The 55,599-nt window shown below is 61.6% G+C and carries 54 protein-coding genes (2 of these 54 only partly in view); 25 read left to right on the forward strand and 29 right to left on the reverse strand.

Annotated elements, in window-relative coordinates:
• Both AC1DZE_RS13820 and AC1DZE_RS13825 read left to right on the forward strand, forming a co-directional pair.
• Window positions 1-789, forward strand: the 3' portion of a protein-coding gene (locus tag AC1DZE_RS13820) for a protein-L-isoaspartate(D-aspartate) O-methyltransferase (RefSeq protein ID WP_477673835.1). 69 nt of this gene lie to the left of the window's left edge; the window shows 789 of its 858 coding nt (coding positions 70-858); its start codon lies beyond the left edge, outside the window; its stop codon occupies window positions 787-789.
• Between the two features lie 118 nt (window positions 790-907).
• Window positions 908-1,834 (forward strand): peptidoglycan DD-metalloendopeptidase family protein, encoded by a 927-nt coding sequence (locus AC1DZE_RS13825; protein ID WP_477673834.1) that lies wholly within the window; start codon window positions 908-910, stop codon window positions 1,832-1,834.
• Between the two features lie 204 nt (window positions 1,835-2,038).
• Here the strand turns inward: AC1DZE_RS13825 and AC1DZE_RS13830 are convergent, their stop codons facing one another.
• On the reverse strand, window positions 2,039-2,458 hold the full coding sequence (locus tag AC1DZE_RS13830; RefSeq protein ID WP_477650881.1) for a VOC family protein: 420 nt from the start codon (window positions 2,456-2,458) through the stop codon (window positions 2,039-2,041).
• 56 nt (window positions 2,459-2,514) lie between these two features.
• Here AC1DZE_RS13830 and rlmD point away from each other — a divergent pair, with 56 nt between their 5' ends.
• Window positions 2,515-3,996, forward strand: coding sequence for a 23S rRNA (uracil(1939)-C(5))-methyltransferase RlmD (gene rlmD / locus AC1DZE_RS13835; protein ID WP_477700195.1), 1,482 nt, complete (start codon window positions 2,515-2,517; stop codon window positions 3,994-3,996).
• Window positions 3,997-4,158: 162 nt separating this feature from the next.
• On the opposite strand, the gene AC1DZE_RS13840 is transcribed toward rlmD, so the two are convergent.
• Window positions 4,159-4,848: a Bax inhibitor-1/YccA family protein gene (locus AC1DZE_RS13840; protein ID WP_477659010.1), complete on the reverse strand. Its 690-nt coding sequence runs from the start codon at window positions 4,846-4,848 to the stop codon at window positions 4,159-4,161.
• A 192-nt stretch (window positions 4,849-5,040) separates the two neighbouring features.
• On the opposite strand from AC1DZE_RS13840, the gene AC1DZE_RS13845 reads away from it, so the two are divergent.
• Window positions 5,041-5,448, forward strand: coding sequence for a GlcG/HbpS family heme-binding protein (locus AC1DZE_RS13845; RefSeq protein ID WP_477700196.1), 408 nt, complete (start codon window positions 5,041-5,043; stop codon window positions 5,446-5,448).
• 207 nt (window positions 5,449-5,655) lie between these two features.
• Here AC1DZE_RS13845 and AC1DZE_RS13850 read toward each other — a convergent pair whose 3' ends face one another.
• The 14 genes from AC1DZE_RS13850 to ahpC all read right to left on the reverse strand — a co-directional run bounded on the left by AC1DZE_RS13850 (window position 5,656) and on the right by ahpC (window position 19,954).
• Window positions 5,656-5,874 carry a hemin uptake protein HemP gene (locus AC1DZE_RS13850; RefSeq protein ID WP_477671013.1) on the reverse strand — a complete coding sequence of 73 codons (219 nt, stop codon included), beginning with the start codon at window positions 5,872-5,874 and terminating at the stop codon, window positions 5,656-5,658.
• Between the two features lie 162 nt (window positions 5,875-6,036).
• The gene (locus AC1DZE_RS13855; RefSeq protein WP_477673831.1) at window positions 6,037-6,447 is read right to left on the reverse strand and encodes an ExbD/TolR family protein; all 411 of its coding nucleotides are present in this window, start codon (window positions 6,445-6,447) and stop codon (window positions 6,037-6,039) included.
• A gap of 71 nt (window positions 6,448-6,518) precedes the next feature.
• Window positions 6,519-7,235 carry a MotA/TolQ/ExbB proton channel family protein gene (locus AC1DZE_RS13860; RefSeq protein ID WP_477649634.1) on the reverse strand — a complete coding sequence of 239 codons (717 nt, stop codon included), beginning with the start codon at window positions 7,233-7,235 and terminating at the stop codon, window positions 6,519-6,521.
• Between the two features lie 32 nt (window positions 7,236-7,267).
• Window positions 7,268-7,954 (reverse strand): energy transducer TonB, encoded by a 687-nt coding sequence (locus AC1DZE_RS13865; protein WP_477700197.1) that lies wholly within the window; start codon window positions 7,952-7,954, stop codon window positions 7,268-7,270.
• A gap of 132 nt (window positions 7,955-8,086) precedes the next feature.
• A complete protein-coding gene (locus AC1DZE_RS13870; protein WP_457278810.1) occupies window positions 8,087-8,332 on the reverse strand; it encodes a (2Fe-2S)-binding protein in 246 nt (81 codons plus the stop codon).
• A gap of 281 nt (window positions 8,333-8,613) precedes the next feature.
• Window positions 8,614-9,321 (reverse strand): Fe2+-dependent dioxygenase, encoded by a 708-nt coding sequence (locus AC1DZE_RS13875; RefSeq protein WP_477671009.1) that lies wholly within the window; start codon window positions 9,319-9,321, stop codon window positions 8,614-8,616.
• A gap of 85 nt (window positions 9,322-9,406) precedes the next feature.
• Window positions 9,407-11,713 (reverse strand): TonB-dependent receptor, encoded by a 2,307-nt coding sequence (locus tag AC1DZE_RS13880; protein WP_477671008.1) that lies wholly within the window; start codon window positions 11,711-11,713, stop codon window positions 9,407-9,409.
• A 333-nt stretch (window positions 11,714-12,046) separates the two neighbouring features.
• Window positions 12,047-12,523 (reverse strand): bacterioferritin, encoded by a 477-nt coding sequence (gene bfr, locus AC1DZE_RS13885; protein WP_457278807.1) that lies wholly within the window; start codon window positions 12,521-12,523, stop codon window positions 12,047-12,049.
• Window positions 12,524-12,663: 140 nt separating this feature from the next.
• On the reverse strand, window positions 12,664-13,437 hold the full coding sequence (locus AC1DZE_RS13890) for a ferredoxin--NADP reductase (protein ID WP_477671007.1): 774 nt from the start codon (window positions 13,435-13,437) through the stop codon (window positions 12,664-12,666).
• A gap of 427 nt (window positions 13,438-13,864) precedes the next feature.
• The gene (locus tag AC1DZE_RS13895) at window positions 13,865-14,074 is read right to left on the reverse strand and encodes a hypothetical protein (protein ID WP_477671006.1); all 210 of its coding nucleotides are present in this window, start codon (window positions 14,072-14,074) and stop codon (window positions 13,865-13,867) included.
• The gene (locus AC1DZE_RS13900) at window positions 14,071-15,249 is read right to left on the reverse strand and encodes a PepSY-associated TM helix domain-containing protein (protein ID WP_477700218.1); all 1,179 of its coding nucleotides are present in this window, start codon (window positions 15,247-15,249) and stop codon (window positions 14,071-14,073) included. The genes AC1DZE_RS13895 and AC1DZE_RS13900 overlap by 4 nt, the downstream gene beginning before the upstream one ends.
• A 57-nt stretch (window positions 15,250-15,306) precedes the next feature.
• Window positions 15,307-17,412 (reverse strand): TonB-dependent siderophore receptor, encoded by a 2,106-nt coding sequence (locus AC1DZE_RS13905; RefSeq protein WP_477700198.1) that lies wholly within the window; start codon window positions 17,410-17,412, stop codon window positions 15,307-15,309.
• A gap of 295 nt (window positions 17,413-17,707) precedes the next feature.
• Complete coding sequence (ahpF, locus tag AC1DZE_RS13910) at window positions 17,708-19,279, reverse strand: alkyl hydroperoxide reductase subunit F (RefSeq protein ID WP_477673306.1); 1,572 nt, start codon at window positions 19,277-19,279, stop codon at window positions 17,708-17,710.
• Between the two features lie 111 nt (window positions 19,280-19,390).
• A complete protein-coding gene (gene ahpC, locus AC1DZE_RS13915; RefSeq protein ID WP_477671003.1) occupies window positions 19,391-19,954 on the reverse strand; it encodes an alkyl hydroperoxide reductase subunit C in 564 nt (187 codons plus the stop codon).
• 141 nt (window positions 19,955-20,095) lie between these two features.
• On the opposite strand from ahpC, the gene AC1DZE_RS13920 reads away from it, so the two are divergent.
• On the forward strand, window positions 20,096-20,230 hold the full coding sequence (locus AC1DZE_RS13920) for a hypothetical protein (RefSeq protein WP_477673307.1): 135 nt from the start codon (window positions 20,096-20,098) through the stop codon (window positions 20,228-20,230).
• Between the two features lie 3 nt (window positions 20,231-20,233).
• On the opposite strand, the gene AC1DZE_RS13925 is transcribed toward AC1DZE_RS13920, so the two are convergent.
• Window positions 20,234-21,025: a TOBE domain-containing protein gene (locus tag AC1DZE_RS13925; RefSeq protein WP_477671002.1), complete on the reverse strand. Its 792-nt coding sequence runs from the start codon at window positions 21,023-21,025 to the stop codon at window positions 20,234-20,236.
• A 127-nt stretch (window positions 21,026-21,152) separates the two neighbouring features.
• On the opposite strand from AC1DZE_RS13925, the gene modA reads away from it, so the two are divergent.
• From modA to modC, 3 genes are read left to right on the forward strand one after another with little or no spacing between them, the layout of a single operon-like run.
• Window positions 21,153-21,908, forward strand: a complete 756-nt coding sequence (gene modA / locus AC1DZE_RS13930) for a molybdate ABC transporter substrate-binding protein (protein ID WP_477673470.1) — start codon at window positions 21,153-21,155, stop codon at window positions 21,906-21,908.
• Between the two features lie 37 nt (window positions 21,909-21,945).
• The gene (modB, locus tag AC1DZE_RS13935; protein WP_477671000.1) at window positions 21,946-22,638 is read left to right on the forward strand and encodes a molybdate ABC transporter permease subunit; all 693 of its coding nucleotides are present in this window, start codon (window positions 21,946-21,948) and stop codon (window positions 22,636-22,638) included.
• Entirely contained in the window at window positions 22,635-23,732 is a 1,098-nt protein-coding gene (gene modC, locus AC1DZE_RS13940; protein WP_477673469.1) for a molybdenum ABC transporter ATP-binding protein, read from the forward strand. Before modB ends, modC begins: the two co-directional genes overlap by 4 nt.
• Before the next feature lie 294 nt (window positions 23,733-24,026).
• Here the strand turns inward: modC and ppsR are convergent, their stop codons facing one another.
• Window positions 24,027-24,848 (reverse strand): posphoenolpyruvate synthetase regulatory kinase/phosphorylase PpsR, encoded by an 822-nt coding sequence (gene ppsR / locus AC1DZE_RS13945; RefSeq protein WP_457278791.1) that lies wholly within the window; start codon window positions 24,846-24,848, stop codon window positions 24,027-24,029.
• Window positions 24,849-25,067: 219 nt separating this feature from the next.
• On the opposite strand from ppsR, the gene ppsA reads away from it, so the two are divergent.
• The 5 genes from ppsA (at window position 25,068) to AC1DZE_RS13970 (ending at window position 30,900) form a co-directional block, all read left to right on the forward strand.
• Entirely contained in the window at window positions 25,068-27,467 is a 2,400-nt protein-coding gene (ppsA, locus tag AC1DZE_RS13950) for a phosphoenolpyruvate synthase (protein WP_477700199.1), read from the forward strand.
• Between the two features lie 184 nt (window positions 27,468-27,651).
• Entirely contained in the window at window positions 27,652-27,948 is a 297-nt protein-coding gene (locus tag AC1DZE_RS13955) for a hypothetical protein (protein ID WP_477670997.1), read from the forward strand.
• A complete protein-coding gene (locus tag AC1DZE_RS13960) occupies window positions 27,939-28,544 on the forward strand; it encodes a tetratricopeptide repeat protein (RefSeq protein WP_477700200.1) in 606 nt (201 codons plus the stop codon). The genes AC1DZE_RS13955 and AC1DZE_RS13960 overlap by 10 nt, the downstream gene beginning before the upstream one ends.
• The gene (locus AC1DZE_RS13965) at window positions 28,531-28,788 is read left to right on the forward strand and encodes a DUF4212 domain-containing protein (protein WP_457278787.1); all 258 of its coding nucleotides are present in this window, start codon (window positions 28,531-28,533) and stop codon (window positions 28,786-28,788) included. Before AC1DZE_RS13960 ends, AC1DZE_RS13965 begins: the two co-directional genes overlap by 14 nt.
• Entirely contained in the window at window positions 28,789-30,900 is a 2,112-nt protein-coding gene (locus tag AC1DZE_RS13970; protein ID WP_477700201.1) for a sodium:solute symporter family protein, read from the forward strand.
• A 6-nt stretch (window positions 30,901-30,906) separates the two neighbouring features.
• Here AC1DZE_RS13970 and AC1DZE_RS13975 read toward each other — a convergent pair whose 3' ends face one another.
• Together AC1DZE_RS13975 and AC1DZE_RS13980 are read right to left on the reverse strand one after the other, a co-directional pair.
• Window positions 30,907-32,766: a hypothetical protein gene (locus tag AC1DZE_RS13975; protein WP_477700202.1), complete on the reverse strand. Its 1,860-nt coding sequence runs from the start codon at window positions 32,764-32,766 to the stop codon at window positions 30,907-30,909.
• 25 nt (window positions 32,767-32,791) lie between these two features.
• Window positions 32,792-34,612 (reverse strand): hypothetical protein, encoded by a 1,821-nt coding sequence (locus AC1DZE_RS13980; RefSeq protein ID WP_477673989.1) that lies wholly within the window; start codon window positions 34,610-34,612, stop codon window positions 32,792-32,794.
• 321 nt (window positions 34,613-34,933) lie between these two features.
• Here AC1DZE_RS13980 and rpsF point away from each other — a divergent pair, with 321 nt between their 5' ends.
• From rpsF to AC1DZE_RS14015, 7 genes are all read left to right on the forward strand, one after another.
• Window positions 34,934-35,299, forward strand: coding sequence for a 30S ribosomal protein S6 (gene rpsF / locus AC1DZE_RS13985; protein WP_007871089.1), 366 nt, complete (start codon window positions 34,934-34,936; stop codon window positions 35,297-35,299).
• A gap of 60 nt (window positions 35,300-35,359) precedes the next feature.
• Window positions 35,360-35,668, forward strand: a complete 309-nt coding sequence (gene priB / locus AC1DZE_RS13990; RefSeq protein WP_477649539.1) for a primosomal replication protein N — start codon at window positions 35,360-35,362, stop codon at window positions 35,666-35,668.
• Window positions 35,669-35,678: 10 nt separating this feature from the next.
• Entirely contained in the window at window positions 35,679-35,963 is a 285-nt protein-coding gene (gene rpsR / locus AC1DZE_RS13995; RefSeq protein ID WP_077592883.1) for a 30S ribosomal protein S18, read from the forward strand.
• An 11-nt stretch (window positions 35,964-35,974) separates the two neighbouring features.
• On the forward strand, window positions 35,975-36,427 hold the full coding sequence (gene rplI / locus AC1DZE_RS14000) for a 50S ribosomal protein L9 (RefSeq protein ID WP_457278783.1): 453 nt from the start codon (window positions 35,975-35,977) through the stop codon (window positions 36,425-36,427).
• Between the two features lie 182 nt (window positions 36,428-36,609).
• A complete protein-coding gene (gene dnaB / locus AC1DZE_RS14005; protein WP_457278782.1) occupies window positions 36,610-38,022 on the forward strand; it encodes a replicative DNA helicase in 1,413 nt (470 codons plus the stop codon).
• Between the two features lie 231 nt (window positions 38,023-38,253).
• Window positions 38,254-40,128: an SLC13 family permease gene (locus AC1DZE_RS14010; RefSeq protein ID WP_477670991.1), complete on the forward strand. Its 1,875-nt coding sequence runs from the start codon at window positions 38,254-38,256 to the stop codon at window positions 40,126-40,128.
• Window positions 40,125-41,150 (forward strand): ABC transporter substrate-binding protein, encoded by a 1,026-nt coding sequence (locus AC1DZE_RS14015; RefSeq protein WP_477670990.1) that lies wholly within the window; start codon window positions 40,125-40,127, stop codon window positions 41,148-41,150. Before AC1DZE_RS14010 ends, AC1DZE_RS14015 begins: the two co-directional genes overlap by 4 nt.
• An 18-nt stretch (window positions 41,151-41,168) precedes the next feature.
• Here AC1DZE_RS14015 and AC1DZE_RS14020 read toward each other — a convergent pair whose 3' ends face one another.
• From AC1DZE_RS14020 to AC1DZE_RS14030, 3 genes are all read right to left on the reverse strand, one after another.
• Window positions 41,169-41,957 carry a substrate-binding domain-containing protein gene (locus AC1DZE_RS14020; RefSeq protein ID WP_477670989.1) on the reverse strand — a complete coding sequence of 263 codons (789 nt, stop codon included), beginning with the start codon at window positions 41,955-41,957 and terminating at the stop codon, window positions 41,169-41,171.
• Between the two features lie 61 nt (window positions 41,958-42,018).
• Window positions 42,019-42,237, reverse strand: coding sequence for a hypothetical protein (locus AC1DZE_RS14025; RefSeq protein ID WP_477670988.1), 219 nt, complete (start codon window positions 42,235-42,237; stop codon window positions 42,019-42,021).
• A 134-nt stretch (window positions 42,238-42,371) separates the two neighbouring features.
• Entirely contained in the window at window positions 42,372-42,968 is a 597-nt protein-coding gene (locus AC1DZE_RS14030) for a 3'-5' exonuclease (protein ID WP_477670987.1), read from the reverse strand.
• A gap of 122 nt (window positions 42,969-43,090) precedes the next feature.
• Between AC1DZE_RS14030 and AC1DZE_RS14035 the strand changes: the two genes are divergently transcribed.
• Window positions 43,091-43,348 (forward strand): hypothetical protein, encoded by a 258-nt coding sequence (locus AC1DZE_RS14035; RefSeq protein ID WP_477670986.1) that lies wholly within the window; start codon window positions 43,091-43,093, stop codon window positions 43,346-43,348.
• A 24-nt stretch (window positions 43,349-43,372) separates the two neighbouring features.
• Here the strand turns inward: AC1DZE_RS14035 and AC1DZE_RS14040 are convergent, their stop codons facing one another.
• Window positions 43,373-44,098, reverse strand: coding sequence for a site-2 protease family protein (locus AC1DZE_RS14040; RefSeq protein ID WP_477670985.1), 726 nt, complete (start codon window positions 44,096-44,098; stop codon window positions 43,373-43,375).
• A 13-nt stretch (window positions 44,099-44,111) separates the two neighbouring features.
• Window positions 44,112-45,104, reverse strand: coding sequence for a DUF2167 domain-containing protein (locus AC1DZE_RS14045; RefSeq protein ID WP_477674192.1), 993 nt, complete (start codon window positions 45,102-45,104; stop codon window positions 44,112-44,114).
• Window positions 45,105-45,294: 190 nt separating this feature from the next.
• Here AC1DZE_RS14045 and AC1DZE_RS14050 point away from each other — a divergent pair, with 190 nt between their 5' ends.
• Window positions 45,295-45,882 carry a hemerythrin domain-containing protein gene (locus AC1DZE_RS14050; RefSeq protein ID WP_477700203.1) on the forward strand — a complete coding sequence of 196 codons (588 nt, stop codon included), beginning with the start codon at window positions 45,295-45,297 and terminating at the stop codon, window positions 45,880-45,882.
• A gap of 134 nt (window positions 45,883-46,016) precedes the next feature.
• On the opposite strand, the gene AC1DZE_RS14055 is transcribed toward AC1DZE_RS14050, so the two are convergent.
• Window positions 46,017-49,121, reverse strand: coding sequence for an FAD-binding and (Fe-S)-binding domain-containing protein (locus AC1DZE_RS14055; RefSeq protein ID WP_477700204.1), 3,105 nt, complete (start codon window positions 49,119-49,121; stop codon window positions 46,017-46,019).
• Window positions 49,122-49,191: 70 nt separating this feature from the next.
• On the reverse strand, window positions 49,192-49,887 hold the full coding sequence (locus tag AC1DZE_RS14060; protein WP_477670981.1) for a GntR family transcriptional regulator: 696 nt from the start codon (window positions 49,885-49,887) through the stop codon (window positions 49,192-49,194).
• 115 nt (window positions 49,888-50,002) lie between these two features.
• Between AC1DZE_RS14060 and AC1DZE_RS14065 the strand changes: the two genes are divergently transcribed.
• The 3 genes from AC1DZE_RS14065 to AC1DZE_RS14075 all read left to right on the forward strand — a co-directional run bounded on the left by AC1DZE_RS14065 (window position 50,003) and on the right by AC1DZE_RS14075 (window position 53,497).
• A complete protein-coding gene (locus AC1DZE_RS14065) occupies window positions 50,003-51,223 on the forward strand; it encodes a pyridoxal-phosphate-dependent aminotransferase family protein (RefSeq protein WP_477670980.1) in 1,221 nt (406 codons plus the stop codon).
• Window positions 51,224-51,305: 82 nt separating this feature from the next.
• Window positions 51,306-52,283, forward strand: a complete 978-nt coding sequence (locus AC1DZE_RS14070; RefSeq protein ID WP_477649551.1) for a Bug family tripartite tricarboxylate transporter substrate binding protein — start codon at window positions 51,306-51,308, stop codon at window positions 52,281-52,283.
• Between the two features lie 89 nt (window positions 52,284-52,372).
• Window positions 52,373-53,497, forward strand: a complete 1,125-nt coding sequence (locus AC1DZE_RS14075) for an ABC transporter substrate-binding protein (protein WP_477670978.1) — start codon at window positions 52,373-52,375, stop codon at window positions 53,495-53,497.
• Between the two features lie 145 nt (window positions 53,498-53,642).
• On the opposite strand, the gene AC1DZE_RS14080 is transcribed toward AC1DZE_RS14075, so the two are convergent.
• Window positions 53,643-54,770, reverse strand: a complete 1,128-nt coding sequence (locus AC1DZE_RS14080) for an ABC transporter substrate-binding protein (RefSeq protein WP_477670977.1) — start codon at window positions 54,768-54,770, stop codon at window positions 53,643-53,645.
• Window positions 54,771-55,123: 353 nt separating this feature from the next.
• On the reverse strand, window positions 55,124-55,599 hold the 3' portion of the coding sequence (gene nth, locus AC1DZE_RS14085; RefSeq protein WP_477670976.1) for an endonuclease III. 166 nt of this gene lie beyond the right edge of the window; 476 of the gene's 642 nt are visible here — the last part of the coding sequence; its start codon lies off the right edge, out of view — the gene reads right to left on this strand; it ends in the stop codon at window positions 55,124-55,126.

The raw sequence follows: 55,599 nt of genomic DNA on the forward strand, positions 1-55,599 counted from the left end.
TTTCCGGTTCGCCTGAAGCCCGACGCGGGTGTCCCATCTGCTACAAAATCAATAGCTGGTAGCGCAAGACCAGAGCGCGCTACAGGCCAAAATAGCTTGAAGAAACCGGCACCGACCGCAGCCTCCGCGTTGCCGGGCGGTGTCGGGCTCGATTCGCAGACCGTGCGCGCGCGCATGGTGAGCAAGCTTGCTGCGCAGGGTGTTGCCGATGCGTTGGTACTCGCCGCCATGGGGGCTGTCGAACGCCATCGTTTTGTCGACACCGCGCTGGTCAACCAGGCCTATGAAGACACCAGCCTGCCGATTGGCCTGGGGCAAACCATTTCCAAACCCAATGTGGTGGCCCGCATGCTGGAGCTGCTGCGCCACGGCGCGGCCGGCAAGCTGGGGCGGGTGCTTGAAATCGGCACTGGCTGCGGCTACCAGGCCGCTGTGCTCAGCCATCTGGCGACGGAGGTCTACAGCATCGAAAGGCTGCGCGGCCTGCACGACAAAGCCAGGGAGAATTTGCGGACTTTGCGCCTCCCCAATGTGCACCTGCTGTTTGGTGATGGCATGATGGGCTACGCCAAGGGCGCGCCATATGCGGCCATCATTGCGGCTGCCGGCGGGGAAGCCATTCCGCCTGCCTGGATTGATCAGCTGGCTGTGGGCGGCAGGCTGGTGGCGCCCATGCAAACCGCCGGCGGCGCCCAGGCGCTGGTGGTGGTCGACAAAACCCCCCAGGGCGTCAGGCAGACCCTGCTGGAGGCCGTTCATTTTGTGCCTTTAAAATCGGGGACAAGCTGACGATCCGGCCACCTGCAGGACTCAGGCCGGTTATCGATATAGCAGTGACGGCATTGAACCATCCGATCATCCAGTTAACCAATACGCCATACCCGTCAGATTGACGACGAAAGAACCAATGAATCAAACCGTACGGCCGAACCGGGCAGTGTCTGTGGATGCCGCAGGCGCAAGTCATGGCGCCCGCTCAACGCTCGGCAGGCTGGCCCTGCCATGCGCCCTGGCGGCAGCGTTGCTGCTTGCCGCAGGTTGCGGCACGCGTTCTTCCACCCATGCTCCGGTTGAAGACCGCGGCACCGGACTGTCGCGTCCCACCCCAGGCGCGGTGGACGCAGGCAATGTCAAACAGTTGCCCGGTTTTGAAAACGCCGGAAAACCCGGTTACTACACCGTCAAACCCGGTGACACCATGATTCGCATCGGCCTGGAAAATGGCCAGAACTGGCGCGACATCGTGCGCTGGAACAACCTTGAAAACCCCAACATCATCGAAGTAGGGCAGGTGCTGCGTGTGGTGCCGCCGACCAGTGAAAACCCGCTGGTGGTGACCCGCCCCGTGACATCCGGCTCGGCCACCACGTCGACAGCATCCACCACGCCGACGCAGGCTGCCAGCGCGGCGCGTCCCGCGTCAGCACCGGCCGGCACCAGCCCGGCACCCGCAGCAACGGGCGATGAAGACATCGCCTGGATCTGGCCCGCGCAGGGCACGATGCTGGCGGGTTTCGATGAAGCCAAAAACAAGGGCCTGGATATTTCAGGCAAGGCGGGGGACCCCGTCATTGCTTCGGCCGACGGCCGCGTGGTGTACGCCGGCGCCGGCCTGCGCGGCTATGGCAACCTGATCATCCTCAAGCACAACAACACCTTCCTGACGGCCTATGCGCACAACCAGACTTTGCTGGTCAAGGAAGACCAGAGCGTGCGAAAGGGCCAGAAGATTGCCGAGATGGGCAACAGCGACGCGGACCGCGTGAAGCTGCATTTCGAGATTCGCCGTCAGGGCAAGCCTGTTGACCCTTCCAGATATCTGCCTGCCAAATAAGCGGTATTTTCATCCGCAGAAAGGGGCCTCGCGTTTGCCGGGCTCCTTTCTTTTTTCTGGCGCCTTGACGCTGCTTGCGCCAGGGAAGAGCTACCGAAAAATTCAAGAAAAAAGGCTCGCAGACCAGTATTGATGAGCGCAAGCAGCTATCTATTTTGTAGCAAATGATTGTCCGGAAATACAGCTGCCTGCCCGGGCCTGTGATCAGTGGGGCTGCAAAATCTCGTCGTAGCCACGGCCCTTGAACTCCAGCAGATCAATGCCATGGCCAAAAGGGTCGGCCAGCCCGGCAATGCGCCCCCAGACCCGTTCGGCCACGGGCATTTCCAGAACGGCGCCGTGGCGCTGCAACCGCTCAACCGCTGCGTCAATGTCTTCCACCACAAAATCAAGATGGACAGGTGTCCAGTGGCGCTGGTAGGTGCGAACACTCTCGCTGCCCTGGCCGCTGGCGATCGGCCGGGTGCCCGGCGCATTGAAGAGCAGGTCGATCGGGCTGCCCGCACCGAGAATTTCCACGAAGTCGCTCTTGAAACGGCGGCCTGTACGCAGCCCGAGCGCCTCTGTATAGAACTCGACGGCGCGTTCCATGTTGTCAACATCGATGCAAATACGAAGCTCCATGGCGCCTTCCTTTCACGGGTTCAGAAAATGGTACCGCAGCCTGAGACAATTGGTGCATGACAGAAGAAAGCCAGAACAAGCAGCCTGCTACGGCGGCCGACTACCCGCCGGACGTGCTCGAAGTTGAATCACTCGACATCGAAGCCCAGGGAATTGCCCACAGGGCTGACGGCAAGGTGGTTTTTATCGAGGGTGCCCTGCCTTTCGAACGGGTAACTGCCAACGTCTACCGCAAGAAAAGCAGCTTTGAAAAAGCCATGGTGATGGCGATTCACCGTGAATCGTCCCAGCGTGTGCGGCCGGCATGCCCGCATTTCGGCATGCACACCGGCGCATGCGGCGGCTGCAAGATGCAGCATTTGCATGTGGGGGCGCAGGTGGCCGTGAAGCAGCGTGTGCTGGAAGACAATCTCTGGCACATCGGCAAGGTCAAGGCGGACAACCTGCTGCGGCCCATCGAAGGGCCGGCCTGGGGATACCGCTATCGCGCGCGGCTGTCGGTGCGGTATGTCCGCAAAAAGGGTGCCGTGCTGGTGGGGTTTCACGAGCGTAAAAGCGGCTACGTGGCCGATATGACCGAATGCCATGTGGTGCCCCGGCACGTCAGCGACATGCTCGTGCCGCTGCGCGAGCTGATCGGCAGCATGGATGCGAAGGAAACCCTGCCGCAGATCGAGCTGGCCTGTGGCGACGAGGTCACGGCCATGGTGCTGCGCCATATGGAACCCTTGAGCACCGGTGACTTGAACCGCCTGCGTGCTTTCGCTGTGTTGAACCCCGGCCTGCAATGGTGGCTGCAACCGGGGGGCCTCGAGACGGTCAAGCTGCTGGACGACGCTGTGCAGGAGCTGAGCTACGGCCTGCCGGAGTTCGATGTGGTCATGCCGTTCAAACCGACCGATTTCACGCAGGTCAACCCTCACATCAACCAGGTGCTGGTGTCGCGTGCACTGCGGATGCTGGCGGTGCAGCCGGACGAGCGGGTGATCGACTGGTTTTGCGGCCTGGGCAATTTCACCTTGCCGCTGGCCACACGCGCCCGTGAAGTGCTGGGCATCGAAGGCAGTGAAGTCCTGGTCGCCCGTTCACGCGAGAATTTTGAAAGAAACAGGCCTGCATCCAGCGTCCGACGGGCGCTGGCAGCTACAAAATTTGTAGCGCGCAACCTGTTTGAAATGACGCCGGCGATGCTGGTGAAAGACGGCCGGGCCGACAAATGGCTGGTGGACCCTCCGCGTGAAGGCGCTTTTGAGCTCTTCAAGTCCCTGGCAGCGCTGCACCAACAGATCGTCAGCGGCGTCCCCTGTGACGACGGTGAGCACCAGCAGAGCCTGGCCTTGAACGGCTGGGTGCCGCCGCAGCGCATTGTCTATGTAAGCTGCAACCCGGCCACCCTGGCGCGGGATGCGGGCGTGCTGGTGGACAGCGGCGCATACCGCTGCACGGCGGCCGGTGTGGTCAACATGTTCCCGCATACGGCCCATGTGGAGTCCATTGCGGTGTTTGATTTGGCCCCCACGGTCGCTCACTGCGTGTAGCTCCCTGCCCCCGAGGGGGGCGCTGCGCCTGCGGACTGGCAGAGCCAGATTCGCGGCCCCGGCTTGAATTGGAGAAGCCCCAGGCTCACCCTGCGGAGAATGACACGAGGTGCGCATGAAAAAAGGGCCCTGAGGCCCTTTTTTGTTCTGTAGCGAAGCGGATCAGTCCCGGTCGCCGCCGAAGATGCCCAGCAGAGCCAGCAGGCTCTGGAAGATGTTGAACAGGTCCAGGTAAATGGCCAGGGTGGCGCTGATGTAGTTGGTTTCGCCGCCGTCGATCACCTGCTTCAGGTCATACAGCAGGTAGGCGCTGAAAACCGCGATCGCCAGCGTGCTAATGACGGCCATCAGCATGGTCGAGCCGACAAACACATTGATGACGGCGGCCACCAGGATGACCAGCGCACCGGCAAACAGCCACTTGCTCATGCCGCTCAGGTCCCGCTTGATGACGGTGGCCAGGCTGGCCATCACGAACATCACGCCGGCCGTACCGGCAAAAGCCGTCATGACCAGTGATGCGCCGTTGCTGAAACCCAGCACCATGGCGATCATGCGCGAGAGCATCAGGCCCATGAAAAAGGTAAAACCGAGCAGCACAGGCACGCCCGCGGCCGAGTTCTTGGTCTTTTCAATGGCGAAAATAAAGCCGAAGGCACCGCCGAGGAACACGATCAGGCCCAATCCGCCCGTCAGGGAGCGGGTAATGCCCGTCGCCACACCCAGCCAGGCGCCCAGCACGGTGGGCAGCAGGCTCAGGGCCAGCAGCCAATAGGTGTTGCGCAAGACCTTGTTGCGTTGCTCGACGCTGGAAGCAACGCCGTAGTCGAGGGTTTGAACATTGTCAGTCATGAAAGTCGTCTCCGAGGCGCCAGCAAATGCCGGCAAGATTATTTTAGGGTGCATTGCTGTTTTTCCAGCCCTCACTCCCTACTTTTTGTAAGGGTTCTATAAGCTAATTTGGCGGCAATGCGGACGAAGGGCGGCCCCAAATTTGCGTATGCTCGGTATCTTTGCCAACAAACTCCGGAAATCCTGAAGACCATGAAATCAAAAGCAGTGCTTGAACTCGCCGACGTCAAAACCATCGCCGCCGCCGCCGAGGCCGAAGCCCTCAAGAACAACTGGGCCGTCACCATCGCCATCGTCGACGACGGCGGACACCTGCTGCACCTGCAGCGCCTGGACGRTGCACCGCCCATTTCCTCGCACATTGCACCTTCCAAGGCCAATACGGCCGCCATGGGCCGCCGTGAGAGCAAGGTTTACGAGGACGTCATCAACGGCGGCCGTACGTCCTTTCTGTCGGCGCCCTACATTCACGGCATGCTCGAAGGCGGCGTACCCATCGTGAAAGAAGGGCAGTGCATTGGCGCTGTGGGTGTGAGCGGCGTGAAATCCAGCGAAGATGCGCAAATTGCGCGCGCTGGTATTGCCGCCATCGGCCTGTAAACCGCTTCGCAGCGGGAACAAAAAAGCCGACCAGAGGGTCGGCTTTTTTGTTGGCGAGAGCAGAACAACATCAAGAAAAAAAGCCTGGCTAAACAACCCCGAAGGGGTCTGTGGCTGGCTAAAAACGACCTTGGAGGCTTGGTAGCCCCGGATCGCCCCACGATGAAACTGTGCTGATGAAGAGGGTGATGAAACCGTGAAGGCGGCTTACTTGGTCAAAATCAGTTTGCCCAGGCGAGTGGCCTGAAGGCGGTAAGTCGAGCCGTTGTGGTTGATTTCCACGGCCTTTTGCCCGCGCAGGATTTCGGTGCTGTTGACGCAAGCGGCGGAAGCGCCCGACGAATGGCTGCCAGAAGCGGTCTCTGTGTGCGCAGGGGCGCGGGCAGGAAGGCTCAGGGTATGAGAGGCGGGCATTGCGATGGACATGATGGTTAAACCTGTTTGGGTTTCGTTAAGTTAATGATAACCATTCTCATTTGAAAGTCAAGCGAATCCAGGCTGCGGTTTTGTTTCTTTCTGTGTGAAAAACCTGGAGTGCCTGTCCAGCAGGCATGCGTCCAGGACCCTGATCAGTCCTGCAGGCCCTGGTTAGTTCTTGGGTTCAGTGATGAAACCGATCTTGCGCAGCCCGGCCTGTTGGGCTGCTGCCATGGCTTGGGCTACGCGCTCGTAGCGCACTGATTTGTCGCCGCGGATATGCAGGTCTGGCTGCGGGTTTTGTGCCGCCGACGCCTTGAGCTGCGTGACCAGTTCTTCGTCTGAAATTTTGGTCTCGTTCAGGAAATAGCTGCCTTCCGCATCCACGCTCAGGCGAACCGTTTCCGGCTTGATGTTTTGCGCTTCGTTGGAGGCGCGCGGCAGGTCGATGTTGACGGAATGCTTCATCACGGGGACCGTGATGATGAAGATGATGAGCAGCACCAGCATGATGTCCACCATGGGCGTCATGTTGATCTCGTTCATCACCTCATCGCTGTCGTCTTGGGTTCCAAAGGCCATGGTGCTTCTCGGTCACTGAATGAGGGAGCTCCGCGGCTGTGGGGCGGCAGAGCAGGATAAAGGGTTGGCTCTCAGGCTTTTTTCATTGGCACAACATTGGCCTGCTGGCCGCCGGCGCTCACGCGGGCGCCGGTGACGAAGTAGGCGTGCAGGTCATGCGCGAAGCGGCTGAGTTTTTGCAGCACGCCCTTGTTGCCGCGCACCAGCGCGTTGTAGCCCAGCACCGCCGGGATGGCAACCGCGAGACCCAGCGCCGTCATGATCAGCGATTCGCCGATCGGGCCAGCCACTTTGTCGATGGTCGCCTGGCCGGCCGCGCCGATGGACAGCAGCGCATGGTAGATGCCCCACACGGTGCCGAAGAGGCCGACGAAGGGGGCGGTGGAGCCGACCGAGGCCAGGATGGCCAGGCCCGACTGCAGCTTGCCGGTGAATTCGTCGATGGCATTGCGCAGCGTGCGCGTGACCCAGTCGCTCACGTCCAGGGCATCGTGCAGGTGTGCCTTGGTGTTGCGGTGGTGCAGCGTGGCTTCGCGGCCTTCCAGGGCCAGCTGGCGGAACGGGTTGGCGGGGTCCGAGCCCAGCTTGGTGAGGCCTGCGGCAAAGTCTTCGCTGTGCCAGAAGTCTTCAGAGGCGCGCGCGATCTTTTTGTACTTGATGAGGTCCAGCGTCTTGATGATGATGACCATCCATGACGCGAGCGACATGACCAGTAGCAGCACGGCCACCGATTTGGTAACGATATCGCCCTGGCTCCAGACGTTGGCAAGGCCGAATTGGGAATTCATGAATCAATACTCCAGGTTCAAAAAGATTTCGCTCAGTCTTTCAACGTCCAGTTGATGGGAACATTGAAGGGCATGGTTTCCGGAACGCCGTTTCGTTTGCCGGGCACGTAGCGCCAACTCATGACTGCGTCGTAGGCGGCTTTGTCGAGGCGGGAAAAACCGCTCGAGGTGACGAGTTCCGCGCGCTGGGCTTTTCCGTCGACGCCAATCCATACCTTGTAGACCACCTTGCCCTGCTCTTCCAGGTGAATGCTTCGGGTCGGGTAGCGAGGTTTCGGGTTTTGCAGGTAGTCGGCATCGCTGGACGGCAGCTGTACCACCGGTGGCGCAGGCGGTGCGGCTGGAGCCACGGCTACAGGCGCTGGCGGCAGCGGCGGCGTGACAACGCCTGTCGGGGCATTGGGCGAAGGTGTCGGATCCGGGATGGCCAGCGGCTGGGGCGCGGGTTTGTCGGGTGCCTTGGCAACCGCTTTTTTCTGCACGGTCGGCGTGGGTGGGGTAGGGGGGACGGGCTCCACCTTGGGGGCGGGCGGGTCCACGAATTGCGTGAGGATTTCTGCAGGAATCACGATTTCGGCGGCGCGCATCAACAAGCCGCTTTGCAGCGCCCAGATGAACCCCACGTGCAGGCCCACTACCACGAGCGCGATAACAGCATTGCGGCTGAGGGGCTGGCGCGGCGGGGCGGGGCGTGGTGCGGTGGAGAAAGTGGCGTTCATCGAGAGGGAGATAGGTGGGCGAATGGCCACATGAGGCGCGGTTTCGGTCAAAAAGGCAACCAGGAAACTAGCGGCGGAAGATCCACCACGCGGAGCCTATCACCAGCACAAGGCTGACAGGAAGGGCCGAAATCAGTATTGGGGAGAAGGTTGCAAGGTGTTCCATGGGCTGCCTTCCAGCGTGTGGGCGGCGAGCTTGATATTGGCCGTCGGGCAGCTGGCACTGCACTGCGCCACCACGTCGCGGGCGCAGCCTTCACACTGGCCGCACTGGGTGGCCACGCCGAGTTCGAACTGGATCTCGTCAAAGCCCAGGCCTGCTCGGGCATGGCGGGCAATTTCGCGGTCGGAGATTCGGCGGCAGACGCAAACGATCATGGATGGGCTTGGCTGATGATTGATTCAATCGGTGTGTTGATTATAAATGCGAATCTATCGCATTTGCAATCATGAGATGCGGATTTCAGGAAGTGCGAGCTATTTGCAGAGGATTTTTGGCCTTGTTTTCGAAGCCAAATTCAGCAGTAAGCCTTTCTGGGCGGGCGCAAGCAGCTATGAATTAGATAGCGAAAAGGCTGTTTCTGGGGGTGAGCGAGGCACCATCGGGGTGATGGGTTGCTAAAACCCTTCACGATGCAGGACAAACGCGCTCCAACCGCCTAAACCTCAGCCCACATCCGCAGCAGGTTGTGATAGCAGCCTGTAAGCCGTACCACCTCGGCACCTTCGGCCGCACCTGGGGTTGAGCGTTCCAGGTCCTTTTGGCGCAGCGAGGTAATGGCCATATCCATTTCATACAAAAGCCGGCGCTGGGCATCGGAACGCACCATGCTTTCGATCCAGAAGAAGCAGGCCAGCCGTTCACCGCGCGTGACAGGCTCCACGCGGTGCACCGATGTGCCCGGGTACATGACCAGGTCGCCCGCCTCGAACTTGATGCGTTGCTCGCCGTAGGTGTCTTGCACGACCAGTTCGCCGCCGTCATAGCTGGCCGGATCGCTCAGGAACAGTGTGCAGGAAATATCGGTGCGCACGTGCCGTGCTGTGGCGGCATGCGTGCGTACCGCGTTGTCAATGTGGTTGCCGAAGTTGTTGGCGTCGCCGCCGTAGCGGTTAAAGAGGGGCGGATAGACCGATTTGGGCAGCGCCCCGGTCACGAACATCGGATTACGGGCCAGCGCCACCGACACGATGTGGCGCGCCTGCTGGGCGGCGGGCAGCTCTTCTGGCAGCTGCAGGTTGTTCTTGACGGTGCCGCTCTGGCTGCCGGCGGTGATGCGGCCGTCGGCCCAATCGGCGCCCAGGATCAGCTGGCGGACCTGCGCGAGTTCGTCCGGCTTGAGGGCTTGTTGAATGCGAAGCAGCATGGTGGGGCTTCCCGAAAGGCGACTGAAAAAAAATGGGCACCCGGAGTATCCCCCAGGTGCCCAACCTTGAAAACGTTCTTTTGAATCAGAACTTGCTGGTGAGCGTTACGCGCACGCTGCGTGCGTCGCCGGGCGCCACAAAGCCGCGGTACAACGTGTTGTAGTACACCTTGTCAAACAGGTTGTCGATGTTCAGCTTGACGGTGTTTTTTTCATTGATGCGGTATTCCACCAGCGCGTCGGCCTTCACGTAGCCCGGCACCCGGTTGGTGGCCGTGACGGCATTGGCCGGCTTGTTGGTGCTGACGGCGGTGAAGCCGCCGCCGATACGCCACTTGTCGCCGATGCGGTAGGTGGTGAACAGGTTGGCCTGGCGGCTTGGGCTCAGCCCCGGGTTTTGTCCGATCTCGGCGGTGGCGCCGGTCTTGTCGATTCTCGCCGTCAGGAAACCGATGCCCGCAAAGACATCCCACTGGGGCGTGATGCGGCCGGCGACCTCAAATTCCAGCGCATCGGTGTGCCGCTTGCCGGACAACAGGTAAGAGTTGGTGCTCGTGTCGATGTCGGTGTTGCGCTCGTTGTACTTCTCTGTGCGGGCCAGGGCTGCGCGCAGTGACAGGTCACCGCCGTAGAGCTCCCACTTGGCGCCAATTTCCATGTTGCGGCTGCTCTCGGGCGGCGTGTTGGCAGAGTTCGGGTCGAACTGATACAGGTCGCCGGAGGTATTGAACGACGTGCCATAGGCGGCGTAGTAGCTGACCTCATCGGTCGGCTGATATATCACGCCCAGCCGTTTGCTCAGCAGGCTGTCGGATCTGGCGAGCGTCCCGTTGTTGGGTGGTATGCCGGTGGGCCGTTGGTAGTCGGCCTTGAAGTTGTCCACGCGCAGGCCGGCAACCAGTTTCCAGTACTGCGTGAGGTCAATCGTGTCCTGCATGTACAGGCCCAGCGTAGTGGCCTTGAATGCCGTTTCCAGCCTCTGCGTGTAATTGCCCCCGATGCCGGTGCTGATGGGATTGCCCACAGTGGTGGTCGGCTTGGCCCCCGTCAGGAGGGGGTAGCTGAGGCGGTCAGAATTTTCCACGGCGTACTCGGCGCCGATCAGCAGGCTGTTCTTGCGGCCAAACCACTGAGTGGTCGTGAGGTAGTCGGTTTGCAGGAATGTGTGGTGTTCGTTGCCCGCCTTGGCATTGCCGGCGCTGGTGGCGCCGCGGCTCACCACCGTGTTGGCGTTCAGGTTGGCCAGGGTTGTGCCGGCGGCAAAGCTGGCCTGCGTGGCGCGAAGCGTGCGTGAGTAGTAGCCGTCGCGCACCGTGGTTTTCAGGCTGCTGCCGTCGGTCCATCGGTGGGTATGGCTCAGTGTGACAGCGTCGGCCTTGTCGTTCTGGAAGTCGGTGTTGAGGCCATACCAATATTTGTCGGTGCCTGGTGCAGGGCGGCTGTTAAACCACGCAAAGCCCCAGTCGGGCTTGTCGTTGTAGTGCAGGTGGTAGTAGCTGATTTCAAATTCGTTCGCTGTGCCGATGCCGAAGCGGTAGTCCAGGGCCAGGCCGCGGCGATGGGTGGAGGCGCTGGCATTTTCGCCGCGGCCATCGCCATCGGTGGCCATGGCGTTGATGCGCAAAGCTGCGTCGTCGTCGAGTTTGAAATTGAAGTCGCCCTGGTAGCGCTGATAGCCTTTGGTGCCGACGGTGGCGTTCACTTCGTGCTCGGTGATCAGGCGGGCTTGCTTGCTGACCTGGTTGATCACGCCGCCGGTGGAACCGCGGCCAAACAGCATGGAGGCCGCGCCGCGAAGCACTTCCACGCGCTCGGTGTTGAAGTTGTCGCGGTTGTACTGCGCAATGTCGCGCATGCCGTCGGTGTAGATGTCGCCCGCCGCGCTGAAGCCGCGAATGCGGATGTTGTCGCCGACCCGGCCGCCTTCGCCGGCTTCAAAGGTGATGCCGACGACGTTTTCGAGTGCGCTCTTGAAGCTGTCCTTGCCCTGGTCATGCATCAGCTTTTCGTTGACGACCGTCAGCGACTGGGGAACGTCCTTGGCCGGCACGGGCATCTTGCCGACACTGGTAATGCCGCTCTGGTAGGTCTGGCTGGCGCGATCGCGTGTGCCTGTCACCGTGACGGGGGCCAGGCTTCTGCCTTCAACAGGTGTTGCAGAGGTGGACGACGTAGCGGTCGTGGTGCCGGTGCTGGGCGTCGGGGTGATGCTCTGGGCCCAGCCCGACACCGAAACAGCCAGCATGAGCGCGCCAAGCGGGAGCAGTGTTTTGTCGGAAGATGCGGCAGGATTGGCAACCGGGCCGGCAAACGGCGTGAAGTTGTCGGCGCCCATGGTGCGGTTTTTTTTGTTGCGCGCAGGGCGTGCGGCGCGAGCGGAAGGGTATGCCAAGATGGCCTCCAAGCAGGGTCCTGCCTTGCAGGCGGTGGACCGGGTTCAGGAAAAAGCTTGGCTGGCTCGGAATGCCCAGGGGCGCGAGTTGGCTGGCTCGTAAAGTTCGCTCGAAGTGTATATCAAATGATAATGATTCGTAATCTGATGTGTCTGAATGTTGCGGGAATAGGGACGAAAACGGTGGTTGTGTGGCAAAAAGGCCAAATTTAGGGGGCGACAAAAAGGGCTTTGAAAACCAGGAGCGGTCAGCGTTGGCGCAAACAAAAAAACGGGGCCTGTGCCCCGTCTGTTTTGTGCCAGGTATGTCACCGGGCTATTTCAAGACCACATTCAGCTCAGCTCGCCCATCTGGCTTTGCAGGTAGTTTTGCAGGCCAACCTTGCCAAGCAGTTCAATCTGTGTTTCCAGGAAGTCGATGTGCTCTTCGGTGTCATCGAGGATCTCCTGCAGCAGGTCGCGCGAGACATAGTCGCGTACGCTTTCGCAGTGGGCAATGCCATCCTTGATCGTGGCCTGTGCACCGGTTTCGGCTTTCAGGTCGCAGTTCAGGGCTTCTGGAACATCCTCGCCGATCATCAGCTTGCCCAGGTCCTGCAGGTTGGGCAGGCCATCGAGCATGAAGATGCGGTCCATCAACTTGTCGGCGTGCTTCATTTCGCCGATGGACTCTTCGTATTCCTTCTTGGCCAGCTTGTCCAGGCCCCAGTGCTTGTACATGCGGTAGTGCAAAAAGTACTGGTTGATGGCCGTCAGCTCGTTCTTCAGCTGCGCCTGCAGGTGAGCGATGACTTTTGCGTCGCCTTTCATGGAAATTCCTTATCGTTGTGTAGTGCGGATCGCCCATTGTCACTGGCCGCACGCCGTAACTCAAGCATTCCCCTGCGCGGGCGGTCTGGTTGCGTTTGATTGTGAGAAACGTTCGCATTGCAAACGTTTCCCGTTGTCAGTCAGCGCTCGGCAAATGCGCGTTCCACCACGAAGTGGCCGGCTCGCTGCATGTTGCCTTCCTCAAAGCCGCGCTCTTCCAGCATGGCCTTGATGTCGCGCAGCATGTCGGGGCTGCCGCACAGCATCAGGCGGTCGTTCCCGATAGAGATCGCCGGCAAGCCCAGGTCGCTATACAGCTTGCCTGACTGCATGAGCTCGGTGATGCGGCCTTCGTTGCGAAAGCGCTCGCGCGTCACGGTGGGGTAATACATCAGGCGTCCGCGCACCAGCTCGCCCAGGAACTCATGCTCGTGCAGCTCGTGCTCGATCAGCTCACGGTAGGCGAGCTCGGCGCTGGTACGGCAACCGTGCACCACCACCACGCGCTCAAACCGCTCGTAAGTGTCGGGATCCTTGATCAGAGAGAGAAAGGGCGCCAGACCGGTGCCGGTGGCCAGCAGCCACAGCGTGCCGCCGGGCAGCAGGTTTTGCAACAACAGCGTGCCGGTGGGCTTGCGGCCGACCAGAATGTCGTCGCCCGGCTTCAAGTGCTGCAGCCGCGAAGTCAGCGGGCCGTCCGGCACCTTGATGCTGAAAAACTCCAGCTGGTCTTCATGGTTGGCGCTGGCCACACTGTAGGCGCGCAGCAGCGGTTTGCCGTCCACGGGCAGGCCGATCATGGTGAACTGGCCGTTGACGAAGCGAAAGCCCGAATCGCGCGTGGCGGTGAAGCTAAATAGTGAGTCGGTCCAGTGGTGGACGGAAATAATGCGTTCTGTGTTGAAGGCGCTCATGAGAGAAAAAGAAGAGAAGAGGAAAGAAATGGGGGACGAGAAAGGGCTTTGGGTGATGCAAGGGACTCACCACGCATCCCTTCAGGTCGCGCCCTCAGATCGTGCGTGAGCAAGCCTGAATTTTATAGCCTGGGCGGGCCTGCCGCCGGTGATGGCTATAGACGCCACACCGGCGCCAAGGTCAGGCACACCACCATCGCACTTCGAGCGGTGACAGAACTCAAGCGCCAGGCAGCCGCACCTGGGCAAGCGTGGCCAGTGAGGGTTCTTTTGGATTGCTATTAAATCAGGAGCTGCTTGCGCCCGTTTTATAAGGGTTTCTGGCACTTTTAGCATGAAATTTTGGTGTTCTTGTGCTTCGCTTCAAAGTGCTGCCAGATTAACTGTACATATCGCGCCAGAACAAAAAAACCAATCACCCGCCCATTCAGCGTTTGCGCGGCCCTCCGGGCACCCACGAGAACCAGGCCATCACAGCCACGGGCACGCCCAACCCCAGCCAGCACCACCAGTCGCCCCAGCCGTCAGACACCAGCGCGGTCAGCAGGCCGGTGGTGCTGAGCATGCCCAGCACGAGGGGCCAGCGCCACAGGCGCCAGAAAGCGGAGCCCTTCGCGGGATCGGCCTTTGCGCTCACGCGGCACCGCCAGTCGTTTCATGGCGTGCGGCATGCGGCGCTGGTGCTTGCCCTGCCGGTGCTGTTTTTTCCGGCTTCGCGGCTTTGGCCGGATTGCGCCGTCCAAGCCACAGGTAAAGGCCGCTGCCCAGCACGATGATGGTCGCGATGTCCAGCAGGGCCCAGAGGATTTGCATCGGCATGCCGCCGTAGTCGCCGAAGTGCAGCGGCTGCGATACGAGCAGCGCGGTCAGGTACCAGGGAAGCGGCGGGCTGGCTGTGAGTTTGTTGGTGCCTGCGTCCACCAGCACGGGCTTGAGCAGCCGCGAGTTGAAGGGCTCATTGCCGCGCAGGAACACCGTGTAGTGGTGCGGGCTTGAAAACGACGTACCCGGAAAAGCGATAAAGGCCATCTTCATTTCAGGCGCCAGCGCGGTCGCTGATGAAGCTGCCTGCTGCACCGAGGCCAGGCGTGCCGGCGGTTTTTGCCCTTGGTAAGGCGCCAGCAGCGAACTCAACTGGTCGTACTGCCAGTACTTGATCAACAGGTCGGCCCAGGTGTTGATCATGCCCGTGGCGCCCACGGTGAAGGCCCACACCAGCGTCACGATGCCCAGCAGGTTGTGCAGGTCCAGCCAGCGGGCGCGCGGGCGGGTCTGCCGCACCGTGCCGAAGTCCAGCTTGCGCATGAAGGGCGCATACAGCACCACACCCGAGACAATTGCCACCAGCAGCAAGAGCCCCATGAAGCCCAGAAAGAGCTTGCCCGCGAGTCCGGCAAAGAGGTCAACGTGCAGTTTGAACATCACGTACATAAAGCCTTCGTCGAAGCTGGGCTGGGCCAGCACAGCTGCTGTTCGTGCATCGACAGCGACGGTCTTGTTACCCACCTCGGACAGCGGCGTGTCGCCCAGCGTGACGTACCAGAAGCGGTCGTCGTCGATCTCGTGTGAGGCGAACATCGGCACCTTGCCCGGGTGCAGTGCCTGCGCCACTTCCATGACCTTGTCCAGGCTGGCGCGCGGTGTGCCCTTCGGCAAATCGGGAGCTTCAACTTCGGTGCCCAGCAGGTGGCCGATCTCATGGTGAAAGATCAGCGGCAGCCCGGTCAGGCACAGCAGCAGCATGAAGACCGTGCAAACCAGGCTGCTCCATTTGTGCACCCAGGTCCAGGTCTTGATGCGCCGGCTGTCCATCGCCGTCTTCTTGCCCGTGGGGCTGGTCGTGGTCATCGTGGCTCTCCTTCTTGTCGTCTAGAAGCGGTAAGTAGCGCTGGCCACCACCGTGCGCCGCGCGCCATACCAGCAGTCGCCGCGGGCCAGGCAGGTGCTGAAGTAGGTCTTGTCGGTCGCGTTGTTGATGTTGACGGCGTAGCGCCAGTTCGCGGTGTCGTAGGCGAACATCAAATCCAGCAGCGCGGCTGCGGGGATTTCGGGGCCGCTGCCGCCGCCTTGCTGGTCCCGGAAAGCGCCCATCCAGCGCACACCGGCGCCCGCCGAAAAGCCATTCATGCCGGCGATGGAGAAGCGGTACCTGGCCCAGGCGCTGGCCTGGTGCTGGGGCAAGCCTTCGAGCTGCTTGTCCAGCTCGGTGTAGTTGTAGTGCGCGACCAGCTCCAGATTGGACGTGACGGAGCCCTTGACTTCCAGCTCCAGCCCTTTGGTGCGCGTGGCGCCAACCTGGGTGTAGACATTGGGCAGCGGCGAGGCAATCTGGTTTTTCTCGCGCAGGTCGTAGAGCGCGGCACTATAAGCCAGTGCGCGGCCCGCCGGCTCGTATTTCAGGCCCAGTTCCCATTGCTCACCGCGCAGCGGCGTGAAGAGTTGACCCTTGATGGCGGCCTGCGGGGTGAAGGATTCGCTGTAGCCCACATAGGGCGACCAGCCCGAGGGGTGGGCATACATCAGGCCCAGGCGCCTGGTGGTGGCCGAGGTTTCTTCATCAGGGCGGCCTTCGGCGCCCGACACGGACTTGTCATGGCGAAGGCCCGTCGTCACGATCCAGTTGTCCAGCTTCATCTGGTCCTGCAGATACAGGCCTGTTTGCCGTTGCGTGGTGCCAGGCAGGGCCGCGCGTACGGGGATGAGCAGGTTGCCGTAGATGGGCGCGTAGGCGTCGATATCACTGACCGTGGCGCCCGCCCAGGTGTTCTCGCTGTGGCGCGCAAAGTCCGCGCCCACCAGCAGCGTGTGCTTGAGCGCGCCGGTGGTGAAATGGCCCTCGGCGTGGTTGTCCAGCGCGGTGATGCGGTTGCGTGTGAGCGAGCTGTCGTTGATGCGGCCCAAGCGCCGCTTGGTCACCGGGTCAGACCCCCAACTGCCGGGGCTGGTGAAGAAGTCGCCGTAGTGGTAGCGGTTGTCGTTCTCGTTGGTGGCGTGGCGAAAGTTCTGGCGCACCGTCCAGGTGTCGTTGAACTTGTGCTCAAACAGCCAGCCGATGGATTTGCGCTCGGAGTCGTAGTAGTCGCCCGGTTCACCGATGAAGCGGCTGGTCGGCAACTGGCCGTTCGGGTTGGGCAGCAGCGTGCCTTCCCAGGGAAAGAACTGCGAGGTTGAGCCGCTCTTGTCTTTTTGCCACAGTGCCTGCAACGTGAGCGAGGTGGCAGCATTGGGCCGCCAGGTGAGCGACGGCGCGATCAGGCTGCGGTCGTCGGGTACGAAGTCAACCTGCGTGTTGGAGCTGCGTTTGAGTGCGACCAGCCGGTACAGCCATTCACCATCTTCCGTCAGCGGGCCGGTCAGGTCGAGCTGGAGCTGCTTGCGGCCGTTGCTGCCGAACTGCACGCCCACTTCGCGCTGGGTTTCGGTTTGCGGCCTTTTGCTGACCATGTTGATGACGCCGGCCGCCGTGCCCGCGCCGAACAGCATGCCCGACGGGCCGCGCAGTACCTCCAGGCGCTCCAGCGTGTAAGGGTCTGCGCGTGTGCGGCTGGTGTAGTAGCCGTAGGCTTCACGCAGGCCGTCCAGGTAGTTGTCCGGGCTGGCGCCGCGCACACGCACCGAGTCGGTTCGTGAATCCAGTCCATAGGCATCGGAGCGCACGCCGGCGGCGTAGCCCAGGGCGTCCTGCAGGTTGTTGGCACCCTGGTCGGTAATCTGCTGGCTGGTGATGACGGTCACGGCCTGCGGCGTTTCGGACAGCAGCGTGTCGGTCTTGGTCGCGGTAGAAGCCCTTTTGGCGCGGTAGCCGATCACCGGGCCGGTGGCGGTCTCTTTCTCCTGGTCGGAGCGCACCTGCACTTCGCGAAGGGTTGTCTCGGCCGCTGTCTGGGCATATGCGCCTTGAAGCGCGGCGATCAGAGAAAGGATGGCGAACGGTGCAAGGTGGCGCGCGGCGTGCGGCGGATGCGAGGTGAGCAAGTCAAAACTCCTGGGGAGGATCGCCAGGGAACTGGCGTGCGCACAGCAGCCCCTGACGCCACGATAGGTGACGAAATTTCAGGGGGCCGGTGGGCGGGTTGTTGGCTTGCTACGCCTGGCAGCACGAGAAGGCGGCCGGGTTGTTTGGCTAGCGAGTAGGGCGCTGCGAACTATACCACTAGATGAGAGTAATTCTCATCTTGGTCCTTGCAAGCCCCAGGGGAATTCCGGTGAAAAACCGCGCAAAAAAAGGCCGCCCGGAGAGGACGGCCTTTTCGGGTATCCCATCACTGCATCACTGCACAGTGATGGGGCTGCGGATCAGGTAGTCAAACGCGCTGAGCGCCGCCTTCGCGCCTTCACCGGCCGCGATGATGATCTGCTTGAAGGGCACGGTCGTCACGTCACCCGCAGCAAACACGCCGGGTACCGAGGTCTGGCCCTTGGCGTCGACGATGATCTCGCCGTGTTTGGACAGGTCCACCACGCCCTTGAGCCAGTCGGTGTTGGGCACCAGGCCGATCTGGATGAACACACCTTCAAGCTCGACGGTTTTCAGCTCGCCGCTGGCGCGGTCCTTGTAGACCAGGCCATTGACTTTCTGGTCGCCGGTGATTTCGGTCGTCTGCGCGTTGGTGAACACCGTCACGTTCTGCAGGCTGTTCAGCTTGCGCTGCAGCACGGCGTCGGCGCGCAGTGCCGTGTCGAATTCGATCAGCGTCACATGGCCGACAATGCCGGCCAGGTCGATCGCCGCCTCGACGCCCGAGTTGCCGCCGCCGATCACCGCCACGCGCTTGCCCTTGAAGAGCGGGCCGTCGCAGTGCGGGCAGTAGGCCACGCCCTTGTTCTTGAACTCATGCTCGCCGGGAACATTGATGTTGCGCCAGCGTGCACCGGTCGAAATCACGATGGACTTGCTCCTGAGCGAGGCGCCGCTTTCGAGCTGCACTTCGATCAGGTTTTTGTCCGGCCCGCTGTTCGGTACCAGCGCCTTGGCGCGCTGCAGGTTCATGATGTCCACGTCGTAGTTGCGCACGTGCTCTTCCAGCGCGTGGGCAAATTTGGGGCCTTCGGTTTCCTTGATGGAGATGAAATTCTCGATGCCCAGGGTGTCCAGTACCTGGCCGCCGAAACGCTCGGACGCCACACCGGTGCGGATGCCCTTGCGCGCGGCATACACGGCCGCTGCCGCGCCGGCCGGGCCGCCGCCGACGATCAGCACGTCGAAGGCTTCCTTTTTGTCGATGATCTTGGCTTCACGTTCGACGCCGCTGGTGTCGATCTTGGCCAGGATTTCCTCCAGGCTCATGCGGCCGTTTCCGAACATGGTTCCGTTGAGGAAGACCGTGGGCACGCCCATGATCTCGCGCTCTTTCACTTCGTCCTGGAAGGTGCCGCCTTCGATCATCGTGGTCTTGATGCGGGGGTTCTGCACCGCCATCAGGTTCAGCGCCTGGACCACGTCGGGGCAGTTGTGGCAGGTCAGCGAGACATAGACCTCGAAGTCGAAATCGCCGTCGAGCGCGCGGATCTGCTCGAGCACGGGTTGCTCTACTTTGGGCGGGTAGCCGCCAATCTGCAGCAGTGCCAGGATCAGCGAGGTGAATTCATGACCCATGGGCAGGCCGGCAAAACGCGGGCCGTGGTTTTCACCGGGGCGGTTGATCGAAAACGAGGGCTTGCGGTGCGGGTCGTCGCGGCTTTCGGTCAGTTTGACCAGGGGCGAAGACTCGGCCACATCTTTCAGCAGCGACAGTACTTCACCCGAAGCCTCGCTGCCGTCGAGCGAAGCGACGATTTCGATGGGCGCAGTGGCGCGTTCGAGATAGCTTTTCAGTTGGGCTTTGGTGGCGTCGTCGAGCATGGCAGTGTCACTTTCAATTTCAATGAGGAACAAAAAAGCCCGGGACGGCACACACGCGTGTGCCGGGGCCCGGGCCTTCGTCAGGAAGGCTGCAGGGCGTTAGACCTGTTCTTAGATCTTGCCGACGAGGTCGATGGACGGGGCGATCGTCTTGGCGCCTTCGTTCCACTTGGCAGGGCAGACCTGGCCGGGGTGAGCGGCGGTGTACTGGGCTGCCTTCAGCTTGCGCAGGGTTTCCTTGACGTCACGTGCGATCTCGTTGGAGTGCACTTCAGCAGTCTTGATGACGCCTTCGGGGTTGATCACAAAGGTGCCGCGCAGCGCCAGGCCTTCTTCAGGGATGAACACGTCAAAGGCTTTGGTCAGCGTGTGGGTCGGGTCGCCCACCAGCGGGAACCTGGCCTTGCCGACAGCAGGGGAGGTTTCGTGCCACACCTTGTGCGAGAAATGCGTGTCGGTGGTCACGATGTAGACCTCAGCACCGGCTTTCTGGAATTCGGCGTAGTTGTCGGCAGCATCTTCGACCTCGGTAGGGCAGTTGAAGGTGAACGCAGCCGGCATGAAGATCAGGACCGACCATTTGCCCTTCAGCGATTCGTCTGAAACGTCGATGAACTTGCCATTGAGGAAGGCTTGGGTTTTGAAAGGCTGGACTTGGGTATTGATCAGGGACATCTAGATGGCTTCCTATGCTGGGTTAAAGAACGGGTAAAAATGCTTTTGAGACGATAGTATAACTCTTTTAAATATAGTATATCGATAGATATTAACTATTTATCGAATAGGCGCGATGCGGCGGATTTTGACTGTCCATTCTTGTTATTCGCCGCTACGACCGACGTGCTGACGCCTTTGTGCATCCGGAACGTGTGGGGTGTGACGGCTCACGCGGTAGAGCAGCAGGACGGTATGGCATTGCAGCGCCAATACCTTTTTGAAGCGCCGGCCTGACGATCAGGCCGAAAGGGCAATTACGAGGGCTGATTCGTCGACCAGGGCCTGTACCGGGGAGCGAACTTTGAGGCTGCTGCCGGCAGGCGCAAAGCCGACCAGCTGCAGGCCTCCGTCTAGTTGCATCGACACTTCGTCGCCCGTGGCGCCGCGGCTGATCCGAACCGCACGGCCGCTCAATACGCAAACCTCTGGTCGTGCGGGAACCGCCGGCTCACGCACGGCCACCGCCGTAGCCTTGCACAGGGCCAGTACCGTTTGCCCTTTCTGCAAGCCCAGCAGTTCCGCGCTGGCTTTGGTGATGCGCGAAACCAGCAGTGCCTCACCAGCCAGCCTCAGGTGCACACGCGCCATCTGGCCGTGCACCTCGATCTTCTCAACCTGGCAGGGCAACTGGTTGCGCATGCTGGTGCGTACGCTCATGTTGGACAGTACCGGTAGCGCGCGTGGCAGCAGCAGTTCATCGGACTTGAAGGCGGACAGCACCTTGCTGCGGGAGTCGTTCAAAAGACCTGCCACTGCCAGCAGCTTATGGCCCGCCGGCGTCAGGGTGGCGCCGCCGCCGCCCGACCCGCCCACAGCGCGCTCCACCAGCGCCACACCGGCCAGGTTGGTCAAGGTGTCGATGGCTTGCCAGGCGGCCTTGTAGCTGACCTTGGCTTGCCGCGCTGCCTGCGAGATCGAGCCGCTTTCGCCGACCAGGCGCAGGATCTCGATGCGCTTGTCGGCCGGTTCATGGCTGAAGGCGCTTGCGAAGGAGGATGCGGCGGGCGAGGAATTGGCGGCTTTTTTCATGGGAGCCTCGAGACAGATACCGCTATTCTAAAATAGAATAGCGAATCGACAGGAGTGACTTTCTTTCAAAACGCATCTTCGCCTTCGTCCCTGTCATCTCCCCAGCTTTCATCACCAGAGTTTCATCATGTTCAAAACTGCGTTGCGCTGGCTGCCGGCTCTGTGCCTCGTGCTGGCATCGGCTGCTGCATTGGCGGAGGAAGTCCAGGTCGCTGTGGCAGCCAATTTCACCGCGCCCATGAAACTGATCGCCGCGGACTTTGAAAAAGATACGGGCCACAAAGCGGTGCTGACCTTTGGCGCCACCGGCAAGTTTTATGCGCAGATCACCCATGGCGCGCCGTTTGAGGTCTTCCTCGCGGCCGACGACGAGACTCCCGCAAAGCTGGAGAAGGAGGGCGCGGCCGTGAACGGTAGCCGCTTTACCTATGCCACGGGCAAGCTGGTGCTTTGGTCGGCCCAGCCTGGCGTGGTTGATGCGCAGGGCGAGGTCCTGAAAAAGGGCGACTTCAAAAAGATCGCCATCGCTGCGCCCAAGCTCGCGCCCTACGGTGCTGCCGCCGTCGAGACCATGAATAAGCTGGGCCTGCAAGCCGCCCTGGAGCCCAAACTGGTGCAAGGCGAAAGCATCGGCCAGGCCTTCAGCTTTGTCTCGACCGGCAATGCGGAGCTGGGTTTTATCGCGCTCTCGCAGGTCTGCGAAGGCGGCAAGATCAGGTCGGGCTCGGCGTGGATTGTTCCCGGTAGCTTGCACAGCCCGATTCGCCAGGATGCGGTACTGCTGGCCAAGGCCAAAGACAGCAAGGCCGCGGTGCAGCTGATGGCTTTTTTGAAAACAGAGAAGGCCAGGGCGGTGATCCGCTCCTTCGGCTACGAGCCCTGAACGCGGCACAGAAGCGGCATAGAGGCGACACTGAATCATGCTCGACGATGCAAGCCTTCAGGCACTGGTGCTGACCTTTCGGCTGGCGGCCACCACCACCGTGGTGTTGCTGCTGGCCGGCACGCCGCTGGCGTGGTGGCTGGCGCGTACGCGTTCATGGCTCAAAGGGCCGGTGGGTGCGCTGGTGGCCTTGCCGCTGGTTTTGCCTCCAGTGGTGCTGGGTTTTTATCTGCTGGTACTGATGGGGCCGAACGGCCCGGTGGGCCAGCTCACGCAGTCGCTGGGTTGGGGCGTGCTGCCGTTTACCTTTGCCGGGCTCGTGGTGGGATCGGTGCTGTATTCCATGCCTTTCGTGGTGCAGCCGCTGCAAAACGCCTTTGAGGCGATTGGCGAACGGCCGCTGGAAGCCGCTGCCACCTTGCGAGCCTCGCCGCTGGATACCTTTTTCAGCGTGGTGCTGCCGCTGGCCCGGCCCGCCTACCTGACCGCCACCGTCATGGGCTTTGCGCACACAGTGGGCGAGTTCGGCATTGTGCTCATGATGGGGGGCAACATTCCCGGCAAGACACGCGTGATGTCTGTGCAGATCTACGACCATGTGGAAGCGCTCGAATACAGCCAGGCGCACTGGCTGGCCGGCGGCCTGCTGGCGTTTTCCTTTCTGGTGCTGCTGGCGCTCTATACCTTCAATGCCTTGCAGCCGGGCCGGCGCAAAGGGCAGGGCGCATGAGGCCGGCCAGCGTTCTCGAAGGCGGCATCACCGCCTCGTTTCATCGTGTCTTCACCGATTTCTCGCTCGACGTGTCGCTGGACTTGCCTGGGCGCGGCGTCACGGCCGTCTTTGGTCCTTCGGGTTCGGGCAAAACCAGCCTGCTGCGCAGCATTGCCGGTCTGGAGCGTGCAGCAACCGGCCATCTCTCGGTCAATGGCGAGGTCTGGCAAGACGACAAGGCCGGTGTCTTCTTGCCGGTGCATCAGCGGCCGCTGGGCTATGTATTCCAGGAAGCAAGTCTGTTCGCCCACCTGGACGTGCACAGCAACCTCGATTTCGGCCAGCGCCGCGTGCCGGCTGCCCAGCGCCGCATCTCGCTGGAACACGCCATTGAATTGCTGGGCTTGCAAAAACTGATGCGGCGCATGCCCGGCACGCTTTCGGGCGGCGAGCGCCAGCGCGTGGCCATCGCGCGGGCGTTGGCCACCAGTCCGCGCCTGTTGCTGATGGACGAGCCCCTGGCCTCGCTGGACATCGCCCGCAAGGCCGAAATCCTGCCTTACCTGGAGCGCCTGCATGACGAACTCGACATGCCCGTGCTCTACGTCAGCCACGCACCGGACGAAGTCGCCCGGCTGGCCGACCACCTGGTGCTGCTGGACGCCGGCCGGGTCACGGCCTCAGGCCCCACGCGCGAGCTGATGACGCGGCTGGACCTGCCGCTGGCGCACGGCGACGCCGCAGCCGCGGTGATAGATGCCGTGATCAGCGCCGTTGAACCCGAATGGCACATGAGCCATGCCGAGTTTCCCGGCGGACGCATCAGCCTGCTCAACCCTTCGCTGCAGGTCGGCCAGCGCGTGCGCGTGCGCATCCAGGCGCGTGACGTGAGCCTGACGCTTGAGCGCCAGGAGGGCACCAGTGTGCAGAACATCTTTGCGGTCACCGTCATCGGCCTTTCAGCTGACAGCCCGGGACAGGTGATGGTCGGCCTGGACGCCGGCGGCAGCACACTGCTGGCGCGGCTCACCCAAAAATCAGCGGAAGCCTTGCAATTGCAGCCTGACAACCTTGTGTACGCGCAGGTCAAGGGGGTGGCGGTGCTGGGCTGATCTGGCGCCGCTATAAAAAAGATAGCTGCTCGCGCACGTCGGGATTGGGGCAACGGCTGATTTCATGCGAAATTTTTAGCCAGGCCCAAGGCTCTATTTTTCGCTAAAAAATGCTTCCTGGCCAATAGGGACGGGCGCAAGCAGCTATCAAATCAGTAGCAACTCACTCGATCCCCGGGAAAAAACGGCTTCAGCCGCCATGCATCGGGAAATCTGTGTCGACGCTGACCCCTGCTTCGATGAATGCTCACCTTGTGCATCCGTGCGGAGGCATGGGATGTGCATGGCCCCGCCTCAGTACTCCAGCCGCTCCGGCCGGATTTCCTGCAGGATGGTGGTGGCGATCTCTTCAATCGACTTGGTGGTGGTTGACAGCCAACGTATGCCTTCGCGCCGCATCATGGCTTCGGCCTCGTGGATTTCGTCGCGGCAGTTCTCCAGGCTGGCGTATTTGGAGTTGGGCCGGCGCTCATTGCGGATCTGCGCCAGTCGCTCGGGCGCGATGGTCAGCCCGAAGATCTTCTTGCGGTGTGGCACCAGCGCCGGCGGCAGCTGGCGGCGCTCGAAATCTTCGGGGATCAATGGGTAGTTGGAAGCCTTCAGGCCGTACTGCATGGCCAGGTAAAGCGAGGTCGGCGTCTTGCCGCTGCGGCTCACGCCCACCAGAATGACGTCCGAACCGGCCAGGTCGCGGTTGCTCTGGCCGTCGTCATGCGCCAGCGAGAAATTGATCGCCTCGATGCGGTCGTCGTATTCCTTGCTTTTGGACGCGTCTGAAAACCGGCCTACCCGGTGGTTGGACTTGATGCCCAGCTCACCCTCCAGCGGCGCCACAAACATGCCGAACATGTCCAGCAGCATGCCGTTGCAGTGGGCCTTGATGACCGCGAGGATCTCCATGTTCACCAGCGTCGTGAAGACGATGGGGCGTTTGCCCTCGACTTCGGCCGTGTGATTGATCTGCCGGATCGCCTGGTGGGCCTTGTCCACGCTGTCGATAAAAGGCAGGCGCACGTGGCGCGGCTTGAATTCAAACTGCGCCAGGATGGCGTTACCAAAGGTTTCAGCGGTGATGCCGGTACCGTCAGAGATGAAAAATACGGTGCGTTGGGACATGGGAAGGGGATAAATGAGGGACAGGGAGGGGAAATAAGGGTTTCGCTGGTTGAAAGCCGGGTGAAAGCCTGACACGGCACGCCGGGCCCGAGGCCCCTACAATCGTGGCAATTATCCAGTTTGTCACATCATGCCCCGCCACAACCCCTTCCAACAACAACAAGGTTGCTTGCCGCGCATGGTGAATTCCCCGGTTTTTAAACCTCCCGGAGTATTTTCATGTCCAAGCTGTTTGAGGCGACCGCCCTGGTCGTACCGTTTGAAAACCTGAGGATGACAGACGTCGAGTCTGTCGGCGGCAAGAACGCCAGCCTCGGCGAAATGATTTCGCAACTGCCGACCGGCCCGAACGGGGTTCGTGTTCCCACCGGATTTGCCACTACGGCCCACGCCTTTCGCGTGTTCCTGGCGCATGACGGCCTCGACAAAAAAATCAACGGCGTGCTGGACACGCTCAACACCGATGACGTGCGTGCGCTGGCCGAAGCCGGCGCCAAAATCCGCAAGCTGGTGGAAGCCCAGCCTTTCCCGGCCGATCTGGAAAAAGCCGTTCGCGACAGTTTTGCCGCCCTCAGCGCCGGCAATGCCCAGGCCAGCTTTGCGGTGCGCTCATCCGCCACGGCAGAGGACTTGCCGGACGCGTCGTTTGCCGGCCAGCAGGAAACCTTCCTGAACGTCGTCGGCATCGAGGACGTGCTGCACAAGATGAAAGAGGTGTTCGCCTCGCTGTACAACGACCGCGCCATCAGCTACCGGGTTCACCAGGGCTTTGCCCATTCCGACGTAGCGCTTTCAGCCGGTATCCAGCGCATGGTGCGCAGCGACAAGGGTGCTGCCGGCGTGATGTTCACCATCGACACCGAAAGCGGCTTTGAAGACGTGGTGTTCATCACCTCCAGCTACGGCCTGGGCGAGACGGTGGTGCAGGGCGCCGTCAACCCTGACGAGTTTTACGTGCATAAACCCATGCTCAAAGCGGGCAAACGCGCCGTCATTCGCCGCAACCTGGGCAGCAAGTTGCTGCAGATGGAGTTCACCAGCGCCGACGAGAAAAAAGCCGGCGGCAAGCTGGTCAAGACCACTGATGTGCCGACCGAGCTGCGCAACCGCTATTCGCTGAACGACACCGACGTCGAGCAACTCGCCCGCTATGCATTGATCATCGAGGCCCACTATGGCCGCCCGATGGACATCGAGTGGGGCAAAGACGGCATCGACGGCGAACTCTACATCCTGCAGGCGCGCCCCGAGACTGTGAAGAGCCAGTCCAAGGGCAAGGCAGAGCAGCGCTACAAGCTCAAGGGCACCGGCACCGTGCTGGCAGAAGGCCGCGCGATCGGCCAGAAGATCGGCACGGGCGCGGTCCGCATCGTGCACGACATCAAGGACATGGACCAGGTGCAGGCCGGCGACATCCTGGTGACCGACATGACCGACCCGAACTGGGAACCGGTGATGAAGCGCGCCAGCGCCATCGTGACCAACCGCGGCGGGCGCACCTGCCACGCCGCCATCATCGCGCGCGAGCTGGGTATCCCGGCCGTGGTCGGCTGCGGCGACGCCACCGAAACGCTGAAAGATGGCATGCTCGTCACCGTGAGCTGCGCTGAAGGCGATACCGGCAACATTTATGACGGTCTGCTGGAAACCGAAGTGACCGAAGTGCAGCGCGGCGAGATGCCTGCGATTGACATGAAGATCACCATGAACGTCGGCAACCCGCAGCTGGCGTTTGATTTCTGCCAGATCCCCAATCACGGCGTTGGCCTGGCACGGCTGGAATTTGTCATCAACAACAACATCGGTGTGCACCCCAAGGCGATTCTTGATTACCCCAATGTGGATGCCGACCTGAAAAAAGCAGTGGAAAGCGTGGCGCGCGGCCATGCCTCGCCACGTGCCTTTTATGTCGACAAGGTGACCGAAGGCGTGGCCACGATCGCGGCAGCCTTTTGGCCCAAGCCGGTGATCGTGCGTCTGTCGGACTTCAAGTCCAACGAATACCGCAAGCTGATCGGCGGCTCACGCTACGAGCCTGAGGAAGAAAACCCGATGCTGGGCTTTCGCGGCGCATCGCGCTACCTTAGCCCCGATTTTGGCGAGGCCTTTGCCATGGAGTGCGAGGCGCTCAAACGCGTGCGCAACGACATGGGTCTGGTCAACGTCGAGGTCATGGTGCCATTTGTACGCACCCTGGGCCAGGCCAAAAAGGTCACGGACCTGCTGGCCCAGCACGGCCTCAAGCGCGGCGAGCAGGGCCTGCGCGTGATCATGATGTGCGAGGTGCCCAGCAACGCCATACTGGCCGACGAGTTCCTCGAGTTCTTCGACGGTTTCTCGATTGGTTCGAACGATTTGACCCAGCTCACGCTGGGCCTGGACCGCGACTCCGGTCTGGACATCCTGGCCCAGGATTTTGACGAACGCGACCCCGCCGTCAAGGCCATGCTGAGCCGGGCTATCCAGGCCTGCCGGCGCGCGGGGAAATACGTCGGCATCTGCGGCCAGGGCCCCAGCGACCACCCGGACTTTGCGCAGTGGCTGAAGGACGAAGGCATCGGCTCCATCTCGCTGAATCCCGACACGGTGATCGCCACCTGGAAGCAACTGGCCAACTGAAGACGGTTGACATGAATTGAAACGGTGCGCTGCGGAGAGATTCGCAGCGCATTTTTTTTGCGTCGGAACCGCGCGACCGAGGGAAAACCCGCGATGGCAGGAGGTTTCCCGGTAAACAATTGGCAATACCTCCGATGACAATCGGAATCGTTGCCTTCATCCCTTCATCTGTTTGTCGTGAGCCATGCTTGCCGTCACCACTACCATCAAACTGCTCACTGAAATTGCTCTGCTTGCGTTGGCCGGGCAATGGGCAGTAGGCCTGCTGGCAGGCGCGGCGAAGGACAGCAATCCGTTTTATCGCGTGCTTCAGCTGGTGGGCCTGCCTTGGGTCAAGGCAGCACGCTGGATATCTCCGCAGGTCGTGATGGACCGTCACTTGCCGCTGGTGGCCTTTTTGGTGCTGCTGCTGGTGTGGGCCATTGCGGCCATCGCCAAAATCCGCATCTGCCTGGAGATCGGGGTGGCACTGTGCAAATAGACGCTGCCCTTCAATACGGTTTTCTGAAAATACGCGCACTGCTTTTGCTCGCCTGCGCCAAACGGCCTGCCGCGCTGGCCGTCTTTGACCAGATGCTGCAACTGCGCCCGGCAGACCCTTATGCGCTAGCCAGCCGCGGCCATGTGGCGGCGCAGCTCCAGCTCACACAAGAGTCCGTTGCCAGCCTGCAGCAATTGACCGCCGTCAGGCCCGGCCATGCCGCGGGCTGGTTCAACCTGGGTTATGTGTTGCAGCAGGCGGGACGCCATGATGAGGCCGGGCCGGCCTTTGAGCGCGCGGTGGCACTGGACGCTCGCCTGGACCAGGCCTGGTATGGCCTGGCACTGGTGCATATTCACGCGCACCGGTTTGAGGAAGCCGCCGAGGCCTTGCAAAAGAACACAGCCCTGCAGCCCTTGGGCCCTTACGGCTGGTACCGGCTCGCGCAGGTGTGGCTGGCGCTGGGCCAGCCCGCCAAGGCGCGCAAGGTGATTGCGCACCTGAGTCGCTTTGAGCCGCGCGTTGCTGCCCAGTTCGAGCGCGAGAACGAGTCCGTTTTTGCGGCCACCGGCGAGGCAGCCCATGCAGCCCACTGAGAGTCACCGCCGTTACTGGCGCAAGAACCTGGTTGTGACAGCTGCGCTGCTCCTGATCTGGTTCAGTGTCACGTTCGGCGTGAGCTACTTCGCGCGGGCGCTGAATTTCACTTTTTTTGGCTGGCCTTTCAGCTTCTGGATGGGCGCGCAGGGCGCCCTGGTGGTGTATTGCCTCATCGTCGGTTTTTATGCCTGGTACATGAACCGGCTCGATATTGAGCATGACGTGGCGGACGAGGACTGAATGGGCGGCTTTTTTGGTTCGCGCGACGGGGTCATGCTCTCGAGCCAGCAGTTCAAAAAGCAGTTGGACCGCATCTACCGCTGGTACACGCTGGGCCTGGTGGTGTTTGTGGTCGTCCTGGCGCTTCTGGAACGTGCGGGCCTGCCGCGCCTCTGGATAGGTACGGCCTTTTTGCTGGCCACCATAGGCCTCTATGCGGGCATAGGCGTCATGAGCCGCACCACCGACGCCTCCGAATACTATGTGGCAGGGAGGCGCGTGCCGGCGGTCTACAACGGCATGGCCACCGGCGCCGACTGGATGTCGGCGGCCTCGTTCATTGGTCTGGCGGGCACGCTTTACCTCACGGGCTACAGCGGCCTGGCTTTCATCATGGGCTGGACAGGCGGCTACTGCCTGGTCGCTCTGGTGCTGGCGCCTTACCTGCGCAAGTTCGGTCAGTTCACCATCCCGGATTTTCTGGGAGAGCGTTACGGTGGGCGACTGCCGCGGCTCATCGGCGTGGCGGCGGCTATTTTGTGCTCCTTCACCTATCTGGTGGCGCAGATTTACGGCGTGGGCCTGATCACCTCTTACCTGACCGGCATCGCGTTCGAGCTGGGCATCTTCCTGGGGCTGGGTGGCATCCTGGTATGTTCTTTCCTGGGTGGCATGCGCGCGGTGACCTGGACACAGGTGGCCCAGTACATCATCCTGGTGGTGGCCTACCTCATTCCGGTGATCTGGCTGTCGGTCAAGCAGACGGGCGTGCCAGTGCCGCAGCTGGTTTATGGCTTTCAGCTTGAAAAGGTCACGGCCAAGGAGAAAGAGCTGACGGCCGACCCCAAAGAGTTGCAGGTGCGCGAGCTGTTCCGGCAGCGCTCGGAAGCGCTGTCGGGCAGGCTGGAGCACCCCGCCGAGTCGCTGGCCGCCGACAAGCTGGCCGCCGCCAAACGAATGGAGCAGCTCAAAAGCGGCAATGCATCCGTGGCTGAAATTTCGTCGGCCGCCAGGGCGATGGCCGGCATGCCCCGGGACGAGGCCGCAGCCGTCAAGGCCTGGACGGCGGCCAGGGCCGCTGCGGACGTCAAAACCCAGCCGCTTAACGGCATGCCCGCCCACGCGGCCCAGTTCTCGGGCAATCCGGATGGGACCCCGAAAGAGCAGGAGACTTACGAGACTTCGCGCCGCAATTTTCTGGCGCTGGTTTTTTGCCTCATGGTGGGCACGGCGGCCTTGCCGCACATCCTCATGCGCTATTACACCGTGCCCAGTGTGCGGGAAGCGCGGCAATCAGTCACCTGGTCGCTGGTGTGTATCTTCCTGCTTTATTTCACCGCACCGGCACTGGCCGTGCTGGTGAAGTACGAGATATTCACCGTGCTGGTGGGCATGCCGTTTGACCAGCTGCCCGCGTGGGTGCATTCCTGGACGCGGGTGGACCCTTCGTTGCTGTCGGTCACCGATATCAACAAGGACAACATCCTGCAGCTCAATGAGATGAACATAGGCGGCGATATTGTGGTGCTGCTGACGCCCGAGCTGGCAGGCTTGCCGTATGTGATTTCAGGCCTGGTGGCGGCGGGTGGGCTGGCTGCAGCGCTTTCCACCGCCGACGGCCTGCTGCTGACGATTGCCAATGCGCTGGGCCACGACCTTTATTACAAGATGATCGATCCCAATGCATCAACGGTGAGCCGGGTGACGGTGTCCAAGATATTGCTGCTGATCGTGGCCTTGCTGGCGGCCTATGTGGCGGCGCAAAAGCCGGCGGACATCCTGTTTCTGGTGTCGGCCGCGTTCTCGTTTGCCGCCGCCTCGTTCTTCCCGGCGCTCAGCCTGGGGATCTTCTGGAAACGCGCCAACGGCATCGGGGCCGTGCTGGGCATGGTGTCGGGCCTGGGCGTAACCTCGTATTACATGTTCACCAACCAGGCCTGGCTGCGCACCACCTTCGGCATTACCTCGCCGGTGCAGCTGTGGTGGGGCATAGACCCGATTTCGGCCGGGCTTTTCGGTGTTCCGGTCGGTTTTGCGGTGATTGTGCTGGTGAGCCTGCTCACCCCGCCGCCCAGCCAGAAAGTCCAGGAACTGGTGGAATACATTCGCTATCCGGACCTGAAACGTCTCTGAAAAAGCTCAAGCCACGTGGTTTGGCTGCCTGGATTGTCGGGGCGCCGTGCGCCAACGCCAAAGCGTGGCAGCCAGCCAGCCCAGCATGAGCAGCCCAAACGAGACCCAGGCGATATACGACAGCCGGTTGGCCATTTCCTGGCGTGCCGAGAAATTGAAAGCAAATGGCTTGTAGCTTGCGAATTTCTGGGCTTCCTCGCGTTGATCTGCACGGAAAAGATCGCCTGGTTTGCAGTTGTTTTCTTTTGGGTAAACGTAGCAGGCCGGGTTTTTCAGGTTCAGGAACCCGTTGTGCTCGGCAAGAACTGGCCCGGGACTTAATCCGTCGGCTGAAAAATACTCTCTGCGGTATCCAAACGCCGGGTTGTAGCACTCCAGTTGCGACATGCCGGCAACCAGTGTGTTATTGACAATGGCCCTCAACAGCCGCGGTCCAGACTGTATCTTTGAGACGGTTCCCAGTTCCCTGATCTCAGGCGTAAAGCTCTTTTCTTTCAATTGCTGGTGAGCTATGGCGATGGCGCCGGAATAGTAAATCGGCTGGAAATAGAACTTTCTCGGATCGGATGATGACTGAATGACTAGACCTGTGAGGCATGCGATAACTGCGACGACTTTCAGATGTGGCCACCCGGAACGCTCGAACAGCAAGCCTGTGCCGACGGCGATCATTGGGATGTACACAATGATCCAACGCAGTGGCGTACTGGTTGAGTTGATGACGGGAATGCTTTTAAGGATGGCATTCCAGTGCGGCTCAAAGTAGTTAAATGCAATGGGCCATACCAAGCCAACGACGAAGGCCAGCAGCATGAACAGTTTTTGTGGCGCGGGCCATTTAAGTGCCCGGGATGTCAGCGTCCATCGCATCATGCGCTCGGAAAGTAGAAGGACAAGTAGTACTGCGCATGCAGTGCCAAAGCTGTACGCCCATTCCTCCGGGTTAAGCCCCCACTGCTGGTTGACGAGCAACTTCACCCCGATGTCGTGTGCCTGCTGCGAATCCATGAACAGGGCGGCCATGATCATGGTCACCGTGTCTGTCAAAGTACCTGCGCCTGGAAGCAGGTAGGCAGTGCGCGGAAAAAAGGCCATGAAGGAAAACGTGGCGACCAGTTTGGAAGCTGAAAGCGCTGCACCAATGGTGGCCGCCAGCACGCCCCGGATCATGAACTGGCGGAAGGCCCCCCCCAGCAAGCCATGAAGCAAACCCAGCAGCAGCACGGACAGCGCTGCTGGCAGGAGCAGTGTGCTGAAGCCTGAATGAACCCAGTACGCCGGGATGAGGCCTGCCAGTGCTATCGCGACAGCCGTGTCGGCTCGGGACCGAAGCGGCAGGAGCAGCAGCAGCGCCAGCCACGGGACCAGCGCATAACCGTGAAAGACCACATGCCCGATGATCATCCGCTGAGGCAGAAATCCGTTGAGCATCAGCATTCCGCCTACAAGCAGGCCCGTTAGCGGCCCTGCCATGAAGCCTTTGCGCATCAGAAGATAACCCCCCCAAAACAGCAAGCTGGCTGCGATGCAGAGCGTCACCCAGGCGGCTTTGACGGGCTCCATGGCAATGGCCAAGAACTGGGGCAGCGAGTAGTACGCCGATACCGGGTCTGGAAAAAAAGGCTGCCCGGCGCAAAACGACGGGGTGAACCAGGGCACGCTCAGGCCGTTTTGGGTGAACCAGATATAACCATCCAGCCAGCCTGGCAGTGCAAGTTTGAAGTCGGGGCCCAGCCAGCCATCCTGAATCGGAAAAAATGGTTCAAACGTCTGAGCTGTAATAGCCAGTAATACCAAAAAAATCAGCCAAATCCATGCTGATTGCTGGCGCGGTGAGGGGGCGTTCCATTTTGAAAAAAGCTGCATGTATGCCTGGGGAGTATTGGGTGTGTCAGGGCGCCTTGCGCCGGCGCCACAGGGTGCCGACGAGCCATCCCGGCATGGCGAGACCAACCAGCACCCATGAGATATACGTCAGCAGATTGGCCATTTCCTGGCGTGCCGAGAAATTGAAAGCAAATGGCTTGTAGTTTGCGAATTTCTGGGCTTCCTCGCGTTGATCTGCACGGAAAAGATCGCCTGGTTTGCAGTTGTTTTCTTTTGGGTAAACGTAGCAGGCCGGGTTTTTCAGGTTCAGGAACCCGTTGTGCTCGGCAAGAACTGGCCCTGTTGTCAGGCCTTCTGCTGAGAATCTCTCCAGGCTGTAACCGAAAACGGGGTTATAGCAAAAGAGCGCCGATTTGCCTGCAGCCAGAAGGTTGTTGGATGTCACTCGCAGAATGCCCGTCTCGGTCTGCATGTCTGCACGGCTTCCGAGTTCCCGGATTCCTGCGGCAAATGTACCGTCCCGTAATTTTTTTTCAGCGATTACCACGCTGCGGGGGTCATATCCCTGCCACGAATAGAACTCCCGGCCTTCAAGCGCTGACTGCGCCACTGTTGCTGTGAGGCAGGCCGCCACGGCCAGGCCTTTCCAGCGTTTCCAGGTCGCGCGTTGCAGCAGCAAGCCCATACCGACGGCAAAAATGGTGATGTACACCACCAGCCAGCGTACCAGCGTGCTGGCTGAGTTGACGATGGGCAGCGTTTTCAGGAAGGCATTCCACCGCGGATCAAAGTAGTTAAGTGCCAGCGGCACGGCCAGGCTCAGCAGCAAGGCAGAGCCCAACAGAAATTGACGCCAGCCCGGAAGCCGAAATGCCGTTGTTGCTCGGCGAATCCTGTCAACCATAAGGCAAACCAGCAAAACGGCGCTCGCCATCCCGAAGTTGAAGGCCCACTCGTGCGGCGATTGCGTGGCCTGCAGGTTGGTCATGGAAGCCTTGCCGATCTGGTAGGCCTGCTGGGACTCCAGAAAAAGTGCTGCGACGGTCATTCCTGCCGCTTCATGCCATGAAGGTGCGCCCGGCAGCGGATAAAAAGTACGAGGAAAAAGGGCAAGAAAGGAAAAGGTTGCCATCAGCTTGGACGCCGAAAGCGCCAAGCCGACGATGCAGGCGATCAATCCCCTCGCCATGAACTGCCGGAGGTCGCCGCCGGTCATGCAATGCAGCAGACCGATCACGAAAACAGCGAGGCCCCCTGCGAGCATCAGAGTGCTGAGGCCGGAATGCACCCAATAGGCAAGCACAACCCCCGCCAGCACTGATATCCCGGCCTGATCGAGTCGCGAGCGGATAGGCAGCAGGAGCAGCAAGGCCAGCCAAGGCACCAGGGCAAGCCCATGGAAGCCGACATGCCCGATGATGATCCGATGTGGAAGAAACCCGTTGAACATCAGCAAGCCGCCCACCAATACTGCCGCCAGGGGGCCGGTTAAAAAGACCTTGCGCGCCAGCAGATAACCGCCCCAGAACATCAGGCTCGCGCTCAGGCACAGCAACAGATATGTGGCGTTGATCGGCCCGGCCAGTATGGCCAGTAACTGTGGAAACGAATAAAAAGCGGACTGTGGATCAGGAAAAAAGGGCTGACCGGCACAGAATGACGGTGTAAACCATGGGGTGCTCAATCCGTTCGTGGAAAACCAGATGTGCCCATCCAGCCAGTTGGGCAACATCAGCGAGTAGTCATGACCCAGCCATCCTCTTTCCAGAGGGAAAAAGGGCTTGAAAATCAGGCCAAGGCAGAGCAGCAGGAGGCCGTATACCAGCCAGACCGCATAGGTCGCATGCCGCCCTGAAAGGCTTGCTGGCGCGTGAAGCAGTTGCATGTCGACGGCGTAGGTAGGCGGGTGCGGGAGGGTTGTAGTCCAGCGCATCCGGATCTGGCGGGAGATTAACACGCAGTAACAATCAGCCAAAGAGCTTCATTGCATGGATCATCGCGTGGGTTCTACCCGGCTGTGTCCGGCGCTGGTGCCAGCGCTTTGAAGCAGGGGGAAACTACCCCAAAAGCTGCGATTTCCTGGGTTTCTAGATGGATGGCCAGGCCAACTGGCATCCGAACAAGTCTTCAGGCTATAATCATGGGCTTCGCCTTGCTGCACCCTTAACGACGCTGGGGCAGCTTCAATCAACCACAAGGAGAGTTTATGCGTCACTATGAGATCGTCTTGCTGATCCACCCGGATCAAAGCGAGCAAGTCCCAGCCATGCTGGAACGTTACAAGGGCATGATCACCGCCGGCGGTGGCAAAGTGCACCGTGTCGAAGATTGGGGCCGCCGCCAGCTGGTGTACCTGATCCAGAAACTGGCCAAAGCCCACTACCTCTGCATCAACATCGAAGCCAGCCAGGCCGTGATGGAAGAAATCGAACACGCGTTCAAGTTCAACGATGCCGTGCTGCGCCACCTGACCGTGGTGAAGAAGAAAGCCGAAACCGGCCCGTCCCTCATGATGCGCAACGTCGAGAGGGAAGAAGCCCGTAAGGCCCAACAGCAGGAGTATGCGGCTTAATAGCCACCATGCTGTTGAACGCCTCGCTGCTGCGCATCTGCTTTTGAGCAAGAGCCCGCAGTGAACCACGTTGAACTGACCGCCTGTATCGCCGAGGCAAGTCCTCTTCGCTACACGCCCGCTGGAATCCCCGCCGCCAATTTCGTCCTCGAACACGAGTCCGAAATCGTCGAAGCCGGAGTCACCAGACAGGTCAAGTTGACGGTAAGGGCGGTTGCTTTCGGAGCGCTGGCTGAGCAATCAGCCAAATCCCCGCTAGGCAAACCCTTCAGGTTCACCGGTTTTCTGATCAATGCGCGCACCAGCAAAGGTGTTGTTTTTCATATCCAGGCTCTGCACAAGGTAGAGCAAGTACCGAACCCCATTTAAGGAGTCCATCATGCCCGGACCAAAACGTTTCAACAAAGACAAGCGCCCCAAGCGCAATACCCAATCCCTGCTGTTCAAGCGCAAGCGTTTTTGCCGCTTCACAGCCGCTGGCGTTGAAGAAATCGACTACAAAGACATCGACACCCTGCGCGATTTCGTAGCCGAAAACGGAAAAATCATCCCCGCACGCCTGACTGGCACGCGCGCGATTTTCCAGCGCCAGATCAACACCGCCGTCAAGCGCGCTCGCTTCCTCGCGATGCTGCCTTACAGCGACCAGCACCGTAGCCTGTAAGGAGCACGACCATGCAAATTATTCTGCTCGACAAAGTCGTGAACCTCGGTAACCTCGGCGAAATCGTCAAGGTCAAAGACGGCTATGCACGCAACTTCCTGATCCCTTCGGGCCGCGCACGCCGCGCCACGGAAGCCAACAAGGCCGAATTCGAAGCCAAGCGCGCCGAACTCGAAAAAGCTGCAGCTGCCAAGCTGGCCGAAATGCAGGCCCAGGGCGCAAAGCTCGGCGGCACCACCGTCAAGCTCACGCAAAAAGCCGGTGTTGACGGCCGCCTGTTCGGCTCCGTCACCAACCATGACATCTCGGCCGAGCTGACCAAGCAGGGCTTCCCTGTGCTGAAGTCGCAAATCCGCATGCCTAACGGTCCGCTGAAGATTGTTGGCGACCACGCCGTGACCGTTGCCCTGCACACCGACGTGGCAGTGGACATCACCGTCACCGTGTACGGCGAAACCGCTTAAGCGTTTTCTCCCTTCCCGAAAAAAAGCCGCTCGCCGAGCGGCTTTTTTCATGGCCGGCCGGATCAAGCGGCTGTACACAAGCTCACGGTGTATTTCCACCCGATTTCCCCCGGTTGTCCACAACCTTATCCCGTGAGGTTTTACGCTCCCGGCGTACCATTCACCCTCTCCCAAGGAAACCCATGTCCGCCGTACTTTCCACCTATGACGATCCCGGCTACAGCCCTGACCGCCAGATCGCCCAGCTGCGCATTCCGCCGCACTCCATCGAGGGTGAATCCAGCGTGCTGGGCGGCCTGCTGCTCGACAACGGCGCGTGGGACCGTGTGGGCGACCTGCTGACCGACCAGGACTTCTACCGCTCCGAACACAAGCTGATCTATGCCGCCGTAGGCGCCCTGATCAACGCCTCCAAACCGGCCGACATCATCACGGTCTACGAGCACCTGCAGAACCAGGGCAAGGCCGACGAAGTAGGGGGCCTGAGCTACCTCAATTCCCTTGCGCAATACGTTCCCAGCGCGTCCAACATCCGCCGCTACGCGGAGATCGTGCGCGAGCGCTCCATCCTGCGCAAACTGGTGTCCGCCTCGGACGAGATTTCCACCAATGCCTTCAACCCGCAGGGGAAAGACGTCGCCACCATCCTCGACGAGGCCGAACAGAAGATCTTCAAGATCGGCGAGCAGGGCTCGCGCATGAAAGAAGGCTTCCAGAGCATGGACACGCTGGTCGTGAGCCTGCTCGATCGCGTCACCGAGATGGCCGAGAATCCGCAGGACGTCACCGGCGTGCCCACGGGCTTCTACGACCTGGACCGCATGACGTCCGGCTTCCAGGCCGGTGACCTGGTGATCCTGGCGGCGCGCCCCTCCATGGGCAAAACCGCACTGGCCATCAACATTGCCGAAAACGTCGCCTTGCTCGAAGGTCTGCCCGTTGCCGTGTTCTCCATGGAAATGGGCGCCTCGCAGCTTGCCGTGCGTATCGTGGGCTCCATTGGCCGCATCGACCAGACCCATCTGCGCACCGGCGCCCTGACGGACGAAGAATGGCCGCGCCTGACCGAAGCCATTGAAAAGCTGCGCACGGTTTCGTTGCACATCGACGAAACCCCCGGCCTCACTGTGAGTGAGCTGCGTGCCAACGCCCGCCGCCTGGCACGCCAGTGCGGCAAGCTCGGCCTGATTGTGGTCGACTATTTGCAGCTCATGAGCGTATCCGGCGGCATGGCAGACGAGAACCGCGCCACCGCCGTCGGCGAAATCTCACGCGGCCTGAAGATGCTGGCCAAAGAGCTGCAGTGCCCCGTGATCGCGCTGTCGCAGCTCAGCCGCGGCGTGGAATCCCGCACCGACAAACGCCCCATGATGAGCGACCTGCGCGAGTCCGGCGCCATCGAGCAGGACGCCGACATCATCATGTTCATCTACCGTGACGAGTACTACACCAAAGAGGCCTGCAAGGAGCCGGGCGTCGCCGAGGTCATCATCAGCAAGCAGCGTAACGGCCCCACCGGCACAGTCAAACTGGCGTTCCTGAACCGCATCACCAAGTTCGAAAGCCTGGCCAGCGGCGGCAGCGGGGACTTTTGAGGCCTGAAGAAGCTCGCAGGTCTTCCTGTCGTATCGAGTGGCCACGGCGCAGTGGCCTCCTAGGGTTTTCCGGCGGCCGTTTTCGGGAAAACGGTGATTTAATGGCAGAAAACAGCTGCAGGCCAATCAAGCCGGGCGCAAGCAGCTATCAATACAATAGCTAAAGGAGGAGGTTCCATGCCGACGCCCCTGCGGATTCTTACCGTCACCTCACTGTAGGTCCGGGAATCCATGCCTGTTTCCTCCGTCATTCCTGGTGTCATCCCCGACGCCGACATCCTGGCGCTTTTGCGTGGCGACGCGCTTTTCACCGACCTTTCCGGTAGCCAGCTTGCACGCCTGCTCGGCAGCCTGCACACGCTGGAATTCGCCGCCGGCGACACGCTGTACGAAAAAGGCGCGCCGGCCGAATTTCTGTACGTGATCGAAACCGGTGAGCTGCAGCTGACCACGCCTGGCGGCCGTACCGTCGCGCTGCCGGGCATGCGCTGCGGTGAAGAGGCCGCCTGCGATACGGCCAGCTACCTGTGCAGCGTCACGGCAGCCACGCCGGTCAGGGCGGTGCAGGTCCCCCGCGACGCCCTGGCCGAGCTGGCTGCGAAATCGCCCGCCTTGCGCAACAAGGCCTGGCTGACGCTGATGGGTTATGTGGGCGGCGAATCCTTTCTTGCGCCGGCCCCCGGCAAGCCTGCCGCCAAAAAACCGGCCAAACCCATTTCCCGGCGCGAGCTGGTGGGCTGGCTGGGCGTGGTGCTGGTGCCGCCCGCGATTTATTTCCTCTCCGGCTCGGCTGGGCTGGTGGTGGAGGCCTCGTTGTTCCTGGCCATCCTGTCGGCCACGGTGCTGATGTGGCTGTTCAACCTGGCCGACGAGTTCGTGCCGCCACTGGTGGCCATCGCCGCGGTGCTGATCGTCGGTCTTGTGCCCTACGAAGTCGCGCTGGCCGGTTTCTCGTCAAGAACGCTCACCACGCTAGTGGGCGTGTATGCGCTGGCCGCGGTGATTTCCGCTTCGGGCCTGAGCTACCGCTTCATGTTGTGGTTGCTGATACGCCTGCCCGACACGCCGTTCTGGCACCAGGCGGCGCTGCTGCTGTCGGGTTACCTGCTGTCGCCCATCATGCCCTCGGGCAATGCGCGGTTGTCGCTGGTGCTTCCGTTTTACCGCGACATGATCGAAGGCCTCAACCTGCCGGCGCACAGCAAGTCCGCCACGGCCCTGATGGCCGCCACGTTTTCCGGTGCCATGCTGTTCTCGCCGATGCTGCTGACCAGCAAGTCGTCCAACCTGACGGCTTTCGGCATGCTGCCCGTGCAACTGCAGGACCAGTTCCAGGGCCTGTTCTGGTTTGTCGCGGCCGGCGTGGCTGCGCTCACCGTCACGGCCGCGCACCTGGTGGTGGTGCGCCTGTGTTTTGGGCGCACGGCCCAGGCCGCTTTGCCCAAGGAAAGGCTCGAGCGACAGCTGGCCCTGCTGGGCGACGTCACCCGGCCCGAAAAAGCCGCACTCACCGGTTTCCTGTTCTTCCTGGTGGGCGCCGGCACCGCCGGCTGGCACCAGATTTCTCCCGCCTGGCTGGCGGCCTTTTTGCTGGTGGGCCTGCTGCTCATGGGCTTGCTGAGCAAGAAAGACTTCCAGCAGAAGATCGACTGGCCGATGATTTTCTTTCTGCTCAGCCTCGACGGCCTGAGCCGCGCCATCAGCTACCTGGGGCTGGACACCGCACTGGCCCATTCCGCGGGCAACATGTTTGATTTCGTCGGCGGCAAAATGGTCTGGTTCATCCCGGTCGCGCTGGTGGTCACGCTGCTGCTGCGCCTGGTGCTGCCCATCACCGCCGGCATGATCGTGGCTGCGGTCATCCTTCTGCCGATCGGGCAGGCGCAGTTCATCAACCCCTGGGTCGTGGTCTTCCTGACCGCCATGTTCAGCGACATCTGGTTCATACCCTACCAAAGCTCACAGTACCTGCAGGTCATGGGAAGCGGGCTGGACCGCTACTACAAACACACCGATTTCCTGCGCTATAACCACTGGATGAACCTGGCGCGCCTGCTGGCGGCCTATCTCTCGATCCCTTACTGGGAATGGCTGGGCCTGGTATGAAAAACGGAACCCTCGCTGTCCTGACGGGCGCGGCCCTTCTCGTCGCGCTGCTGCTGCTGGGCATGTTCAACCTGTCCAAGCCGCGGGTGCTGGTGCTGCACAGCTCGGACCGCAACTCCACCACCGTCGGCAAGATGGACGAAGGCATACGCCATGTCCTGGACAAAAACAGGCAGCCCTTGACTGTTCGCTGGCATTACCTGGGCATAGACCGCCTTCCCGATGAAGACCACCGCCAGGACGCCGCAAAGGAAGGCCTGCGCGCCATTGAGCAGTTCAACCCCGACCTGGTGATTGCGGTAGACGACGAAGCCCAGCAATACGTGATGCGCCGCTTCGCCGGGCAGGGCCGTCCCAGGGTGGTGTTCGCCGCCATAGACCATGAGCCCGCAGAGTACGGGTACGTGGGCGCAGCCAACGTCACCGGTGTCGCCGAGCGCCTGCCGCTCGCCGCCATGCGAGACTTGCTGCAGCACGTCAAAAAGGGCCAGCCCGTACGCGTGGCGGTGCTGGGCGATGCCGGCCCCACCAGCCAGGGTCAACTCAGGCAGGTCGAGGCTTTCAACTGGGCGCCGCACAGTGTGGCGGTCACCCACACGCTGGGCGATTTCCCCGCCTGGCAGGCCGCCATCAAGGTCATGGACGGCAAGGCCGATGTGGTGTTGGTGCTCTCGCACGGCAGTTTGCGTGCCGGGCCCGCGGCGGCCGGCGTGGTGCCCGATGCCGAGGTGATCAAGTGGCTCGAAGCCAATGCCGCGCCCTTGCCGCTGGGGGTCGACATTGAATACGTTCAGCAGGGCGGGGGGCTCAGTGTGGCGCCGTCCGCCAAGTCGATGGGGGAAATCGCCGCCGCCGACGCGCTGGCCTGGCTGAAGGCAAAACCCGCCAGTGCGCCGCCGCTTCCGGGCCAGGACGCGCGCTACAGCGTGGGTTTGCGCGCTGCCGCCCTGGTTGCCCGCAACATCACGCTGCCGTCGATCTACACCGAAGCCGCGCGGCTGGAGCAACTCTACTACCCCTGATGCCCGCAGGGCCCGCCATCATGGGGCGGTGACAGGTTCCAGCCCGGTTTTCCGGATGACGGGCGCGGCCGCCGCAGTGGTAAAGAAACGAATCAATGCACGTGCGGCATCCTGCTCGACAGCATCGGCGGCAATGCCTGCTGAAAACACGGTGACGCGCTGCACTTCATCCGGCAGCGGCCCCACATAGTCGATGCCCGGAACCGGAAGCAGTTCGCTGACCTGCTGGAAGCCCAGTTCGGCATCGCCGCGGGCCACCACGCTGCCCACCCGCTCGCTGAGTATTTTGGTGCTTTTGCCTGCCACCTGCGCGGAAATTCCCAGGCGCTGGAACAGCTCGGTCGAAATATAGACACCGCTCGCGCTGGCCGAGTAGGCAATGGACCGCGCGTCCAGCAGCGTGCGCCTGAGCGCGTCGACCGTGCTGATGTCCGGCTTGGGCGCACCTGCGCGTACCACCATGCCGATCAGTGAGCGCACCAGGTCCACCCGGCTGCCGGCTTGCACCTTGCCCTGGCTCACGAGCGCATCCAGCGCCGGCGCCGCCAGGATCACGATGTCGGCCCGCTCCTTGCGCGCCAGCCTGTTCGGGATGGCGTCCGGCGCGTCGCCCATGGACGCGCCATAAGCGGCAATGACCTTGTGCCCGGTTGCACGCTCAAAGGCCGGCACCAGTTCGTTGTAGGCGGCGGTAAAACCACCCGAGGTCATCACATGTATATCGGCCGCCCAAGCGCCGCCGCCGGGCCACACCAGCACGGGCAGCAGCAGCCAAAAGATCCTGCAGAACTTCAGAAGTTGTTGCATGCCATCTCCTCGCTTTCTTCGACTTCTTCGACTTCTTCGACTTGCTGCGTGGATGCGTGACTCAGCGCACGCACTCAAACCCGTACTGCTCGGGGGTCGGCTTTGTCACCAGCCGGGCATGCAGGCCGCGCTTCTGGCATTCCATTTCAGCGATGTCGGTGGCTTCGCCCAATTTCGACGGGCGGGCTTTGACCACAATCTGCTTTTCATTGACGCTGACCAGTTCGGCGGCGCAACCGGAGATCAGGACGCAGGCGAGCAGGGGGAACAGTGTTTTCATGGTTGTTTCCTTCTAAAGATAAAGATAAAAATCAAGATAATTTTTGCCGTCAGGATTTTTAAGTAAAAATCGGTTGAAATCCTTTGTGGATAAGCGCGACCAGCTATCAATTTGGTAGCGTATTGCGGCCGCGCCTACCCCAGCCCCAGCGCTTTGTACACCCGCAGCGCGCCATAGGCATCGTTGGCCGCGTAAATGATCTGCGCTTCCGTCAGCCGTTCATTGGCCCAGTTGGAGGTGGCGGCTTTCTTGGATTTGAGGAAGCGCTTGTTGAACATCACGGCCACGGCGCCGCGCACGCCCATGTCCTTGCGGTAGCCGCGCTCGCGGAACACCACGTTCAGGTCCAGCACGCCCTGCAGGTCTGTGCCCAGCTTGCGGATGATGCGGCGCTGGTCGTCCCCCAGGCCGAAGCCGGCCTTGATGATGGCAGGCGAGCTCAGCAGCAACCCGACCACGCGGCGGCATTCGGCATCTTCGAGCTGGAAGATCCAGGCCTTGTCGAGCGTCGAAAGCTGCACGATGTGCGGCCCTTCAGACGCCTCGTTTTTGGCAAAGGTCGGTTTCGACTCGGTGTCAAAGCCCAGCACCGTGGCGCCGGCCAGGGCCTGCAGCGCTGCGGCGGCCTGGGCCGGTGTCGCCACCACCTGGATCTGTCCCAGGCTCAGCCGGTCGAACGGCTCCAGCAGGGCAATTTCTTCTTTTCCGGGGGTCGGGTGACGCTCTGTCATGGGTATTGGGGCATAAGTGGGCAAAAAACAGGGCTGCGGCAAGGTCTGTGCAAGGCTAGAGCTTACAGTCAGGGTTGGCGCATTACATCGGACGCCCCCGACCGCCCTCACTCACCCACATCATGGCAGCAGCACAAAGCATCACCACCGAGCAATACAAGCTCTTTCCGTCGCCGCGCAACCGGCACCGCACGATTTTTCTGCACCAGGTGTTTGTGCCGCACTCCTTCATGCTGATCGACATGGAAAGCTACGGGCTCAAGGGCAAATACAGCCTGTTCGGCGCCTGCCGCCTCGCCGACATGCGCATGGGGCAACTGGTGACGATGGAGCTGCCCGAGGACGAAGCGACCTTCAATGCGAAGTTTGTGCCGGACTGACACGAGCCGCGCATTCAGCCCGATTTACCGCATGCCGCTGACGCCGCGCAGCATTTCATGCACATCGTGTGTCATCACCGCCAGAAACGCCGCCAGGGCCAGGTAATAAAAGCCGTACTCAAACCGCGTGGCGGCGCTGGTGGCGTAATAGGTTTTCGCTTCTTCGCTGTCTGATTTGTAGCGTATGGCCTTCAGCAGCTGCGGCCCGGCCAGCAGCGCCATCAGGATCAGCATGGGGCTGGGCCGCCAGAAGAACAGGCCCACCAGCACCGGCACCCCCAGAAACCAGATGCGCGGCGACAGCACCGCGGTGATGCGGCCTCCGTCAAACGGAGACAGCGGAATCAGGTTGAAGAGGTTCAGGAAAAAGCCGGAATAGGCAATCGCCAGCAGCAGGTTGCTGTCCTGGTCGCGCGCCAGAAAATAGCAGGCCAGCGCGCCTATCGTGCCCAGCAGCGGGCCGCCCAGGCCCACATAGGCTTCGGTTTCGGCGTCATGCGGCATGTCCTTGAGCTCCACCCAGGCGCCCACAAACGGAATGAAGGTGGGTGCGCCCACATTGAGGCCGCGCTGCCGCGCGGCGATGTAGTGGCCCATTTCATGCACAAACAGCAGGGCCACAAAACCCACTGCGTAGCGCCAGCCGAACAGCAGCGCGTAGGCAAACACCGAAATCAGCATGCTGCCGCCCGTGAGCAGCAGCTTGCCGAACTTGGCGCCGGTGAAAAGCAGCAGCAGGAGTTTCGTCACGCGAAGGTGCTTTTCAGGCGGTAGGCGGCGCTGGGGGTTTTGCCGGGGTGGTTGACGCGTTTGCTGCACTGCCGAATGCGGCAGGAACCGTCTCCTGCTCGGCGGCCGCGACCGGCATGGGCGCTGCAGCCGGTTTGCGCTTGAAGTATTTCAGGAACACCGCGCCAAACCCCGCCACGGCCAGAAAGATCACCTTGGCAAACTTGGCAAAAAAGAGTGCGGCGACGGCGAAGAAGCCGAGTTTTTTCGCGGCCACGCCCAGCACCAGCGCGGCCAGGCCGTATTCGGCCACCTTGTCGGTTTTGGAATTGAAATCGGCATAACGTTTGCCGTCGTTGTATTGCAGGGCCGACAGCAGCTCCGCGGCGACGGGTTTGTCCTTCGGCAAATCATTCAGCGCCGTCACCAGGTTCAGGCTGAAGTAGCCCTCACGCCCCAGCGCGTAAGTGTTGTAGTTCACGCCCTGTGCGGCATCGGGCGCTGCGCCGCGGTCCTTGCTGGACATGGCCCACACCAGCCGGTGGGTGGCGGCGTTATAGGCCGGCTTTTCGGCCCAGCCGACAATTTCCATTTCAGGAAAACCCATCTTCTTGCGTTCGCTGTTCGAGGCTTCCGTGCCTTCGCGGTAGCTTTTGAGAAGGTCGTCGGCGTTCCAGTCCTTGGCGTCGTCGTCTTTCACGTAGCCTGCGGACTCAAAGCGCACCGTGACAAACCAGGAATCGTTGGCCGCGGGAAACACCAGGCCCTGCAGCCGCGAATCCTTGCCGGGGTTGCCCATGGCATTGAGAAGCCTGGTGGCCTGCGGCTGCGGCACAAAAATGCGGCCGGCCGGCAGCTTCAGCACGGCCTGGTCGGCCAGGGGAATATCCTGCGGGCCTTCCTTGGCTGCGGCGCGGGCTTCCGCCCAGATTTTTTCGGCTTCGTCTTTTGACATCGGCTGCGCCAGGGCAGCACCGCAAGACAGTACAACCGCCAGCGCACAGATGCGCGTCCACAAATGGTTCATCAAGTCCTCCCTGTTGGAATAAATTTCCGGATATTCTGACACGGGCTTTGGTGGAACCGGCGGCTTGTTTGATCTGGATCAACAGCGCCCCTGATCGCCTCCCTATAGTCAAACTGGCTGCACGGTGTCCGGTTGGCTGTTGCCGGGTTGGCTGGCCGGCAGGGTGCATCCGTTAACCAGGGGAATATCCATGAGCATCCATCACGTCAGCTACCACAGTGGGGAATTGCCCGCGCCTCCCGCCGCTGCGGGCCTGGTTGACTTCACCATGCCGTTGGCCGGCTTCTCGCAATGCCACTTCGGTATCGTGTCCCAGCTGCAGGCTTTCGCCGAACTGCCGGCCTTGCTGGCCGCGGCGGCGCAAGCGCGCAACGTCGCTTCGCACACGCTCAGCCTCTTCAAGTACGCGGTGGCAGGGCACCATGCCGACGAAGAAAATGAATTGTTCCCGGCGGTGCTGCGCAGCGCCGCCAAGGGGGAAGAGGCCGAGAAGGTCAGCGCGATGATCAAGCGCCTGGTGGCCGAGCACCGCAAGATCGAATCGATCTGGAAAGACCTCGAACCCGCAGTGAAAGCGGCGGCAAAAAACCAGCCGGCAGAGCTGGACCTGCAAGCGGCGGAGGCTCTGGTGCAGGCCTACCTGAAACACGCGCGCTTTGAAGAGGAAGAATTCCTTCCGCTGGCCGAAACCATTCTCGGGCGCAACGGCAACCACATGGCTGCCCTTGGCCTGTCGCTTCACCTCAGGCATGCGCCCATGGTGGTGGGGCATGTCTAGGCGCTTGCGTGGCTGATGTGCGTTGCACCGGAATATTCAAGCAAAAACAGGCTGTAGCCCAATAAGGGAAAGCGCAAGCAGCTATTAAAAGTATAGCGTTCGGGCTCTGAAAACATGCCGCGTGGCGGCCGCCCTCAGCCCCGCAGCTGCTGCGCCAGCAGTACCGCGACGTGAATCGCCTCGCGCTGCGCGCCGTCCCTGATCTGGTGGCGGCAGCTGGTGCCGTCGGCCACCACAATGGCGTCGGGCTGCTTGCGCACCGCTGGCAGCAGGCTGAGTTCGGCCATCTGCATCGACACCTCGTAGTGGTTGGCCTCATAGCCAAAGCTGCCTGCCATGCCGCAGCAGCTTGACTCGATCAGCTCAGGTTTTGCGCCGGGAATCAGCTTGAGCACATCCATGATGGGGCTCACCGCCCCAAAGGCCTTCTGGTGGCAGTGGCCGTGCAGCAAGATGGGTTGGGCTGTCGCTTTCAGCCGGCCCTTGAGCTTGTCGAGTTTGCCGTCGGCCGCTTCTCGCGCCAGGAATTCTTCCAGCAGCAATGCGTGGCGGCTGATGGTGTGCGCCGCTTCGCCCAGGCCCATCACCAGCATCTCGTCGCGCAGTGTCAGCAGGCAGGAGGGCTCCAGGCCGACGATGGCGATGCCCTTTTCGGCAAAGGGCAGCAGGGCTTCCACCACCTCGCGTGCCTTGGCCCTGGCCCTGGATACCATGCCGCTGGCCAGGTAAGTGCGGCCGCAGCACAGGCTTTTGCCGTCCGCCACGGTTTTCGCGGCCACATGTACCGTGTAGCCGGCGGCCTGCAGCACCTTGAGCGCGGCCAGTGCGTTTTCTGACTCAAAGTAGCCGTTGAAGGTGTCCACAAACAGCACGACCGGCCGTGCGGCGGCCAGCACCTCTTCGCGGCTGGCGGTCGTGATGCTTCCTTTCGACGCCGCGCCGGGCTTGTTCAGGCGCTTCCAGAAGGTCTGGCGCGTCCATTGCGGCAGTGTGCGGCGGGCCGACAGGCCCATCAGTTTTTCGCTCCAGGCCGCCAGCACCGGCACCTTGTCGCGCAGGTTCAGCAGCGGCGCCAGGCGGCTGGCCCATTGGGCATAGTCGGGCAGGTACGCGACCATCTTGTCTTTGAGCGTGTAGCCGTGCTTGTGCTTGTAGTGGTGCAAAAACTCCACCTTCATTTTGGCCATGTCCACACCGGTGGGGCAGTCGCGCTTGCAACCCTTGCAGCCCACGCACAGGTCCATGGCCTCCTTCACAGCTTCGCTGGTGAAGGCGTCTTCGGCCTTCATCCCGTCCAGCTGCCCGCTCAATGCCAGGCGCAGTGTGTTGGCGCGTCCGCGCGTGAGGTGCTGCTCGTCGCGTGTCACGCGGTAGCTCGGGCACATGGTGCCGGCGTCAAACTTGCGGCAGTGGCCGTTGTTGTTGCACATCTCCACGGCCTTGGCAAAGCCACGGGCCGGGTCGCCGCCGCTGCCGGGTGCGCTGGTCCTTTCGGTGGCCGGGTCGTTCTGCACATCCCAGGCGCGCCAGTCCAGCGCGGTCTTCAGGGGAATGACACGGTAGCCCGGCGGAAACCGCATCAGCCGCGTGTCGTCCATCTTGGGCGGGTTGATCATGCGTCCGGGGCTCAGCAAGCCCGCCGGGTCCATGTATTGCTTGATGTCGGCGAAGGCCTGGCTGATCTCCGGGCCGAACTGCCACTTGATCCATTCACCGCGGCACAGGCCGTCGCCGTGCTCGCCGCTGTAGGCACCCTTGAACTTGCGCACCAGCACGGAGGCTTCTTCGGCAATCGCGCGCATCTTGGGCGCGCCTTCGCGCCGCATGTCCAGGATGGGCCGCACATGCAGCGTGCCGACGGAGGCATGGGCATACCAGGTGCCCTTGCTGCCGTATTTCCTGAAGATCTCGGTCAAGGCGTCGGTGTAGGCGGCCAGATGCTCCAGCGGCACGGCGCAGTCTTCGATAAAACTCACCGGCTTGCCGTCGCCCTTGAGGCTCATCATGATGTTGAGGCCGGCCTTGCGCACCTCCCACAGGTTTTTTTGCGGTGCGTCCTCGGTCATCTCCACCACCGAATCGGGCAGCAGCAGGTCGCCCATCAACTCGCCCAGGCGCTTGAGCTTGGGCAACAGCTCGGCCTTGCTGGCACCCGAAAACTCCACCAGCAAAATGGCCGCCGGATCGCCGATCAGCGCGCTGCGGATCGTCGGCGCAAAGGCCGGGTTTTGCAGCGACAGGTCGATCATCGTGCGGTCGACCAGCTCTACCGCAGTGAGCGTGCCTTCGCCGATCTTGACGATGAATTGCGCCGCATCCATGGCGCGGTAAAAGGTCGGGAAATTCACCACACCCAGCACCTTGGCCCGGGGCAGCTCGCTCAGTTGCAGCGTCAGCGACCGGGTCAGCGCCAGCGTGCCTTCGCTGCCTATCAGCAGATGCGCCAGATTGACCGAGCCGTCGCCGGTGTAGGGCCGCTCGCTCTGCGGGTCAAAGATGTCCAGGTTGTAGCCGCCCACGCGCCGCATGACTTTCGGCCAGCGCCGCTTGATGAGGGGGTGCAGCTCCTCGGCCAGCGCACGCACGTGGCTGCCCAGCTCGCGTGCCTTGCCGCTGCTGCCGGCGTAAGCGCCCAGCTGTAGCAGGCTGCCGTCGGATGTCCAGGCTTTGGCACCCAGCACGTTGTGCACCATGTTGCCGTAGGCAATGCTGCGGCTGCCGCAAGAGTTGTTGCCCGCCATGCCGCCCAGCGTGGCCTGCGCACTGGTCGAAACATCCACCGGGTACCACAGGCCGTGTTTTTTCAGCGCGGCGTTCAGGTGGTCCAGCACAATGCCGGGCTCTACCTCCGCCGTGCGTTCTTCCGGGTTCACCGCCAGGATGTTGCGCACATGCTTGGCGTAGTCGATGACAAGGCCGGTGCCCACGGTTTGCCCGCACTGGCTGGTGCCGCCGCCGCGCGGCACGATGGGCACCTGCATGTCGCGGCAGATGTCCAGCGCGGCCTTCACATCGTCTGCCGTGCGCGGCACAAACACGCCCACAGGCATGACCTGGTAGATCGAGGCGTCGGTAGCGTAGCGGCCCCGGTCGGCCGGTGAAAACAGCACTTCGCCCTGTGTTTCGGCGGCCAGCCGCGCCGCCAGCCGGCCGGCAACTTCATTGCTGATGCGGGCCACGTTGTCGTAGGCGTGGGCCGCGGCCTGCCGGGAGATCTTGAGTGGAAGGGGGGCGTTCATCGCGGGCGATCCGGGTTTTGTGTGGGTGTTGAGGCCCGGCCCTGAAGCCAGGCAAAGGTCACGTTGCAGGTCACGCCCTGGAAGGCGTGCTGGAGGGCGCCGCTGCGGCGCGCAGTTGCTGGACCACGACTTCGCGCTTGCTGGCCAGGTGGCCCAGCAGCACCTTGCGCATGGCGGCGGTGTCGCGCGCAGCCAGTGCGTCAATCATCAGCTCGTGTTCATTCACGGCTGACTTCCATTTTTCTTCGTCCTGGTTGGAGCGAAAGCGCAGCGCCTGCAGGCGCGCGTTGACCTGCCGGTAGGTGGTGGTGAGCACCGGGTTCTTCGCGGCCGCGTTGATGGCGCTGTGAATGGCGGAGTTGAGCCGGTAGTAGTTGGGCAGGTCGCGGCGTGTGTAGGCGGCCAGCATTTCAAAGTGCATGGCCTTGATTTCGGCCAGCTCGTCGTCGGTGATGCGCTGCGCGGCCAGTTCGCCCGATTGCGCCTCCAGTCCGGCCATGACCTCGAAGGTATTCAGCACGTCGGCTTCGGTGAGTTCCACCGCTATCGCACCGCGGTTGGGCAAGAGCTCGACCAGGCCCTCTGCGGCCAGCATCTTGATGGCCTCGCGCAGCGGCGTGCGCGAGACATTCAAAACTTCGCTGAGTTCGCGTTCATTGAGCTTGGCGCCCGGCTGGATGCGGTTTTCAACCAGCATCTGGCGCAGGCGGTGCGCCACCTGTTCGTGAAGGGCAGCGCGGGGGATGGGAATGATTTCGGCAGCCATGAGCAAATTTTGTATGCAAAAAACAGGGGTGTCAAATCAATTTGTAACCCTTTGCTCTATTGACAAATGAATTTTGTATGCAAAAAATAGCGTCCTACTTCTGGAGTTTTCCGCCATGTTGACGCTTGACTTTCACCCCACCGGACGTCATTTTCTACAAATTCCCGGCCCTTCGCCGGTGCCTGACCGCGTCCTGCGGGCCATGAGCCTGCCCACCATCGACCACCGCGGCCCTGAATTCGCGGCGCTGGGCCTCAAGGTGCTGGCCGACATCAAGAAGATCTTCCAGACCCAACAACCTGTCATCATTTACCCGGCCTCTGGTACCGGCGCCTGGGAAGCCGCGCTTTCCAACACGCTGAACGCGGGTGACCATGTGCTGATGTACGAAACCGGCCACTTTGCTGCGCTGTGGCAAAAGCTGGCCGCGCGCCTGGGCCTCAAAACCGAAGTCATCGGCTACCCCGGCGCCGACGTCTGGCGCCACGGCGTGCAGGCCCATCTGATTGAAGAGCGCCTGAAGGCCGACACCCAGCACAGCATCAAGGCCGTCTGCGTGGTGCACAACGAAACTTCCACCGGCGTGACCAGCAACATTGCCGCCGTGCGCAAGGCGATTGACGCCGCCAGGCATCCGGCCCTGCTGTTGGTCGACACCATTTCGGGCCTGGCCTCGGCCGACTACCGCCACGACGAGTGGGGCGTCGACGTCAGCATCAGCGGCTCGCAAAAAGGCCTGATGCTGCCGCCCGGCATCAGCTTTAACGCCGTGTCGGCCAAAGCCATCGAAGCCAGCAAAAAGGCCACGCTTCCCAAAGCCTTCTGGGCCTGGGACGAAATCATCGAAATGAACAAGACCGGTTACTGGCCGTCCACCCCCAACACCAACCTGCTGTACGCCCTCAGCGAAGCCTGCGACATGCTGCTGGAGCACGGCCTGGAAACCGTGTTTGCGCGCCACCAGCGCTGGGCTGTCGGCGTGCGCGCCGCGGTCAAGGCCTGGGGCCTGCAAATCCAGTGCGCCGACGCGGCCGTGTATTCGCCGGTGCTCACCGGCGTGATGACACCGGAGGGCATCGATGCCGACGCGGTGCGCAAGATCATTTACGAACGCTTTGACTGCTCGCTGGGCACCGGCCTGGGCAAGGTCAAAGGCAAGATGTTCCGCATCGGCCACCTGGGCGACTGCAACGACCTCACGCTGATGGCGGCGCTGAGCGGCTGTGAAATGGGCCTCAAACTTGCGGGCGTCAAGCTCGCGGGCTCGGGCGTGCAGGCCGCCATGGATCATTTCTCCAGCCACGCGGCTGTGGTGCCGCAGCGCAAGGCAGCCTGATCACCCGCTGCGCACGAGCGCAGGGGTGTTACGTCAAACGGTCATCAAAATTCCATAAATTACTGAATCAAAAAGGGAAACCATGCAACGCAGAACCTTTATCAGCGCGACGGCGGCCACAGCCGCCATGGTGGCGTCACCCATGCTCCGGGCGCAAACGCTGCCCAGCGGGCCGGTGCGCATTGTGGTGGGTTTCCCGCCTGGCGGTGGCACCGACGCGCTGGCGCGCGTGGTGGGCCAGAAGCTGTCCACCATGTGGAACACCTCGGTCATCATTGAAAACAAGGGTGGCGCCGCCGGCGTGATTGCGGCCGATTACGTGGCCAAGCAGGCCGGTGACGGCAACACCTTGCTGATGGCCCACATCAACAGCCACGCGCTGGCACCGGCGCTCGGCATCAAGCTCGGCTACGACGCAGACCGCGACTTCGTGCCCATCAGCATGGTCGGCGTCACGCCTAACATGCTCATCTGCAATGCCGACCAGCCCGCCAAAACCGTGAAGGACCTGGTGGCCTTGTGCAAGGCCAAGCCCGGCCAGATCAGCTTTGCTTCCGCGGGCGGTGGTTCGGCCCAGCACTTTGCACTGGAAATGTTCAAGCTCCAGGCCAAGATTTTTGCGCTGCACATTCCCTACCGTGGCTCAGGCCCGGCGCTGGTCGATCTGATCGGCGGGCAGGTCAACTACTGCTTTGAAACCATGACCTCGGCCACGCCGCATGTCAAAAGCGGCAAGGCCATCGCGCTGGCGCAAACGCGTCTCAAGCGCGCCAAAGGCCATCCCAATGTGCCCACCATGGCCGAGTCCGGTTTCCCGGGCTTCGAAGCCACCGTGTGGTACGGCCTCATGGGCCCTTCCAAAATGCCGCGGGCCATGGTTCAGCGCATGAATGAAGACGTCAACAAGGTGCTGGCCATGCCGGACGTGCAGGAAAAGATGGACCAGTACGGCGCCGAAGACGGCGGCGGCAGCACCGAAAAATTTGCGGCCTTCATCAAGATGGAGCAAAAGAAGTGGGCGCAGGTGGCCCAGCAGGCCAAGGTCAGGGTCGACGCCTGACATACACCGCGCACCGGAAGCACAAGCCGGCCTTGGGCCGGCTTTTTTATTGACACCAATTTTTTCACAAGAGGGTAGGGATTCGTTTCATGAAAGTTGTTAATTTTCCAAAGGGCGGCAGTTTGCTGGCCGCTCTTTTTCTGGGCCTGGCCTGCTCGGCCGCTTCGGCCGACATCGTGCTCGGCCACTCGGGTGACCTCTCTGGCAACAGCGCCGCACTGACGACCGACTATGTGCGCGGCATGAACGCCTACTTTGACGACATCAACAAAAAAGGCGGCGTTCGCGGCGAGAAAATCAAACTCGTCAGCCTGGACGACGGCTTCAACCCCGACAAGACGGCCGAGAACACCAAGGCCCTGATCGAAACCCAAAACGCCGTGGCGCTGGTGGGCTATCGCGGCACGGCCAACATGCTGAAGATCGTGCCCCTGGTGCAGGCGGCCGGCATTGCGGAGATCGGCAACACCAGCGGCGCAAAGTCGCTGCGCGACCCGTATGTGTCCAACCTGTTCCATGTGCGCGCAAGCACCACCGACGAGATCGAAGCGGCGGTCAACCACGCGTGGACCATCGGCATCAAAAAAATCGGCGTGATGTACCAGGATGACGCTTTCGGCAAGGAAGGCCTGGAAGCCCTGAACGCCGCCATGCAAAAGCGCGGCGCAACGGCTGCTGCCGTGGCCCCGGTGCCGCGCGGCACGGTAGACGTAGCCAAGGCCGCCGAGGTGATTGCCGCGGCGCAGCCGCAGGCCGTGATCCTGATCGGGCAGGCCAAGCCCAATGCGGCGTTCATCCAGGCTTTTCGCGCCAAGGGCGTGACCGCCCAGTTCATGGTGCTCAGTGTGTCGTCCGGCCTGCATGCCGAACTCAAAGATGCGGCAGCCGGCGTGATTGCCTCGCAGGTCGTGCCTTACCCGTTTACCGAACTGGGCAATGCCGTCGTGCGTGAATACCAGACCATCATCTCGGCCAACGGCGACAAGAAGTTCAGCTACAACAGCATGGAAGGTTTCCTGAACGCCAAGCTGGTGGTGCGCGCGCTGCAAAAAACGCCGGCGCCGGTTACGCGCGCCAAACTCATCAGCACGCTGGAAACATTTACCAATGAAGACCTGGGCGGCTTTGCGTTGACTTACAGCAAGCAAAGCAATCTGGGTTCGCGCTTCGTGAATCTGACGATGATTCGCGCCGACGGCACCTTCGCCCGCTAAGCGCTTCTTTACGCCGCCGGCGGCGGCGCTTGCGTTTGACCCCGCGCTATTAAATCAGTAGCTGCTGGCGCTTAAGCGGCAAAGGCTGAGAGGCCATTTTCTTGCAGCATTTTCGAGGCTGCAGAGGCCACAGCAGCGGCGCGCCTCAATTGCGCAGCTTGCCGTCGCGCGTCACCATGCCCAGCTCCACGTACTTGCTGCCGTGGTTCTGGCCTGGTGAATAGGACACGACGAAGCCGCCGGTGTCATAACTGCCCATCGCGCTCATCGCAGCCAGCAGGGCTTTGGCATCGCCTGGCTTTTTGCTGCGGCGCATGGCTTCGGTCAGCACCTTTGCGCCAATACAAGCTTCCAGATGGGCGCTGTTCATGGCCTGCTTGACGCCGGCGTCCTGCAGCGCCTTGGCGCATTCCTTGACCACCGGCAACGGGGATGCGGCATTGGGCACGACCTGAGAGATGGACACTCCGGCGCCGGCTTCGCCAGCTGCGTCGATGTATTGCTGCGCGCCCACAAAAGACAGGCTGGACATCGGAATGAATTTGCCCTGTGCTACCACCTGCTTGCTGATGTCAGCCGCGGCGCCGGACAGCACGGTGTTGATGAGGACGTCGGGCTTGAGCGCGAGCAGCTGCGCGACCTGGGCCTCACTCACCTTGGCATTGCGCTGCAGGGAGAAAGCCTCGGGTTTCTTGCCCTGTTTGGCCAGATAGGCAACCACCACGGCCAGATTCTGCTTGCCGACCTCGTCGTCGTAATGCACCACCACCACCTGCTTGAGGCCCAGGCCCGTCCAGAAGGACAGCATTTTTTCAAGCTCGTCGCCGTAGGATGCGCGCAGCGTGTACACCACCGGGCTGGGCTTGCGCACCGGGTTGGCACCGGAAAACGGTGCAAAAAACAGCACACCGGCTTTTTCCGCCTGGGGCATGGCGTCCAGGCTCAGCGTGGCCGACGCATAACCAAACAGGGCCACCGCGTCATTTTCGGCCAGCAGTTTCGTGGTGTTGGCGCCGGCCAGCTTGCGGTCGTTTTTATCGTCGAGCGTCACCAGCTGGATTGGCAGGCCGGCCACCCCGCCTTTGGCGTTGACTGACTTGAAGTAGGCCTGAGCGCCGTCCTGAATGTCGCGTCCGAAACTGGCGTTGCTGCCACTCAGGGGGGCGGACTGGCCGATGACCCAGGCTTTTTGCGCGTGGCTGGCACCCGCAAAAAATACGAGATACAGGCTCAGGGCGCGAAGAACGGTACGTGAAGCCGAAATGTTAAACATGACTCATCCATCAAAAAAATCTGGCTGAGCCAGCGGGAGCTTTCAATGATAGGTTGCCCGAAGAGGAAAAATCCCCCAAGTTCGCACGCTTCGCGAGATGGATACCCACCATGCGCGACGGGGCGGCACTGCGGCGTTGACCGTGCGCAACACAGGGCAACTTCCCGTAAGCTGCAAGTACTACACCCCTGTTCGGACGGGGCTTCTTTTTCAACCCGGGCCGACACGCTGCATGGTGACGCGCGACGGCAAGCTGCGCAATTGAGGCGCGCCGCTACTGTAGCCTCTGCAGGCTCGCCAGCAGCTACTGATTTCATAGCGTGGGGTCAAACGCAAGCGCGGCTGCCTGTGGCCTACGCAGGCACCGGCGTCTTTGGCTTGAAGTCGCACCACGGCGCCACCGCGCACTGCCAGCACTGGGGCTTGCGCGCAATGCACACATAGCGCCCGTGCAATATCAGCCAGTGGTGCGCGTCCACCAGGTATTCGGCGGGCACGCGCTTGAGCAGGCCCAGCTCGACTTCCAGCGGGTTCTTGCCGGGCGCCAGGCCCGTGCGGTTGCTCACACGAAAGATGTGCGTGTCCACCGCCATCGTCGCCTCGCCAAATGCCGAGTTCAGCACCACGTTGGCTGTCTTGCGGCCTACGCCGGGCAGGGCCTGCAGTGCCTCGCGGCTGCGCGGCACTTTGCCGCCATGCTGCTCCACCAGAATCTGGCACGCCGCCAGCAGGTTTTTGGCCTTGGTGCGGTACAGCCCGATGGTGCGGATGTAAGACTCCAGGCGCTCCAGCCCCAGGTCGATGATGGCCTGCGGCGTGTTGGCCACCG

This window comes from Polaromonas sp. P1_F1 (assembly GCF_056405795.1).

Bases quoted from the DNA above. Each gene is read 5' to 3' on its own strand.
- AC1DZE_RS13900 (WP_477700218.1), bottom strand. From the start codon at position 15,249: ATGGACAGCCGGCGCATCAAGACCTGGACCTGGGTGCACAAATGGAGC.
- modB (WP_477671000.1), top strand. From the start codon at position 21,946: ATGCTCGACGATGCAAGCCTTCAGGCACTGGTGCTGACCTTTCGGCTG.
- rlmD (WP_477700195.1), top strand. From the start codon at position 2,515: ATGACAGAAGAAAGCCAGAACAAGCAGCCTGCTACGGCGGCCGACTAC.
- rplI (WP_457278783.1), top strand. From the start codon at position 35,975: ATGCAAATTATTCTGCTCGACAAAGTCGTGAACCTCGGTAACCTCGGC.
- AC1DZE_RS13865 (WP_477700197.1), bottom strand. From the start codon at position 7,954: ATGAACGCCACTTTCTCCACCGCACCACGCCCCGCCCCGCCGCGCCAG.
- AC1DZE_RS13855 (WP_477673831.1), bottom strand. From the start codon at position 6,447: ATGGCCTTTGGAACCCAAGACGACAGCGATGAGGTGATGAACGAGATC.
- AC1DZE_RS13850 (WP_477671013.1), bottom strand. From the start codon at position 5,874: ATGTCCATCGCAATGCCCGCCTCTCATACCCTGAGCCTTCCTGCCCGC.
- AC1DZE_RS14045 (WP_477674192.1), bottom strand. From the start codon at position 45,104: ATGAACCATTTGTGGACGCGCATCTGTGCGCTGGCGGTTGTACTGTCT.
- rpsR (WP_077592883.1), top strand. From the start codon at position 35,679: ATGCCCGGACCAAAACGTTTCAACAAAGACAAGCGCCCCAAGCGCAAT.
- AC1DZE_RS14035 (WP_477670986.1), top strand. From the start codon at position 43,091: ATGGCAGCAGCACAAAGCATCACCACCGAGCAATACAAGCTCTTTCCG.
- AC1DZE_RS14050 (WP_477700203.1), top strand. From the start codon at position 45,295: ATGAGCATCCATCACGTCAGCTACCACAGTGGGGAATTGCCCGCGCCT.
- AC1DZE_RS14080 (WP_477670977.1), bottom strand. From the start codon at position 54,770: ATGTTTAACATTTCGGCTTCACGTACCGTTCTTCGCGCCCTGAGCCTG.
- AC1DZE_RS13860 (WP_477649634.1), bottom strand. From the start codon at position 7,235: ATGAATTCCCAATTCGGCCTTGCCAACGTCTGGAGCCAGGGCGATATC.
- AC1DZE_RS14060 (WP_477670981.1), bottom strand. From the start codon at position 49,887: ATGGCTGCCGAAATCATTCCCATCCCCCGCGCTGCCCTTCACGAACAG.
- AC1DZE_RS13875 (WP_477671009.1), bottom strand. From the start codon at position 9,321: ATGCTGCTTCGCATTCAACAAGCCCTCAAGCCGGACGAACTCGCGCAG.
- dnaB (WP_457278782.1), top strand. From the start codon at position 36,610: ATGTCCGCCGTACTTTCCACCTATGACGATCCCGGCTACAGCCCTGAC.
- AC1DZE_RS13840 (WP_477659010.1), bottom strand. From the start codon at position 4,848: ATGACTGACAATGTTCAAACCCTCGACTACGGCGTTGCTTCCAGCGTC.
- AC1DZE_RS13830 (WP_477650881.1), bottom strand. From the start codon at position 2,458: ATGGAGCTTCGTATTTGCATCGATGTTGACAACATGGAACGCGCCGTC.
- AC1DZE_RS13970 (WP_477700201.1), top strand. From the start codon at position 28,789: ATGGGCGGCTTTTTTGGTTCGCGCGACGGGGTCATGCTCTCGAGCCAG.
- AC1DZE_RS13870 (WP_457278810.1), bottom strand. From the start codon at position 8,332: ATGATCGTTTGCGTCTGCCGCCGAATCTCCGACCGCGAAATTGCCCGC.
- AC1DZE_RS13955 (WP_477670997.1), top strand. From the start codon at position 27,652: ATGCTTGCCGTCACCACTACCATCAAACTGCTCACTGAAATTGCTCTG.
- AC1DZE_RS14020 (WP_477670989.1), bottom strand. From the start codon at position 41,957: ATGCAACAACTTCTGAAGTTCTGCAGGATCTTTTGGCTGCTGCTGCCC.
- AC1DZE_RS14025 (WP_477670988.1), bottom strand. From the start codon at position 42,237: ATGAAAACACTGTTCCCCCTGCTCGCCTGCGTCCTGATCTCCGGTTGC.
- AC1DZE_RS14055 (WP_477700204.1), bottom strand. From the start codon at position 49,121: ATGAACGCCCCCCTTCCACTCAAGATCTCCCGGCAGGCCGCGGCCCAC.
- ppsR (WP_457278791.1), bottom strand. From the start codon at position 24,848: ATGTCCCAACGCACCGTATTTTTCATCTCTGACGGTACCGGCATCACC.
- ahpF (WP_477673306.1), bottom strand. From the start codon at position 19,279: ATGCTCGACGACGCCACCAAAGCCCAACTGAAAAGCTATCTCGAACGC.
- AC1DZE_RS14065 (WP_477670980.1), top strand. From the start codon at position 50,003: ATGTTGACGCTTGACTTTCACCCCACCGGACGTCATTTTCTACAAATT.
- AC1DZE_RS14075 (WP_477670978.1), top strand. From the start codon at position 52,373: ATGAAAGTTGTTAATTTTCCAAAGGGCGGCAGTTTGCTGGCCGCTCTT.
- AC1DZE_RS13925 (WP_477671002.1), bottom strand. From the start codon at position 21,025: ATGAAAAAAGCCGCCAATTCCTCGCCCGCCGCATCCTCCTTCGCAAGC.
- ahpC (WP_477671003.1), bottom strand. From the start codon at position 19,954: ATGTCCCTGATCAATACCCAAGTCCAGCCTTTCAAAACCCAAGCCTTC.
- AC1DZE_RS13890 (WP_477671007.1), bottom strand. From the start codon at position 13,437: ATGAGCGCCTTCAACACAGAACGCATTATTTCCGTCCACCACTGGACC.
- AC1DZE_RS14030 (WP_477670987.1), bottom strand. From the start codon at position 42,968: ATGACAGAGCGTCACCCGACCCCCGGAAAAGAAGAAATTGCCCTGCTG.
- rpsF (WP_007871089.1), top strand. From the start codon at position 34,934: ATGCGTCACTATGAGATCGTCTTGCTGATCCACCCGGATCAAAGCGAG.
- modC (WP_477673469.1), top strand. From the start codon at position 22,635: ATGAGGCCGGCCAGCGTTCTCGAAGGCGGCATCACCGCCTCGTTTCAT.
- ppsA (WP_477700199.1), top strand. From the start codon at position 25,068: ATGTCCAAGCTGTTTGAGGCGACCGCCCTGGTCGTACCGTTTGAAAAC.
- AC1DZE_RS13980 (WP_477673989.1), bottom strand. From the start codon at position 34,612: ATGCAACTGCTTCACGCGCCAGCAAGCCTTTCAGGGCGGCATGCGACC.
- AC1DZE_RS14015 (WP_477670990.1), top strand. From the start codon at position 40,125: ATGAAAAACGGAACCCTCGCTGTCCTGACGGGCGCGGCCCTTCTCGTC.
- AC1DZE_RS14010 (WP_477670991.1), top strand. From the start codon at position 38,254: ATGCCTGTTTCCTCCGTCATTCCTGGTGTCATCCCCGACGCCGACATC.
- AC1DZE_RS13965 (WP_457278787.1), top strand. From the start codon at position 28,531: ATGCAGCCCACTGAGAGTCACCGCCGTTACTGGCGCAAGAACCTGGTT.
- AC1DZE_RS14070 (WP_477649551.1), top strand. From the start codon at position 51,306: ATGCAACGCAGAACCTTTATCAGCGCGACGGCGGCCACAGCCGCCATG.
- modA (WP_477673470.1), top strand. From the start codon at position 21,153: ATGTTCAAAACTGCGTTGCGCTGGCTGCCGGCTCTGTGCCTCGTGCTG.
- AC1DZE_RS13975 (WP_477700202.1), bottom strand. From the start codon at position 32,766: ATGCAGCTTTTTTCAAAATGGAACGCCCCCTCACCGCGCCAGCAATCA.
- AC1DZE_RS13825 (WP_477673834.1), top strand. From the start codon at position 908: ATGAATCAAACCGTACGGCCGAACCGGGCAGTGTCTGTGGATGCCGCA.
- bfr (WP_457278807.1), bottom strand. From the start codon at position 12,523: ATGAAAGGCGACGCAAAAGTCATCGCTCACCTGCAGGCGCAGCTGAAG.